The following is a 57,671-nucleotide window of genomic DNA, read 5'->3' as shown; positions in this document are numbered from 1 at the left end:
GGGCAGAATCTGCCAACTACCCGTTCTGTACGATAGATCCAAACGTTGGGATTGTAGATGTTCCTGATGAGCGTCTTCAGAAACTGACGGAGCTTGTGAACCCGAAGAAAACGGTTCCTACACATTTTGAGTTTACGGATATTGCAGGGATTGTGAAAGGTGCAAGCAAAGGGGAAGGTCTTGGAAACAAGTTCCTATCCCATATTCGTCAAGTGGATGCAATTTGCCACGTAGTGCGCTGTTTTGCTGACGACAATATTACACACGTAGCTGGTGGAGTCGATCCGATTGCAGATATCGAAACAATCAACCTGGAGCTTATTTTGGCTGATCTGGAGTCAGTGGATAAGCGTCTAGAGCGTGTCGGGAAGCTTGCAAAGCAAAAAGATAAAGAAGCGGTTTATGAGCATGAAGTGCTTGTAAAAGTGAAAGAAGCACTGGAGAATGAGCTTCCTGCACGTACTGTTGAAGTGACAGATGAGCAAGTGAAGTACCTGAAAGGCATGCATCTATTGACAAGCAAGCCTGTTCTTTATGTTGCGAATGTCGGGGAAGATGATATTGCCGACACCTCAGACAATGAATTTGTGAAACAGGTTCGTGAATTTGCGGAGAAAGACAACGCAGTAGTGATCACAGTCTGTGCAAAAATCGAGTCTGAAATCGTGGAGCTTGATGCAGACGAAAAAGCAATGTTCCTGGAAGAGCTGGGAATTCAAGAGTCCGGTTTGGATCAACTGATCCGTGCGGCTTACAACCTTCTTGGACTGGCTACCTACTTTACAGCTGGGGTTCAGGAAGTACGTGCCTGGACATTCCGTACTGGAATGAAAGCCCCTCAATGTGCGGGTGTCATCCATACAGACTTTGAACGCGGATTTATCCGTGCCGAAACGGTATCCTATGAAGACCTATTGGCAGCAGGTACGATGACTGCGGCGAAGGAAGCCGGGAAGGTACGCCTGGAAGGTAAAGAGTATCTCGTGAAAGATGGGGATGTCATTCATTTCCGTTTCAACGTCTAAGGAAAGTTTGCAAAAAGACATGCGTTCTGCTATAATCTAAATTTGTGAGTAATGATTATTTATAATTGATTGCTCCTTGCCCATCTAAGGGCCGTTTAGACCAAAAGGAGGTGACTGTGATGAACAAGTACGAAATCATGTATATCATCCGTCCAAACATTGAGGAAGACGCTAAAAAAGCGCTTGTAGAACGTTTCAATACGATCTTGACTGACAACGGTGCAGAACTTACTGAAGCAAAAGAGTGGGGCAAACGCCGTTTAGCTTACGAAATCAATGATTTCCGTGACGGTTACTATATGTTAGTAAACGTGGCTACTGAGCCAGCTGCAGTTCAAGAGTTTGATCGTCTAGCTAAAATCAGCGAAGATATCATCCGTCATATTGTTGTTAAAAAAGAAGTTAAATAATAGTTGTCCTCTTTATGGACGTCGTCTCAAGGAGGAGTGGTTCTGATGTTAAATCGCGTAGTATTGGTAGGTCGCTTAACGAAAGACCCTGAATTGCGCTATACCCCAAGTGGAGTGGCGGTTGCTACTTTTACTCTGGCAGTAAATCGTACGTTCCAGAATCAGCAGGGCGAACGCGAAGCTGATTTTATAAACTGTGTAGTTTGGAGAAAACAAGCGGAAAACGCGGCGAACTTCCTGAAAAAAGGAAGCTTGGCAGGTGTTGACGGCAGAATCCAGACGCGCAATTATGAAGGCCAAGATGGAAAACGTGTATACGTAACGGAAGTAGTGGCAGAAGGTGTTCAATTCTTGGAGCCTAAAGGATCTGGTGGTTCTGGCGGTTCTGGAGGATATAACAACAATCGTCCTAATCCAAATCAAGATCAAGGCTATGGTTCATCTCCGTTTGGGTACGATCAGAACCAACAACAACGTAGCAATAACAACAACCAAGGTTATACTCGTGTTGATGACGACCCATTCAAGAATGATGGTCAACCTATCGATATTTCTGACGACGATCTTCCGTTCTAATTCTAGAAGGAATCGTTTTGATAAAAAAATTCCGGCATAAAGCCAAAAATCCAAAAGCAAAGGAGTGAATAACATGGCAGGAGGACGCAGAGGTGGACGCAACAAACGTCGTAAGGTTTGTTTCTTCACAGCAAACGGTATCACTCATATCGATTACAAAGATATCGATGTACTGAAAAAGTTCGTTTCCGAGCGCGGTAAAATTTTACCACGTCGTGTAACTGGAACTAGTGCAAAATACCAACGTAAATTAACGATCGCGATCAAACGCGCTCGTCAAATGGCATTACTACCATACGTATCTGGTGAGTAATCACGCACATATACAATAAAAGAGGAAGGCAGTGAGAGAATATCTTGCTGCCTTCCTTTTTGCTAGTTTGGGTATGAATAAAAGTCCTTGAAATTGATTGTAATAGTATCTAAAGGATAAACTATACATAAGTTTAACTAAAGATTTTATGGAGGTTTGTAAGCTTTGAAAACCAAAAATATTACAGAGGGAGCCGTACTGCTCGGAATCTTTGTACTGCTCCTCCTGATGACATTATTCATACCTGGAATCGGAGTCATTACCCTGTTTGCACTGGTTGTCCCTTTTGTCATCTATACGGTCCGGAACGATTGGAAATCGGGAATATGGTTTGCGGTGCTTGCCAATATACTGAGCCTCCTGATGGGTTCTCCTGCGGCTCTGATTCTAAGCATTCCCATGAGCTCGGTCGGTGTGGTGATGGGCTATCTTTTCGCGAAAAATAGCAACCGCTATGCAAATTTAGGGGCGGCCACAGGGATGTACCTATTGAATTTAGTGCTTGGGTATGTGCTTGCCATTGTCCTATTTGAAATAAATATTGCCGAACTGATAGATGAAATGCTGAATGACTCTTTGAAAAATGCAGAAGCAATGGCGTCAGCACTCGGTCAGAATTCAGAGGAAACCATGGCGCTCATGCAGCAGATGATGGAACAATTCAACTACCTTTTGCCATCCGGTATGGTGACCTTCGCTTTTGTATTTGCCCTTATTTCACAATGGATTGCCGGGTTTGTCCTAAAGCGTCTGAAGGAATCGGTCCAGCCATTTCCTCCATTCCGAGATTTCATGCTACCAAAAAGCCTGCTGTGGTATTACTTGATTGTGATACTGCTTTCCCTGATGGAAATGGAGAAGGGCTCCACGCTTTTTCTGGCAACCATTAATTTATCTTATATCCTTATGCTGCTCATGACGGTGCAGGGAATGTCCTTTGTCTTTCACTTCTGCCATGAAAAAAGAATTGCTAAGGCTGTACCCATCATAATGCTAATTTTATCCTTTCTAATCCCTCCGTTGCTCTATATAATAAGAATGGTAGGCATCATAGATTTAGGGTTTGATTTACGAAAGCGAATAAAAAAGTAAGACTTTACTCAAAGACATAAATATAAATAATGTCTTTACTTTAAACACCCTGTTGATTTCCGTTCCAGGAGTTCGCTTTCCGCGGGCGGCCTCGGGAGCCTCCTCGGCGCTTTTGCGCCTGCGGGGTCTCCCTTGACACGCTGCTCCCGCAGGAGTCTCACACCATGCACTCCAATCAACAGGGGCGGCAGAATATCCATAACGTCCGCACTATATTTTTATTTTTCATGGGTATTTTTACATGAATCTCTGTTAAACGAAATTGTTGGTTTTTTAATGAATGCTAGCTGTTGATTGGAGCAATAGGCGAAGACTCCTGCGGGAGGCAGCGGTAGGCTTGAGACCCCACAGGGCAAAGCCCGAGGAGGCTCAAGCATCGCCCCGCGGAAAGCGCAGCCTAGTGCGGAAATCAACAGCGGTGTTTAACAGAATCATAAAATAAACAGTAAATTGTTAATTAGGAGCTGAAAAATAAATGCCTAATTATTTTGAAAAACTGAATTTCCGTTACCCCTTTTATACACTGCTGCTCATTTCCGTGATCCAGTTCGGGGTAATTATGTTTTTCCAATGGCAAATAGGGCTAGGTAGTTTTCTGCTCCTTGGTATCGTCATTTACTTCTATATGAAAGTAGAACAAACAGCCAAAAAGGAAATGGAAACTTACATCTCGACCTTATCCTACCGGTTAAAAAAGGTGGGCGAAGAGGCATTGATGGAAATGCCGATCGGGATTATGCTCTACAATGATGACTATCAGATCGAGTGGACCAATCCCTTTCTGGCCTCTTGTTTTCATGAGGAAACATTAGTCGGCAGATCGCTTTATGATGTGGGGGAGAATTTGATCCCTCTTTTGAAGCAGGACGTCGAGACCGAAGTGATCCCTCTTTATGATAGAAAATATAAAGTGGTAATCAAAAAGGCCGAGCGCCTGATTTACTTCTTTGATGTTACCGAACAGACACAAATTGAAAAGCAATATGAAGAAGAGCGCACAGTACTCGGTATTATCTTCCTTGATAATTATGATGAAGTGACCCAAGGCATGGACGATCAGACGAAGAGTGCCATCAACAGCCAGGTCACCTCCATCATCAATAAATGGGCCACCGAAAATGGCGTATTCCTCAAGAGAACATCGATGGAGCGCTTTATCGTAGTATTGAATGAACACATATTAGTACAACTCGAAAAGAACAAATTCACGATATTGGATGAAGTCCGGGAACAAACAGCTAAACAAAGCATGCCGTTAACGCTCAGTGTCGGAATCGGAACAGGTGTCCCTTCCCTTCCGGAGCTCGGCCATCTGGCACAATCGAGTCTCGACCTCGCGCTTGGCCGTGGCGGTGATCAGGTAGCCATCAAGCAGACAAATGGAAAAGTGCGTTTCTACGGCGGAAAAACCAATCCAATGGAAAAGCGTACAAGAGTAAGAGCCCGAGTTATTTCCCATGCCCTTAAAGAGCTGATACATGAAAGTGACAAGGTCATTATCATGGGTCATCGCTATCCGGATATGGATGCAATTGGGGCGGCTATCGGAATTGCCAAAGTGGCAGAGTTGAATCAAAAGGATTCATTCATCGTGTTAAATCAAAATGAGATTGATGCTGGCATCCAGCGTCTGCTTAGCGAATTGAAAAGTCATGACGAGCTATGGGAGAAAATTGTCTCACCTGAGGAAGCCTATGATATGGCAACCAATGATACCTTGCTTGTGGTCGTAGATACCCATAAACCGTCGCTTGTGATTGAGGAAAGACTTCTGAATAAGATCGAGGATGTCGTCGTCATCGACCACCACCGACGTGGGGAGGACTTTATCGAAGATCCGTTGCTCGTTTACATGGAGCCATATGCGTCCTCGACAGCAGAACTTGTAACGGAACTTTTACAATACCAGCCAAAACGCATCAAAATCACCATGCTTGAAGCGACTGCCCTACTTGCTGGTATAATAGTAGATACAAAAAGCTTCACAGTCCGTACTGGTTCACGCACATTTGATGCCGCTTCCTATCTGCGTTCCCAGGGTGCAGATACGATATTGGTGCAAAAGCTGCTGAAAGAGAATTTGGAACGCTTCGTTAAGCGTGCAAAGCTAATCGAAAGCGCCTATCTCTATCAAGACGGAATCGTCATTGCAAAAGGCAATCCGGAAGATTCCTTCGACCAGGTCATGATCGCGCAAGCGGCTGACACCTTGCTAGCAATGAGTGATATCAATACCTCATTTGTGATTGCCCATAGGACTGGCGATGTGGTGAGTATCAGCGCCCGTTCCCTTGGCGACATCAATGTGCAGGTCGTCATGGAGATGCTAGAAGGCGGTGGCCACTTGACGAACGCAGCGACGCAACTGACCATGACAATAGATGAAGCGGAAGAGAAATTGAAAGAGGCAATTCGCGAATACCTAGAAGGAGGTACCAAAGAATGAGAGTTATATTCTTGAAAGATGTAAAAGGAAAAGGGAAAAAAGGCGAAGTAAAAAATGTGGCAGATGGCTATGCCCATAATTTTCTACTAAAACAAGGGTTGGCGATGGAAGCATCACATGGTAACCTTAAATCATTAGAGGCACAAAAAAATAAAGAAGTAAAAGAAGCGGAGCAAGAGCTTGAGAATGCAAAAGAACTCAAGGGAACACTTGAAAAGCTGACTTTGGAGTTCCAAACGAAGGCTGGTGAGGGCGGACGCCTATTCGGTTCCATCACCACCAAGCAAATTTCCGAAGAACTGCAGAAAAAGCACAAAATCAAAATCGACAAACGCAAAATGGAGCTGAACGATGCGATTCGTACGTTAGGCTATACGAATGTACCGGTGAAGCTGCATTCCGATGTGACTGCAACGCTTAAAGTGCATGTAACGGAACAAAAATAATAGATTATAGATAAAGCCAATAAAACAGAAGATGCTCGGCAGCAGCCGAGTTTTCTTTATGCAACGGATTATATATAGACAAGCATCCATGCTTACGAGGGAGGAGGAACAAGGATGAGCGATCTTTTTGCTGACCGCATACCACCACAAAACATAGAAGCGGAACAGGCCGTCCTAGGTGCCATTTTCCTGGAACCATCGGCCCTTACCATGGCGGCAGAGCTGGTTTTACCAGATGATTTCTACCGGGCTGCCCACCAGAAAATATTCAATTGCATCCTGAATCTATCGGACCGTGGTGAACCGATAGATCTTGTAACAGTCACTGCGGAGCTTGCCAACCTGAAGCTGCTCGAAGAAGTAGGGGGAGTTTCCTACTTGAGTGACTTGGCAAACTCGGTTCCAACCGCTGCCAATATTGAGTACTATGCAAAAATTGTAGAGGAAAAGTCCATTCTGCGAAGACTGATTCGTACGGCTACAAGCATCGCACAGGAAGGCTACTCCAGAGAGGACGAAGTTGCAGGCCTGCTGAACGAAGCGGAAAAGCAGATACTTGAAGTATCCCAGCGTAAAAATTCCGGAGTTTTCCAGAACATAAAAGACGTACTTGTGAAAACCTATGATAATATCGAAACACTCCACAATCGCAAAGGGGAAATTACCGGTATTGAAACAGGCTTCACCGAGCTTGACCGTATGACAGCGGGTTTCCAGCGAAATGACCTGATCATTATCGCTGCACGTCCTTCTGTTGGTAAAACAGCATTCGCTCTGAACATCGCTCAGAATGTTGCTGTAAAAGCTCGAGAAAATGTGGCCATCTTCAGTCTGGAGATGGGTGCAGAGCAGCTTGTCATGAGGATGCTCTGTGCGGAGGGGAACATCAATGCACAGAACTTAAGGACAGGACAATTGACCGCTGAGGACTGGAGCAAGCTGACCATGGCGATGGGAAGCCTCTCGAATGCCGGAATCTACATTGATGATACACCAGGTATCCGAGTGAGCGAAATACGCTCCAAATGCCGCCGTCTGAAGCAAGAGAGCGGCCTTGGCATGATTCTGATCGATTACCTGCAATTGATCCAGGGAAGCGGTAGAAACGGCGGAGAGAACCGTCAGCAGGAAGTTTCCGAAATATCCCGTTCCTTAAAAGCATTAGCGAGGGAATTACAGGTTCCAGTAATCGCCCTGTCCCAGCTCTCCCGTGGTGTTGAGCAGCGTCAAGATAAGCGCCCGATGATGTCCGATATCCGTGAATCCGGGAGTATCGAGCAGGATGCCGACATCGTTGGTTTCCTATACCGTGACGATTACTATGACAAAGAGAGTGAAAACAAGAACATCATTGAGATCATTTTGGCCAAGCAACGTAACGGTCCGGTTGGAACAGTCTCGCTGGCGTTCGTAAAAGAATATAACAAATTCGTTAACCTGGAGCGCAGATTTGATGATGAATCTGTACCTTCAGGGGCATAATAAAAGGCATCTACACTGGTAGATGCCTTTTTTTATGAAAAACGGGCTGGAGTTGTCGATATATGGGAAATATCAAGATACATCAAAAATGTTATAGAACAATTAATATTGCAAAAAAACTGTAATATTTACGAACAAATAACATGGATATTTTAAAAATCGTTCGTGTTTTGGTTGACTTTCTCAAGTTCAGCTGATAAACTTACTTTGGTTGAAATAGTAAAAAAATAAAAGTCTACATATTTAGTGGAGGTGTACGAACTATGGCATCAGTAGTCGTAGTAGGAACACAATGGGGCGATGAAGGAAAAGGCAAAATCACGGATTTCCTTTCAGAAAACGCAGAAATGATCGCGCGTTACCAAGGTGGAAACAACGCAGGACATACAATTAAATTCAATGGTGAAACGTATAAATTACATCTAATCCCTTCTGGAATTTTCTATAGCGATAAGATTTGTGTTATCGGTAACGGGATGGTTGTCGATCCTAAAGCTTTAATCACAGAACTGAAATATCTTCATGATCGCGGAGTAAGCACAGATAACCTTCGCATCAGTAACCGTGCGCATGTCATCTTGCCTTATCATCTTAAACTGGATGAAGTGGAAGAAGAGCGCAAAGGTGCAAATAAAATCGGTACAACGAAAAAAGGTATCGGACCGGCATATATGGACAAGGCAGCACGAGTTGGAATCCGTATCGCAGATCTTCTTGACCGTGAGCTTTTCGAAGCAAAATTGGCACACAATCTTGCAGAGAAAAACCGTTTACTAGAAAAGATGTACGAAGCGGAAGGCTTTAAGCTTGAGGACATCCTGGACGAGTATTACGAATATGGCCAGCAATTCGCGAAATATGTAACAGATACTTCTGTTGTATTGAATGACGCATTAGACGATGGCCGCAGAGTGCTATTCGAAGGTGCACAAGGTGTGATGTTGGATATTGACCAAGGTACGTATCCTTTTGTTACATCCTCTAACCCTGTAGCTGGTGGAGTGACAATCGGTTCCGGTGTCGGCCCATCAAAAATCAATCACGTAGTAGGTGTAGCGAAAGCTTATACGACTCGTGTTGGTGATGGTCCTTTCCCGACAGAACTAGATAATGAAATTGGTCATCAAATCCGTGAGGTTGGAAGAGAGTATGGTACAACTACCGGAAGACCCCGTCGTGTCGGTTGGTTTGACAGCGTAGTGGTACGCCATGCTCGCCGTGTTAGTGGGCTGACAGATCTATCTCTTAACTCTATTGACGTATTAACAGGTATTGAGTCCTTGAAAATCTGTGTTGCATACAAGTACAAAGGCGAAGTGATGGAAGCTTTCCCTGCCAGCTTGAAAGTTCTTGCTGAATGTGAACCGGTATACGAAGAAATGCCAGGTTGGACAGAGGACATTACAGGCGTAAGAAGCCTTGATGAGCTTCCAGAAAATGCGCGTCACTACATCGAGCGTGTTTCCCAGCTTACAGGCATCCCTCTATCCATATTCTCTGTAGGACCAGATCGCTCTCAGACGAATGTTGTAAGAAGCGTGTACGCGAATAAATAATAAATATAAAATAGGGATGGTTGCTTTCTTAATAAGCAGCCATCTTTTATTATTGGTTCTATCAGAGAATAGTATTGGCTATATGACTATAGCTGTTGATTGGAGCAATAGGCGAAGACTCCTGCGGGAGACAGCGGTAGGCTGGAGACCCCACAGGCGAAGCCGAGGAGGCTCCAGCACCGCCCCGCGGAAAGCGCAGCCTAGTGCGGAAATCAACAGCGGAGTTGAGCAGGTACACTATGTTTAAATCTTTTTTTAAAAAAGACTATTGCTTAATGTAATGCTATTATGCTATTATTAAAAACGTCGTCAAAACAGTAGATTGTTAGACAACTCAAGTGCCATTAGCTCAGTCGGTAGAGCATCTGACTTTTAATCAGAGGGTCGAAGGTTCGAGTCCTTCATGGCACACCATTGCAAGGCCCATTGGTCAAGCGGTTAAGACACCGCCCTTTCACGGCGGTAACACGGGTTCGAATCCCGTATGGGTCACCATTTTATTTATAAGCTTCCAAGGTCCCGTGGTGTAGCGGTTAACATGCCTGCCTGTCACGCAGGAGATCGCCGGTTCGATCCCGGTCGGGACCGCCATTTTTATTTACATATCTAAATTAGGCTCGGTAGCTCAGTCGGTAGAGCAATGGACTGAAAATCCATGTGTCGGCGGTTCGATTCCGTCCCGAGCCATCCCAAAAAGCACGCCGCTTTTCACACTCGAAAAGCGGCGTGCTTTTTATATTCCACAAATCCTGCCAATAAACCCTTCATTTTACAAAACTACCAAAATATCCCCATCATTTATCAAAATTATGTAAGAAAAATTACCCATTCAGCTAACTATATAAGGAAAAACCACTAAAAATCGCCTAAATATGACAACAATAATACAATTATGTTACATCTTTTGTTCTACTATTCTATTCTTTTATAGTTATATGGTATGGTAAAGAAGTCGAAAAATTTGCGTGGGTATCGAAATACCTAGTAACCTTTCAACAAATAAACATGTTCTTTTTGTAGAGGAATGGAATCAGGGGGATTTAACCATGATCAGCCAAATAAAGTCTATATATAGTACATACACAAAAAAACTAAATATGAAACATAAAATACAAAACAATCGTTTTTCCGTGTTGACAAAGAAGGCATTGCTTACTACTGTTGCCGTAGGGACTTTATCAATTGGCGCTGTAGCTGCTCAAGCAAGTGAAAATTCCCTTTTAGGGACAATCTACCATGTCTATGTAAATGGAGAACGTGTTGGAGCAGTAGATGATAAAGGCCTGCTGGATAAAACAGTTGATGCAAAGATTCAAGAGATGCAGAAGGATTTCAAAGGTCTTGACCTTACTGTAGGAAACCAGCTTTCCGTTTTACCTGAAAAGGTATTCAGGCCTTCCACTCAGAACAAGGAAACTTTAGATAAAGTTACGGCTGAGTTGGAAGTACAGGCAAATGCCTCTGCCATAACTGTCGATGGAAAAGAAATCGTACTGCTTGGAAGCAAGGAAGATGCAGAAGCAGTAATCAAGCAACTGACTTTAGGTTTTGTCTCTGAGGAGAAATTGAAAGAGCTAGATCAAAGAAAGAAAGTCGATGTGGAGCTTCCTGCTATCAAAGTGGATGAGTCTCGTATATTAGACGTTCAAATGAAAGAAAAAGTTTCATTTTCCGAGAAAAATGTTAAACCTTCTGAAGTACTAACGGTTGAAGAAGCGGTCAACCTTCTGAAGAAGGGTGTCAAGGAAGAGGAAAAGTACGAAGTAGCGGAAGGAGATGTCCTAGGGGATATCGCTGAAAAGCACGACCTTACTTCCGAAGAGCTGTTGGCATTAAACCCTGACATCAAGGAAGACTCTTTACTGAAAATCGGATCCACATTAAATGTTACAGCGTTAAAGCCATTTGTACATGTGGTAGTAAAAGAGGAATCCTCCCGTAATGAAGAAATCCCTTACGAGCAAGAAGTAGTGGAAGATGCGGATCTTCCTAAAGGGGAAACCAAAGTTAAGCAGCAAGGTGTAAATGGAGAGAAAAACATTCAAACCATCATAACAAAAGAAAATGGTTTTGAAGTCAATAAAGAGATCACACATGAAGAAGTGCTGAAGGAACCGGTAAAGCATATTGTACTAAAAGGTACGAAGGTCATCCCTTCCCGCGGCAGTGGATCGCTTGCATGGCCGGCAGTAGGCGGTTATGTTTCAAGTAAAATGGGACATCGCTGGGGTAAAATGCACAAAGGTATTGATATCGCTCGTCCAAGCGACCGTACAATCAAAGCGGCTGATAATGGTGTTGTAGAGTCAGCTGGCTGGGATGGCGGTTATGGCAATAAGATCGTGATCAATCACCAAAATGGAATGAAGACTACGTACGCCCATTTGGCATCCATTGATGTATCAGTTGGACAAACAGTCGCTCGAGGAGCAAAAATCGGGGTAATGGGAACAACTGGTCAGTCTACTGGAATTCACCTGCACTTTGAAGTGTACCAAAACGGTCAACTAAAAGACCCAATGCAATATTTAAACTAAAATAATCTTTTAAACCTCTAGCAAACCACAAAAGCTAGAGGTTTTTCTTTCTTTTTGACTGTGTGTTTATGACTATTCTAATTATATTTGAATCTAGCTGTTGATTGGAGCAATAGACGAAGACTCCTGCGGGAGGAAGCGGTAGGCTGGAGACCCCGCAAGGCGAAGCCTGAGGAGGCTCCAGCATCGTCCCGCGGAAAGCGAAGTCTAGTGCGGAAATCAACAGCGGTGTTCAATGAGATTCCTGCTTTTCGGTTATTAGATGCTTTACCGAGCTTTACATGGTAAAGTATTTAGTATAATGCACGTTGAAAATTTAAATGATACTAGTAGATAGACGTGATAAGGAGCGAAAACGAGATGGAAAAGAAAATATTAGTTGTAGACGACGAGAAACCAATTGCAGATATATTGAAATTCAATCTTCAAAAAGAGGGTTATGATGTATATTGCGCCTATGATGGAGAAGAAGCAGTCAACAAAGTGGAAGAAGTTCGCCCCGATCTGATTCTATTAGATATCATGCTGCCTCAAAGAGATGGAATGGAAGTTTGCCGTGAAGTCAGGAAGAAATATGAAATGCCGATTATCATGCTGACTGCCAAGGATTCGGAAATAGATAAAGTGTTGGGCCTTGAATTGGGTGCCGATGATTATGTCACGAAGCCTTTCAGCACACGCGAATTAATCGCACGTGTAAAGGCTAATTTGCGTAGGCATCAACAGAAAGGCAATGAAGTGGATGAACCGACCGAGATCGCCATCGGCTCGCTTGTGATTCACCCAGACGCCTATATGGTGACAAAACGAGGCGATATGATTGAGCTGACGCATCGTGAGTTCGAATTGCTTCATTATCTGGCTAAGCATATAGGACAGGTCATGACCCGTGAGCATCTGCTACAAACGGTCTGGGGATATGACTATTATGGAGATGTCCGCACAGTGGACGTAACTGTGCGACGCCTCCGCGAAAAGATAGAGGACAATCCAAGCCATCCTACATGGATTGTAACTAGAAGAGGAGTTGGCTATTACCTGCGACAATCCGAGCAGGAATAATACTCATGAAAAAAGTTGGTTTCTTTCGTTCCATTCACTTAAAATTTGTGTTGATATATGTCCTGTTGATTCTGATTGCCATGCAGATTATCGGGGTATATTTTGTAAGCAAGCTTGAAAAGCAATTAATTAGTAATTTTTCAGACTCCCTAGACGAACGGATATCGTTATTGACCTACAGTATTGAGCAGGAAATCAAGAAGCAACGGGACGATACGACGTTAACCATTGAAGAGGATATCCGGAATGTTCTGCAGGATGTTACCATGGAGGACATTTTGGAAGTCCGGGTCATTAATAACAAAAGCAGGGTTTTGGGAACCTCTGATCCTTACAATCAAACTAGAATGGTAGGGAAAAGGACAACAGACCTGCTTATTAAACGTGCTCTTGCGGTGGGACAATATTCCGAGGATGATGCCATCGATCGTAATACAGGAGACCGTGTGCGAATTATTGCAGCTCCCATAAAAACGAACAGTCAGGAAATCATTGGCGCTATCTATATGAAGGCATCCATGGAAAATGTTTATGATCAAATGCGGCAGATTAATAGTATATTTACTGCTGGGACAACGCTTGCTCTGGCTGTAACGGCTGTATTGGGAGTGCTGTTAGCGCAGACCATTACGAGGCCGATGTCGGATATGAGAAAACAGGCGTTGGAGATGGCGAGAGGGAACTTTTCTCGAAAGGTAAATATATATGGAAACGATGAAATAGGGCAACTGGCGCTTTCATTTAATAACCTGACACGAAAACTCCAGGAAGCGCAGGCTACAACTGAGGGAGAAAGACGTAAGCTCAGTTCGGTCCTTTCCCATATGACAGATGGGGTTATTGCGACAGACCGGAAAGGCAGGGTTATCCTGATCAATGAGCCGGCACTCGGGATGTTGAACGTTTCACGTGAAACAGTCCTTCAAAAACCGATTGTGGAAGTCCTTGATATTGTAGAAACACATACCTTTGATAGTTTAGTATCAGAACAGGAAACGCTTATCCTGGACTTCAGTACAGATAAGAAACCTTTGATCCTTCGAGCCAGCAACTCCATCATTCAAAAGGAAACAGGGTTCATTAACGGTTTGATTACAGTTTTACATGATATTACAGAACAAGAGAAGATAGATCAAGAGAGACGGGAATTCGTTGCAAATGTATCCCATGAACTTCGAACACCTTTGACCACGATGCGCAGTTATTTGGAGGCGTTGGCGGAAGGTGCCTGGAAGGATGACGAGATTGCGCCGAAGTTTCTGGATGTGACACAGACGGAAACCGAGCGTATGATCCGCCTGGTAAATGACCTGCTTCAGCTCTCCAAAATGGATACCAGGGATTATCGTTTTAATAAAGTATCCGTCGATTTTGTGGAATTCTTCAATCGGATCATCGATCGTTTCGAGCTATCAAAATCCCAAGAGGTGACGTTTGTCCGTGACTTGCCTGCAGAAGCAGTGTGGGTGAGTCTGGATGAGGATAAAATCACCCAGGTATTGGACAATATCATCTCGAATGCCATGAAATACTCCCCCGAGGGTGGTATTATCACTTTTGCTGTCCATATAGAGGAAACAGCCAAACAGATCTTGGTAAGTATTAGCGATCAGGGTGTAGGTATACCTAAAGCTGATCTTTCCAAGGTATTTGATCGTTTTTATCGTGTGGATAAAGCACGCACACGTATGCTTGGGGGGACTGGCTTAGGGCTTGCCATTGCAAAAGAAATGATTAATGCACATAATGGGGACATTTGGGCGTCAAGTCAGGAAGGGAAGGGAACAAAGATTTTCTTTACACTTCCTATCACGCAAGAAGAACAAAAGGATGATTGGTCATGAAATACGAAAATCTGAAATCACTTATATTAACCATCCTTGTCTTGACTAGCTTGGTTCTTTCCTGGAACTTGTGGACTTTTCAGCCGTCATTGGATTATACGAGCAATGAAAAGCTGCTTCGAAATGTGGAAATCAGTAAAACGGAAGAACCCGAAAATATTATTCGCCCTTCCAAAATCCTTTATCACTTTGATGGGGTGCATTATGGAACGATCGAGAACCAGGAGATCAACCGTTTTGCTAAAGAAATGAAAAAGTGGAGTTTATTTGACATAGACCCCACTTCCACCTTAATGGACGAAGAGGAGTTCATTCCATTTATGCATGACAATGGGAAAATGGAAGTGATATTCCCTGATGAAATACCTTTGGAAACCTTAAGATTCCTTATTGGCTTTACTGACGAAGAAGTGCCGAATGGAACGGTGGACCGAATCTTGATAGACATTGATAATCAAGTGGAAAAAAGTGCACCGATCCTGCACCTGGTCAACTATGAAGATCGCAGAATGTATAAGGCCAAGGTGAACAATATCTCCCTTTCGACTCTTAAGGAGAAATTCTATACACCATCCGTCATATATAACGAGTATGTCAGTATTGCTGCTGAGGAGGACAGGTATATTTTCGTACCTAAGGGTCCAATAGAATTGCCCAGAATGAACTTTCTCACAGACTCGATTAATCCGGATGAGTTCAGGGATGCATTATTCAATGATCCAAGTGTCGTGACAAAGGATCAGATGAATGTAGGGGAAGTATATACGGACAGTGAAAGATTCATGAGCGTGGACCGTACTTATACGCAACTGCAATATGTCAATACGGTATTGCCTAGTGAAGCCAATTCCCCTGATTTTAATGTGATTGAACGCGGAATAGACTTTGTGAACGATCATAGCGGCTGGACGGATAGATTCCAATTCTCACGCTGGAATGTATCAGACGCAGATTATGAAAGGGTTGTTTTTCAATTACATGTTGGAAACTATCCTGTGATGAACCGTGATGGCCTAACGGAGATAAATCAGGTGTGGAGAAACAATGAAGTGTCAAGCTATTCCCGCCCTATCTATCAACTGGGGCCACCGATAAACGATCCTCAGATTACTATTCTTCCACCTGCAGAACAAGTGGCACGGGAGTTGAATGGCCTGAAGAATTTGGATATGTCAACGGTCCAGGATATCAGGGTCGGCTATGAACTAAAACGGGAAATGGATTATCAAGGGGTATTCATATTGGAACCTGTTTGGATGTACCTTGATAACAACAGCTGGTCAAAGGTCATTTTCACGGAAAAAGATGAACTGGGAGGGGGAATGTAAGATGGATTGGCGGAAAACAAAGACCATCTTCATTATTACATTTCTCATTCTGAATATCTTTTTAGCTTCGCAAATATTTGAAAAGAGAGATGAAAATCAGTGGTCTATCATTACAGAGGCTACGATTGAAGAGCAATTCGAAGCGGATGAAATTACCTATGAGACTCTTCCAAAGGAACCCATAACCGAAAGCTATATCAGTGGAAAGAGCTATAAATTTTCTGTTGAGGACAAGGAAGCATTGGAGAAAAAAGGTCAAACTGTCGAGATAGTTAACGAAACAGTTCTTGTAGGTGCTTTCAATGAACCTATACCTGCTCCCGAAACCGATCTGGAAACCAGGCTTCCTCAGCTTCTGAAAGATCAGTTGTTATTCAACGAAAAATATGATTATAAGACCTATCGTAAAGGGGAAAAAGAGCTTATCTTCTTTCAATCCTTCAAAAAAGGACTGATCTATAGCAACAATGAGAGCGGCATGCTTAGTTTATATCTGGATGATGAAAACAATATCGTCTCCTACAAACAGACCCTGATTTCCGATTTGGAAGAGATGGATGAAGCACAGGAGCTAATAACGGCCTTCAATGCACTGGAAAACCTGTATAATATGAATGAACTGAAGCCTGGAAGCCATGTTACGGATGTAAAGCTTGGCTATTATACGTTAGTACAGATTACCTCATCCCATGTACTGACACCTACTTGGCATATAGTCGTCAATGGGGAACAGGATTTCTTCGTCAATGCATTGGAAGGTCAGATCATCCGAAAAGAAAATAGAACATTGGAGTGAAGTGACATGAGCCTGCATTTTAGCGTGCTTGCCAGTGGTAGCACTGGAAATGCAATTTATGTCGCAACAGAGGAGCATTCTTTATTAATTGATGCTGGTTTGAGCGGCAAAAAGATGCAAGAGCTATTTACCAAAATAGATAAAAAAATCGAGGACCTCTCAGGCATCCTGGTTACACATGAACATAGCGACCACATTAAGGGGATTGGGGTGCTTGCGAGAAAGTACAAGCTCCCTATCTATGCGAATGAAAAGACTTGGAAAGCGATGGATGGTCTGGTCGGCGCCATTCCGACCGATTTGAAATTCAATTTTGAGACGGAGCGGGTCAAAACCTTTGGTGATTTGGATGTAGAGTCATTCGGTGTTTCCCACGATGCTGCGGAGCCGATGTTCTACGCTTTTCATCAGGGAGACAAAAAGGTGGTCGTCATTACCGATACAGGCTATGTGAGCGACCGGATGAAAGGGATCATCTCGAACGCAAACGCGTATGTTTTTGAAAGCAATCACGATGTACAGATGCTGCAGATGGGGCATTACCCTTGGAGCATCAAACGCCGTATCCTCAGTGATGTCGGGCATGTATCCAACGAGGATGCAGCGCTTGCCATGGCAGATGTGATGGGCGATCAAACTAAGCGTATTTATTTGGCGCATTTAAGTCAAGATAATAACATGAAAGATCTAGCCAGAATGTCTGTAGAGCAAACACTTGCGACACGGGGTATCATCACCGGTGAGCAAGTCGAGCTATATGATACAGATCCAAAATCTCCAACTGCGCTTGCTTTCGTGTGAAATCTTAGGCTTTTAGCGCCTTTCTTTTTGTCTTTTCCGAAATGAAAATGCAAAGGAACAGCTCCAGGCTTAAGGCTTTCACACGAAAAGTTGCCGTTTGGAGAGATGCATTTTCCAGGAAGGAAGGATATGAAGTGGGATACTACGACCAGCATGAGCATTCAAGAAAGAAAAAAACAGGGAGAGGATACTTGATACCGGGCCTAATTGGGCTATTACTCGGTGCATTCCTTTTCATGGTTGCCATTCCGTCATTATCAAAAAATGCAACACCAGAATTGAGTGAGCCAAGAAATGAGGGAGAAGTAGGCCGATTACCAGAACCAGGAGAGGCGGGGTCCGCTGAAATACGGAATGTTTCCGTCAATGTCGAATCCGCGGTTACACAAGCGGTGGATGCAGTAGCTGAAGCGGTAGTTGGTGTCATTAATCTGCAGCAGTCCTCATTCTGGGAAAATGACGAGGTCGAATCGGACCAAGAAGGGGAAGCGGGTACTGGGTCTGGTGTCATTTATAAAAAGGAAAATGGCAAAGCCTATGTTGTCACAAATTTTCATGTCATTGAAGGAGCAGGAGAAGTCGAATTGAGCCTGATTGATGGAACGAGGGTACCGGCAGAAGTGCTTGGAGAGGATCCATGGATGGATTTGGCTGTACTTGAAATGAAGGATGAATTGGTGACTAAGGTCGCTGATTTCGGAAACTCTGATAGTGTGCGTACAGGCGAGCCTGTCATTGCAATCGGGAATCCACTCGGACTTCAATTCTCCGGTTCTGTGACACAAGGAATCATTTCCGGCACGGACAGAAGTATTCCGGTGGACATTAACCGCGATGGCACATTCGACTGGCATGCGGATGTTATGCAGACTGATGCCGCCATTAATCCTGGTAACAGTGGAGGGGCATTGATCAATATCCAAGGCAAGCTTATTGGTATCAATTCCATGAAAATCGCCCAGCAGGAGGTAGAGGGTATCGGACTGGCTATCCCAATCAACTCGGTGATTCCAGTCATCAATGATCTGGAGCAGTATGGAGAGGTAAGAAGGCCATACTTTGGGGTCAGCATCGGTTCCTTATCGGATGTATCCAGCTACCATTGGCAGGAAACATTAAAGCTTCCGGAAGAGGTAAAAGCAGGCGTCTACGTTACGGGGGTTTCCCCTGGTTCACCAGCAGCGGAAGCAGGACTCCAGGAATATGACGTAATCGTCGAACTTGATGGCGAGCCTGTAAGAGACGTCATAGAGCTTCGGAAACACTTGTATAACGAAAAAGAAATCGGAGACACCATGGAAGTGACATTCTACAGAGGCAAGGATATAAAGAACGTTTCTGTGGAGCTATCTGAAGAATCATCATAAAAAAAGGGGGGAGATTTCCCCCTTTTTCTGTGCTTTCATTTATAAACATGTGGATAAGTGGTATCCTTGTAAGGAAAACAAGGTGGAGAAAGGATTGGACACAATGAAATGCTGTTTGGATCATATCGAGCTGGCAATGGAAATGTACATAGATGAACACGAAGAAGCACCAATATTGGAGATGGTGCCAGAAGAGGAAAAGTTATCAACAACCTGTGAATTCTGCTCAGAACATGCAGTATATATGGTGGGGAACTAATATTCGCATACTAAATGTGGATAGAAATTGTTGATATGTGGATAACTTCTGTGGATAAACTGTTTGCAAGGCGGGGATGACTGTGAATATCTCAATAATCACAATAGGAAAGCTAAAAGAAAAATATTTAAAGCAGGGAATTGAGGAGTACCTGAAGCGACTCGGTGCATATGCGAAGGTGGAGGTAGTGGAACTGCCCGATGAAAAAGCGCCTGAGCAACTAAGCGATGCGGAAATGATCCAGGTCAAGCGGAAAGAAGGAGAACGGATCCTTGCGAAGATATCGGATGATACCCATGTCATCGCCCTCGCTATCGAAGGAAAGCAGCGTTCTTCAGAACAGCTCGCCAGTGAAATCGATAAGCTCGCTACCTATGGGAAGAGTAAGATAGCTTTTGTTATTGGCGGCTCACTCGGTCTGAGCGATGAAGTGATGAAGAGGGCGAACGATACGCTGTCGTTTTCCAAGATGACTTTTCCTCATCAGCTTATGAGGTTGATACTGCTTGAGCAGGTGTATCGGGCTTTTCGGATTAATCGGGGTGAACCGTACCACAAATAGAGGCAAAAAAAGTTGTAAATAAGGTGGTATTTTGTTGTCGAAAGCGGGTATTGGTTGTGAAAATTCATCTTCTTTATCCGTTTCTCGGTACAACATGTGGATGAGTGTAAAGGTCTTAGAGACATTAATCTCTGTAAAATTAAAATTTAATTGAATCTTATCAACAGTACGTGAGCGGTTCTCCAGTTGTTTAATTGAGATATTTCCAATTAATAATTGAAGTAACTGCTTTTTATGTTGCCTTGAAGATTTATTATATTGTTCAACAAATTTTTTCAATAGAATTCGAACCGGCTCAGGTTGAATACTCTTTGTTTCAAATGACTCTAATTGTCTCAATATCTCTCTTCTCTCATGTTCGAATAGAGTCTTATCTTTGTCAATTTGTTGCAAACGTTCTTGTAAAATTGCAATAGGGAACAGATTTTGTTCAAATGCTTCCAGATACTTTTTCTGTATATGATATAAATCAACCTGTTTATTTTCCACATTTTTTAATTTCTCTTTTAACTGAAATTGATTTTCTTGTGATTGTTGATTTAATGATTGAATCACAGAATTGAAATAATCCTTCTTTTGAAGAAAGTCTTCAATCCTATTCAAAACTTGACTTTCTGCGTCATATGATCTGATTCCATTAGATTTACAAGCAGTAGCCCCTTTATTATGGAAATTAGAACAGACATAGTAACGATGTTTTATTTTTGAACCGTCTTTTCGTGTATAAGTAGTAATTGAAGGTACCATTCCTTGACCGCAATCAGGACAACGTAAAAGTGAACTTAATAGAAAAGGTTCATTTGATTGACGCTGTTTAAAAGATTTGGACTTTCTCCTAGCCTGTACCAAATTCCAAAGGTCATCAGATATAATTAATTCATGTTTTCCATCCACAAGTAGAGGATTAGGATTCTTTCCTTTTCGTCGTTTAGTATCCCAATTTTCCACCTTTAGCCAACTTATCTTTCCATTATAGATTGGGTTATCTAATATTTGAGCAATTCCATTAATAGAAAATAAGCGATTTCTTTTTGTTCGATAACCAGACTTATTTAGTAAATTTGCAATTGCCTTTAAACCTTTTCCAAATAAGTATTGATCGTAAATAAGTCGTACTACCTTCGCTTCTTCCTCATTGATAATAAGTTCTTTTTTTATAGAATCATAACCAAATACTATACCGCCATTCCAAGAGCCCTCTAAAGCACGTTGTTTCATTCCAAGTTTTACGTTTTCAGCAAGAGTATTTCGTTCCATTTCTGCTATACTAGCCATCAACTGCACGACGAGTCGACCAATTGGGGTGCTGGTATCAAAATTCTCGGAGTAAGAAATGAATTTAATATCATTTGCTTCAAATTTGTTTAGCAATACCATTGTGTCTAATAAGTTACGGGAAAGTCGAGATATTTTCCAAACTATTACAGCTTGGAATTCATGTTTTTCAATGTCACTTATAAGGCGTTGCATAGCAGGCCGTCCTTCAATATTCTTACCACTAATTCCTTCATCTACATACTCTTTTGAGACTCCCCAATGATAGAGTTTGGCATAGTCACGTAAAGTTTGTAATTGAGCGGGTATACTATACCCTTCATTTGATTGTTCTTCTGTACTAACTCGACAATATATTGCTATATTTTTAATTTCTACCAAATAATCAACTCCTTTTTAAATTATTCTAAAAGCCCAACACCAAAAAGGAAAGGAGAACCTCCTTTCCTTTTATGCAGACTGACTCAATTGAGGAATGTGTTTTAATTCAAATTTGAATTTAATCTCTTTAATGGTTCTTTCTTTCGTTGAATTTCCTTGATTCATGTAGATACTATCAATAAAGGAGTGAAGAACCTTCTTCTTATCTTCATTGGACATAACTTCAAAGAAAACGTCTAATTTTTCGATAGCAACTGAAATGGTTTCACTTAAATTGTTTTTTTGTCGTTGTTCTATTTGTTTTTCTAGCGTACAAAGAAATTGAGCAAGTTCGCATTCCTCCCTTTGAATATCCTTAATTTGTTGTCTAAAAGTTGGTTCGTCAAGAACATCATCACTTCTCCATGATATAACATCGTTTTTCTTCTTTGATAAACGGTGAAGCTCCTTTTTCATTTCCTTGATTTTGTCTTCAATGGGTTCTACTTCACTGGATATGGTGGATAGAGTAGAGTTTATAATGGGGATTGTGAGGTCTAATGATTTTATTGTTTGGACAAAGCAGTTGAATACAAATTGTTCTGCGTATTCCTTATTGATGAGATTGGATGAACAGGCAAATTTACCACTATTTTTGTTTCTACTGCATTGATAGTATTTGTACTTTTTGCTACTGTTTCCTTGAACCATTGGAGAGTTACATTCAGGACACTTTATTAAACCAGACAAAGAATAAGTCCCAGGATGAAGTTTTTCTGGAAGATAACTTTTAATTTGAAGTATTTTCTGAGTTTGTTTCCAAAGAGTGTCATCAATGATTCTGGTATGTTTTCCTTTTGTAAAGCTGCCTTTCCATTTAACATCTCCAATATAAATTCTGTTGTTCAAAATAGTTTTTACTGATGTGATAGACCAATGTTTCTCATTTTTTGTTTTTATACCTTGTTCGTTGAGATTTGATGCAATTTTTCGGTATCCCCATTGGTCAATGGCATATTTTTCAAAGATGTATCTTACTACTTTGGCTTCATTAGGGTCCAATTTGAGCTCTTTATTTTCAGTATAGTAGCCATAAACCTTCCCCCCATTGAAATTCCCTAGTTCTGCATTTTTCTCCATTCCTGTGGAAGTACGAAACCTTATCATATCTCGCTCAAGCTCTGCGACTAATGACATAACTTGATAGAGTAGTTTTGCATTGGTGTCTCGGGTATCAATATTGTCTGCGATACAGATTAAGTGTTTGTTTGCACCAGTAAGTCGTTTGTAGATATACAAAGCATCTAGGTTATCTCTGGAAATACGATCAGACTTGAGTACCACAACATAATCAATATCTTCATCTTTGTCGAAGGCATGTTGATACATATGCTTAAATTGCTTTCTATCCTTAATATTTTCTGCAGAGAAAGCTCCTTCATCATAAATGTGAACGAGAGTAAGTTGATTGTTTTTACAGTATTTCTCTATTTCCTCCTTTTGCTTTTCAATGGATGTGTTATCTAATTGTTTATCTGTGCTTACACGTACGTATCCTATAGCTCTCGGCATAAAATCTCCTCCTAATCGGCAATAATTGATTTTTTAATTTCAGATTCATATTTAAGGAACATTTCTGACATAAGGTTAATGAATGATTTTGCCTTTACTTTATCAAGTTCCTCTTCCGTCAACAATTGTTCTTCAAATTCTTCATTGTAATCAAAAGATGGGGTTTTCTTCATAGTAGATGTTTCCTTTCATGGTGAGGTGTTCTTTCGAGGATGTTCTGAGGGATAGGGAATGAGTAATACCCTGTGTATATAACTTTACAAGACTGTCAAATCAATGTCTAAAAAATTAGGTTCTACCAATATGGAACTTAATTCCTATTTTGGTAGAACATTTTATACTGTTAATCATTGAATAATTTCTTTCTTTCTTGTATAGCATTCAAGGTCGATTGCCTATTAGGCGATTGAAAAATACATTAAATATGGGTAGTTTGGGAAAAAGAATAATCCCTAAATGCAGGAAAAAGAGATGGATTCAAAGGAAATAGTCGCTTTTTAGCTGAAATAGGAGATTCAACTATTTCCCGAAACCGATATTGAAGGAGGAAACGAAAGTGATACACACTGCACGTTTTTACATGGATTTAACACCAGATGAAGCATATTTAATGGAAAGAAATTTAGGAACCACGTTGGATCATCTGCAATCAAAGGTAGACAAGAAGTTTAATGGAATTACAGCATGGGTTGTAAAACAGTATGGAGTAAGACTATTCATTGTAATAGACTTCATCAAATTATTGGATAAGACCCTTATTCGAGAGAGTGATTATACTCAAGTTGAAATTCAGATTGAGGAGTTGATTCAGTGTCTTTTTCGGGATAAATTATTTTTTCAAAGGCTAAATCTCACGAGAATTGATTTTAGGCTAGATGTTAAGTTGCAAGATGAGGAAAGAAAATTGCTTTTCTTCCTTTATAGAAAGACTACTTCAAAATATCGACATCAGCAAAAATATGATCAATACAAAACAACTGTATATTTTAATTCTAAGAGTGTTCAATGCTGTTGTTATGACAAGGAGGAAGAAGCTAAAGCAAAAAGAGGTTTCATTGAGAGCCACGAAGCTGGTGTTTTTCGATTAGAAGTGCGTTTAATGAACCAGCACTTAAAATATAAGAAATATCGCATAGGTAAGGAAAAATGTCTAAAGGAGTATTTTCAAGACAATCTGTTTAAGCAGTACATGACAGAATACTTTGAAGCAATCCTTTATAAAGGAGGCTATTACAAAATCACAAAAGCAAAGACTATTATCAATGGTAGTTGCTTAAAACCAGCTGAAAAAGAGAAGTTGATACAATTTTTGTCTTATGTATCAACTTATGGTATAGACTCTGCAAAGAAGAAATTCACAAAATACTACTTTCAGAAGTTTTGCAAACAATTGGAAACCCTCCAAATCAATCCTGTTTTGATCCCCAAAAACAAAAAAGAATTTCCTTCATTTATGAAAAATCCTCTCTCATATTTACACGAATGATTCAAATGGTAAGACAGCATACGACAAAAACCTTCATTTTGCTGTTATAAAAGAATGCCTAGTTTAATAGCATACAAGGTCAAATTGAGAAGGACAACCTCCAATTTGGCAAAATAACAGCTTAACGAGGTGATTCAATATGAAACAACGTAAACAAAGTAAAGCAGTTTCACTAGAATTCGGAAATCTTATCAAACATCGACGAGAAGAGCTAGGATACACAATCAAACAAGTTGCCTCTGAAATTCATTCAAGCGAAAGCTATATTTCCAGAATTGAGGGTCATAAAAGGAATAATCCTAGTATCTGCATCGTTCATGGTATTGCAGAAGTATTAGAAATAGATCTGAGATACCTATTGGAAGTTGCATTTTCAAAAGAATAAGTTGATAGAAAGTTCAATGAGTCGAATCAAAAAAGCAAGGGGGAGCTAGACTCCCCCTATAGGAGGAATGTTAGATGAGTAAAAATGGAAGTAAAAAGGAATATATCTTTAACCTTATCCTGCAAAGAAACCCACAGTTATTGAGTCCCATTGTTGGAGAGATTGAATTAATTGAGTTAGAATACGATCCTAATAAAAGGATTGATATTTTTGGTAGAGATTTAAACCATAATTCTCCAATTTACGTTGAAAGTCAATTAGGATGTTCAGATGAAGTTCATTTTGAGAAGATAAGGAAACTAATAGAAACCAATCAGAATGAGAGAGGAATTTTTATCTGGATTGCTTCTCGGTTTAAAGATGAGCATTTAGGTGAGATTAGGAACCTATTTGAATCACATTCGATAGAGAAGTCTATTACAATTCTAGCCTTCTCAATACAAAAAGGTTACTTGGAAATGCTGGATAACCTAAATCAACTAAGAGATTTAGACATCTGGAAGCAAATTAATCAAAAGGATTTTGTCCTTCCCGAATTGAGTTTAGAACAACAATGTGGTGAGTTATCACACGAATTTAAAAATTCTACAGAAACAGTTTTAAATTGCCCAGTAGAGTCTCCTTCAACAATAGAAATTAACTCCTACCTTCTATCTACATTAAGAAAAGAAGTTCCGTACTTACTTAATGTGCATCGCTCAAAGAAATTAACGGTAAATCCTATCGTTTTTGGTTTAGGGGTTTCAGATCTTAGCATTGTTATCAATCTAGCTGCAAGTGAAACTACTATTAGATTAGAAAATGATTGGCAATCTCCTTTGTTTCAAAAGATAGTGTGGCAATTTAAGTGCAACGAGGGGAATTTTGAAACAATCGTTTTCGAAGACAAGAGGATAGTTTTCCCAATACCGGAGTTAGAGGATTTTAAGGAAAAAGTTGATATGACGACTAAAATGTTTAAGAAGTTAGTTGATGTTGTTATCCCAACTATATACAGCCTATAAGAAGGGGTTCCCCACATTTTAGAGGGGAGCTCTTTCTTTTATAATTTATTTCACGATTTCTGGTGTTGTATTTCTGTACATAAAGGAATAGAACAAGGTGTTCAAATAAAAAACAGGGGGAAATCAAATGTATTTGTTTCCAAACAAATAAAAACCATTAAATAGTTAATGAAAAAGATGGAACAGAACATGATGATGTTGAAAGAAAAGTATATTAATAAATACATTGAAGTAAATGTGGAGGTTTGCAAATGAGCAAAAAGGTAGAAGTGTTAAAAAAGGAACATAAGGACATTTGGCAATGGGCTGGAACAAGGAAGTCGGCTCTTAATTGCAGCGAAAATCTTATAGAGGAAATGATTAATGTGAGTAAGGAACAATTTGAGGAAATGGGAGAAGAGTTATTAGATGTCCATGTCTTTAGGTATGAACCAAGAGTTTTCCCATTTGTTACAATCGAATTTCTTTTACGTAAAAAAAAAGAGTAATCATGATTTGAAACTATTAAAAGGTGCATAATAATGGCTACCCTACAAGATTGGATTGTGGGGTTATTTTATTATTTTTTTGTTCATTCTAAGTACACTCTGTTAAAACAAACTGAAATGTAGTAAAATAAGTATATAGAAGTGTTCAAACAGACTTGTTCAATGAGGGTGCGATTTAAAAATGATATTTGGGTACGCAAGGATAAGTTCGAAAAGTCAGAATTTATCACGCCAGATTAAAGAGTTAGAGGAATATGGTTGTGATCGTATTTTTCATGAAAAACAATCTGGAAAAGATTTTGACAGACCAATATACCAAGAGATGCGTTCTAAAATGCGTTTTGGTGATGTTTTGGTTGTACATGATTTAAGCCGTTTTGGACGAAATAAAAAGCAAATACTTGAAGAATGGAAGAATTTAGCCGAAGAAGAAATAGACATAGTTGTTTTAAACATGCCCATTTTAGATACACGTAAATATAAAGAACTTGAAGGTGTGGGACAATTAGTTTCAGATATTGTCCTCACGTTATTATCATGGATGGTTGATGAAGAAAGAGAACGTATCAGAACCGCTCAAAGAGAGGGTATCGAAATTGCCAAGAAATTAGGGAAATTTAAAGGTGGTAAAAAGAGGTATTATAAGGACGCTAAAGGTAAGAATAGGGTTATTTATGATGAAGTGGTTAGATGTTTAAAAGAAAATGTAAGTGTGATGGACATTCATCGTAAAACGGGTTTATCAAGAAATACTATTTACTCTATCAAACGTGAAAACGAAATTACTGAAACTACCTAAACAAAACATAAAGCGGAGGAATAATAATGATTAAAGAGACGCTTGATAATAATGAACAAGGAAAACTAAATGACAAGAAAATAGCGATTTTAAAACAGAACTTTCCCAATTGTTTCAAAGGAGATATTTTTGATATTGAGAGGTTTAAAAAGGAGATTAACCAAGATATTGACTTTTCTTCTGAAGGATATGAGATGAACTTTCTAGGGAAGAATTATGCTAAATACATTGCTGATTCTATTGATACAGAAACAGTTTTAGTACCAAATATAGAGCATAATTCTCAGCCTGAAAATAACAAATCGGAAAACATCTATATTACGGGTGATAACCTAGAGGTGTTAAAGCATTTAAGAAAGTCTTATACAAATCAAGTGGCATGTTGTTACATAGATCCTCCCTATAATACGGGTGGTGGTGATTTTTCCTATAATGATAATTTCAAGTTTACAAAGAAAGAACTTCAAGACGTTTTAGGGATTGAAGAACAAGAAGCTGAGCGTATTTTAAATATGACTTCTACAAATTCATCATCTCATAGTGCATGGCTTACTTTTATGTATCCACGCCTATATTTAGCAAGGGATTTGCTAAGAGAAAATGGTGTAATCTTCATTTCAATTGATGAAAACGAACATTCCCAATTAAAATTACTATGTGATGATATATTTGGAGAAGAGAATTTTGCAGGTGAAATAATTTGGAAGAACAGTAGCAAAAATGATCAAGACTATATTTCAATGCAACACGAATATATCTTATTCTACGTAAAGGATAAGAAAAAGAACTTAGGTAATTGGAAGGAAGAAAAAGAGGGCATAGAGGAGATAAACAAGGCATTTGAGAAGTTTAGAGAAAAACATGGTGATAATTGGGAAGCAATTCATCAAGAGGCTTTAGAATGGTATAAGCAATTCTCAGAATCTAACCCTATTTATTCAAGTAAACATTATTCTTGGATGGACCAAAGAGGGGTTTACTTTCCGGATAATATCTCAGGTCCAAACTATGGACAGTATAGATACGATGTAATTCACCCTGTAACAGGTAAAGTTTGTAAAGAACCATCTAGCGGTTGGCGTTATCCAGAATCTACTATGAAACAAAGGATAAAGGATGGTCTTGTTCACTTTGGAAAGGATGAAACAACTGTCCCGAACAATAAAACATATCTAAACAATACTACTCTCCAAAGTCTTTCAAGTGTTAAATATAAAGATGGGAGAGTTGCATCTAAACAGTTAACATCATTGTTAGGGGGGAAGGATATTTTTACTAACCCTAAGGATGCTGATTTAACAGCGTTGTTAATAAAAGCTGCAACACAGATTAATGAGGAAAATATTGTCTTGGATTTCTTCTCTGGATCTGGAACAACAGCCCATTCAGTGATGCAATTAAATGCTAAGAATGAAGGTAACTTCAAATATATTTTGGTGCAAATTGATGAACCTGTAAAAAATGGTTCCGAAGCTGAAAAACATGGTTTTAAAACAATAGATGAGATAGGAAGAGACAGGATAACTCGTGCTGCAAAAGTGATAAAAGAAAGCACAAATGCGGATATTGATTATGGCTTCAAACACTACTCTGCAAAAGCGTTGAAAGAAAGTATTATTGATCAAATTAAGGAATTCAATCCTAACCTATTAGCATCTGAATTAGAAGTTGAATTCGATAAAGAAACTATCCTGACGACCTGGATGAATCAAGATGGTCATGGTCTAACCCCTTCAGTAGTAGAAGTTGATCTAAGAGGATATATTGGTTATTGTGTGGATGCTTATCTCTATTTATTGGACAAAGGATTGTCACAACATCATATTGATACCCTTTTATCCAAGATCGTCGAAGATAAAAATTTTAATCCCACAAGTATTGTCATTTATGGTTATAACTTTACAGGCTTTAACATATTGACACAACTTGAAACGAATCTAAAACAGTTAAGAAATGAAGATAAGAGTATCGAAGTATCATTAATTAAGCGATTTTGAGGTGAACAAAGTTGGATTTAATCTTAAAAAGAAATTTAGCACATCAAACGATTCCGATTGAGAAACTTTGTTCAATTTTCTCAAATGTCGGTATACAAAAACCAATGAAGAGTATTGAAAATCCTATTATTGATGTAAAAAATCCTTATTTATATCAAAATATAAAGCGAATGCAGGAAGATCTTCCTTCTAATATGCAAGGAGTAAGTCAAAATGAAACGGATTACTTGAGTATTGATATAAAAATGGAAACAGGTACAGGTAAAACATATGTCTATACAAAGGCTATTTACGAACTAAATAAATTGTATGGTTTCAAGAAGTTTATTGTTGCTGTTCCTTCACTGGCTATCAAGGCTGGAACTGCAAACTTTATGAAAATCCAAAGTAATATCAATCACTTTAAAAATTTGTGTGATTACAAGACAGAAATAAAGTTAAGAACAGTAGAGAGTATAAAAACAAAAAAAGGTTCAAAGAAATATATGCCAAGCAGCATTAGAGACTTTGTAACATCATCAAATCTCCAAAGGAATACGATAGAGGTGTTGTTAGTTAATATGCAGCATTTGAAAGAAAGTAAAAATGGAGTTTTGGTACGTGATGATTACGATTCCAATATAGAAGGATACTATAGACCGATTGATGCAATTTCTGCCACTAGACCTATTATGATTATTGATGAACCACACCGTTTTAGTCGTGAGAATGCCACATTCAAATTTATTGAGGAACAAGTAAAACCACAACTGATTATACGTTTTGGTGCTACTTTCCCTAGTAAATTCATTGGTAGAGGTAGAAATAAAGTTGAAGTTAAGGATTACCACAACTTAATTTACGACTTAAATATTCATAAGGCATTTGAGCAAAACCTTATTAAAGGTGTGGCGAAAGAGCATGTAGAGAGCCCCTATAATGAAGAAGAGGTATTTAAAATCTTAGCAATGAAAAAGGGCGAGTTTGTTCGTTTCCAAAAAACAACTTTAAATGAGCAAAATCAAACGGTTAAAACAACAAAAGAGTTGAAGACACATGATTCGTTGAGTTTACTCTCCCCAAAACTTTCAGGTATTACGATTGATGGTATTTTGGCTACTAAGGTTAATTTGAGTAATGGCGAAGAAAAATTCACAGGAGATGTATTTTTTGCGGATGTGTTTGCAACTTCTTATGTCAGGGAGTCCATACGTTTAGCTTTGAAGAGACATTTTGAAACAGAGCGGGACAATTTCAAACGGAAGTTCAAAATTAAGACTTTAGCTCTATTCTTTATTGATGATATTTATTCATATCGAGAAAATGACCTGAAAGAGCCTTATTTAAAGAATATCTTTGAAGAAGAATTAAGAAAAAAACTAGGGGAAGAAATTGATAAATGTAATATCTTTGAGCTTGAATATCGAAAGTATCTTGAAGATTCCCTTGCGAATATTAAAGAAACACATGCGGGATATTTCTCACAAGACAACGTATCGACTGAAGAAGAAATCGAAAAAGAAGTGAATACAATTCTCTTCGATAAGGAAAGGCTTCTTAGCTTAGTGGATAAGAACGGTGAAGCAAATACAACCCGTTTTATCTTCTCGAAATGGACTTTAAAAGAAGGGTGGGACAACCCGAATATCTTTACGATTGCAAAGTTACGTTCTAGCGGAAGTGATAACAGTAAATTACAAGAAATAGGACGTGGGTTACGTTTGCCAGTAGATGAAACTGGTAATAGAATCGAAAATGAATCCTTTACGCTTAATTATATCGTAGACTTCACTGAAAAGGATTTTGTGAAAAAGCTAGAAGAAGAAATTTATGGTGAAACATCCTTTGAGCAAAAGGCACTTACATCTGAGCAAATTGAAAAAATTGCAACAAATAAAGGAATAAGTAAAGAAGAAGTTCTAATAGACCTTATGGGTAAAGGTTTTATCTCATATGATAGAGAGATAAAAGCGGACAAGCTACAAGAATTTATCAATGAATACCCTGAAATTTTTAATAAACTTGATAAAAATAGAGTCAGAGATAGAAATGTTGATAAACATAAAAAGGTTGCCATTCGTAAGGAAAACTACTGTAAATTAAAGGATCTGTGGGAACAGTTAAATGAAAAATACTATTTACATTTTGACACAATTGATGATGATGTACTCGTTGGTATTGTCTCCGATGTAATCACGGAGGACTTGATAAACAAAACGGTTAGAAGAACCAGAAGAGAAGCATCAGAAATGGTGCAAGGTGAGCTGATTTTTAATGTAATCCTAGATTCAATTGATAGTTCAAATGATGATAATTTAGATTATGGACCATTTTTAAAATTTGTTGCTGAGAAAACAAATATTTCTATTCCTTTAATACATGCAGGGATTGTAAGAGCATCTAAATTTAAAAAGCTAGAAAAGGCATTCTTTACAAAGGATACAGTAAGAAGTTTCACCATTTACTTTAAACAACGAATTTATGATGAGTTGATAAAGATTTATTCATATAAGAAATTACCAAATACAACAGTCCATCCTACGGAATTAACTGAGGAAAATGGTAGTCCAAGGGATTTTGTAAAAACCTCCGCTTATTTAGGTGTGAATGAAAGAAAAGGAACACCATTGGAAAATTACTTGTATGACACGATTTTATTTGATTCTGAGATTGAAGAAAATAACATGATTGAGAACATCAGTAGTGTTGAGGTATATGGAAAAATACCAAACCGCACTATGCAAATTCCTTTCATTGATGGAAGCACGTATAGCCCGGATTTCATGTATGTAGTAAAGGATAAAGAAGGAAAACCTACAATAAACTTAGTTGTTGAGAGTAAAGGGGTAAAGAAAAAGCAAGAACTAAGAGGTATAGAGGAGCATAAAATAGAAGCGGCTAATAAACTCTTTGACATGGTGAAAGAAGTAGGAATCAAGAATGGATATGAAAGACAAACAGATTTGGATGAAATAAGCGATAAGTTGAGAAGAAAAGGAATAAGCGTTACCTATACTAGGCAAACAAACAATGAAAAGATACTTGATATTGTAAGGGAACTAATTGATGGGAACTGATTGTCTTACAAATAATTAATATAATGATACCTTTTTGAGAAATAGAAGATAATTGGGCAGAAAAGCAGCAGTAATTAAGACAAGAGAATTCAATCTCTTGTCTTGATTTTTACCTTTTTGTTTTCGTAAAGTAGTAAGAGTGTTATGGATTGGAGCGGTTTTTATGAAAAAAATAGAGGATATTAGAAGTAAAATTAGAATTGCTAATAACTCAGATAAAAGCATAGCTATGGAATGTTACACAGAAGCAATAAAGAAATATGAAGCACTGAGTTACAAAGAAAAAGGCCATTTATTTAATGATCTTTATTTGCCGTATAGAAACATGGCTAGATATTTTTTTGAATCACATGATTATATGTTAACCATTGAATATCTTGAAAAAGCTATGAAACTTCCTAGATTTCAAAATGAGTTACTAGATAACGTTGTTAATATAAACAATTTCCTATACAGAAGCTATTTAATTTTAGGTTTAGAGGATTCTAATGAGGAATATTTGCAAACAGGAAGGACTTACTTAGACCAAAACAGAGAAAAAATTAAAATTGTTTCGAACACTTCATTGCAAAATGACTTTTATGTTAGTAATGAAATTGATAAAGGTATAGGTATAGGTGAGATTTGGACAAATATAGTTTTTGATTTGCCTTTTCCTATAATATTGGACGAAAGTTCGATTCAATTTGAATATAATGACATCAAAGTTATACTCAAAGTAGATTTAATACATAACTCGCAATTGGTAAAAACAGACGGTTTTGTACAAGTCTTAGAGGACAAATATGGGAGAGCTAATAAATGTAAAGTTTATTTGTCAGTTAATGAATATATTTCTCCGGATAAGCCTCAAAAGGTACATTCCATAACTGATAATGAAAGTTTTTCATACATTATCTATCGAACTACAGAGATAATGAACTTTTTTATTGAACGGTACAGAGTTACAACAGATGAATATTGGATTGAAACAATACCATATAAAATAATAGCTGATTATAGCTGTAAAATTACTGCAGGAACTCAAACAATAAGGGATATTATTCATGCTGATTCAAGTTCAATTTATCAAATTCATGGTTCAATACCATGGTTAAATCAAGAGAAACTAGATTTATTGACAACTAACCTTAAAAATCCAGTGTTAAATTTATGGGAAAGTCTTTACTTAGATTCAAAGAATTATTTTCTGATAGGAAAATATAGAGAAGCAATTGTTTCCATTAATGGTGCATTAGAGAATTTTATTGCATGTGAAGTAAGAAACTATCTTCTGAAATATAGGAATTCTGATGAAATAGACAGTTTTTTTGAAGGAAAACCAAATTATGAGCAGTTTTTTTTAAGAGAGTATCTCAGTGAAGAGGATTTTGAAAGGGCAGTCAAGAGCGGGGTTGTAAAGAGTATGCCCCCAACAACATTTGCTATAATCAAAAAATGCTACGAGATAGCACCATTAGGAATAGGAAGGAATAAAGTAAATTCAATTATTTCTAAAATAAGGAACAAACGTAATGATATTGTTCATGGGCAAGAGGAAGTATTTATTAATAGTAAAGAAGTTAAAGAGGCAATTAATAGTTTTGAGGGATTTGTAGAGATCTTTAAAGTTGAAATTGCGTAAGTTAATTAAGAGAATAATGAATAGCATTTTGCAACACTCTCTACGCTATGCCATTCATTATTCTTTTTTGCCTCTTAAATCACTACGGTGAACCGTACCATAAATAGCACACAGTAGTTTAATGGAGTTTATTTATGTTTTATACTTTGTGATTTATGTGGGATAACAAATAAACCATCATCTTCTAGGCATTCAGCAAAAAGTACATCATCAATTTTATTTATGCTGTGGGTTAATAACTGGTTCTTTAACCATTGGTGGTCTTTGTTTATTTCTTTTAAATGCTCCTTAATTAAGACCCCATCTCTAATTAGTGCTATGGAAAGATTAACAGGCTGGGGTGGCATATCAAAATCTTGTAAGGTTGTTTTTTGATATTGTGCTTTTTTCAATACACTGATTGAGCCATTCGATTCAATCAGTGCAAATGCTACCTCACGGATAGAAAAAGTTTCACTTTGTCGAAGTAAACTTTGTAATGATTATTATAATTTTTAGCCACTTTAGCAGGTGCGTTTAACAGTATCTCAAAACGCTAAGCCCTTTACATCCCCACTAAAAAGATAGAAATAGAAGCAATAATTGCGAGGAGAACAGGACTTCTCTTTTTTCTCAGCGGATTATAGTTTATAATAGTCAGATAATAGTAGATATTTCTAATCTATAAATAAATGTAATAGATACGATATAATAGTATTTGGATGGAATAGTTTTGTTTCTAGATGGCGCCTTGCTTTTTGTGAAATAATGGCGGGCGTGCATGCTCTTTTTATAAATATAGGGGATGTGGATGTAATAATGAGCAACGTACAGAATAAAACAGACGTTATCTTGATCGGCGCCGGAGTGATGAGCGCAACTTTGGGTGCACTACTTAAAGAACTGGCACCTGATTGGAAAATAAAAGTGTTCGAGAAGCTTGCGAGTGCAGGGGAAGAAAGCTCAAACGAATGGAATAATGCGGGCACGGGACATGCTGCATTGTGTGAGCTTAACTATACTTCAGTAAAAGCGGATGGCTCTATTGATATCAGTAAAGCTGTCAAGGTGAATGAACAGTTTCAGCTTTCCAGGCAGTACTGGTCCTATCTTGTGAAAAATAAAGTGATTCGTGATCCTAAGGACTTCATCATGCCGATTCCTCATATCAGTTTTGTAGAAGGGGGAGAAAATGTAACGTTTTTGAAAAAACGCATGCAAGCGCTATCAAATAATCCTCTGTTTCACGGGATGGAATTTTCCGATGATCTGAAGAAACTGAGGGAATGGATGCCGCTTATGATGGAAGGTCGTACAGAGGGTGAACCGATAGCCGCAACCAAAATCGACTCTGGAACGGATGTCAACTTCGGTGCATTGACACGCATGCTGTTTGATTACTTAAAAGGCAAAGATGTCGAGATGAACTACGAGCACAGTGTAAAGGACATTAAGCGGACCGCAGACGGCTCGTGGGAAGTGAAAGTGCATGATATCAAGAGTGGAAAAACCCAATCTCATGCAGCAAAATTTGTATTTATCGGTGGTGGAGGCGGAAGTCTGCATTTGCTGCAAAAAACCGGTATCCCAGAGTCCAGGCATATTGGGGGATTCCCGGTAAGCGGCCTGTTTTTGGTCTGCAACAACCCGGAAGTTGTGGAGAAGCATCATGCAAAGGTATACGGGAAGGCTAAGGTTGGAGCTCCTCCAATGTCTGTGCCGCATCTTGATACCAGGTATATCGACAACAAAAAAACATTGCTGTTCGGACCGTTTGCAGGCTTTTCACCTAAGTTCCTGAAAACAGGCTCCAACTTGGATTTGATCGGATCCGTAAAACCGAATAATGTCATGACCATGCTGGCTGCAGGCTTTAAAGAGATGGCATTGACAAAATACCTGATCCAGCAAGTGCTGCTATCGAATGAAAAGCGCATGGAAGAGTTGCGCGAATTTATTCCAAACGCAAAGAGTGAGGATTGGAGTATCGTGGTAGCGGGTCAGCGTGTCCAAGTTATCAAAGACACGGAGGCAGGAAAAGGAACACTGCAATTTGGTACGGAAGTAGTCAGTGCTGCGGATGGCTCGGTCGCTGCATTGCTCGGAGCCTCACCAGGTGCTTCCACTGCTGTTCACGTCATGCTAGAGGTATTAGAAAGATGCTTCCCGCAGCATATGTTCGAGTGGGAAGCGAAAATAAAAGAAATGATCCCTTCTTTTGGTGTGTCACTAGTGGAAAACCCAGAGCTTTTCCATGAACTCCACCGTTCAACCGCTGAGACGCTTGGTCTTGGACTTGATTTAGGGAAGAAAGAAGTAGTCCGTAGTTAATTTAATTAGTAAAACAATAAAAAGAACCTTTGATCTCTAAGTAGATTAGAGGTTCTTTTATGTTGAATAGGAATGGGGATTAGTTTACATAACAACAGGGGTCTGACCCCCTAGTTTAATATGTTCGATTAGGTTAAGATTGCAGCAGTACAGTTATTTGGAGGAAATGAATGATTAAAATTATGGCGGATTCAACTTGTGATTTATCAGACGAAGTGCTTGAGATGCACGATATTAGCCTGGCTTCATTGACTATTGATATTGAGGGGGAAATATATAGGGATAGAGTGGACATAGAGCCTGATGAATATTACGGGATGTTGGAAGCGCTATCGGAGCATCCGACAACGGGGATGCCAAGTCCAACGGAGTACTTGAGCATAATTAAATAAAACAAACTGGATATATTGAATGTAGGGGAGAAATGGTACAGAAAGCACCCGAAGGAGTATCAAAAATTAAAAGACAGCCGCAACTTTTATCTAAATGAAGAATCTCTCACAGAGGTGAAAGTCAAAGCGCAAATATTGCATTTCAACAGCTATAAATTCAATCGGAGTATAGATGGGGAATTATAAGGGACACAGGGACAGGTGCAATGTTAAAAAAGGGCCTGACCCTCAACGCTTTAAAGCGCTGAGGGTCAGGCCCCTATATTAATTAAGCTTCTGCTTTTCTTCCAAGGTTTCCTTTATCTCTTTTCCAGAATATCTGCAGTGCCAGCATGATGGCGAAAGCAGTGAAGCCGATGATGTCGGTGTTGGATTCCGGATAGATAAGGAGTAGTCCTGTAAGGACAGTGATAATTCGTTCGATCCAGTGCAGCTTGCGGTACCAGAAGCCGATGAGGCCGGCACCGATGGAGATCATTCCGACAATGGAGGTGACAAGTATCCAGGATACCTCCAGAATGGTCGTGTCGATCATCAACAGCTGAGGCTGGAAGACGAACATATATGGAATGATAAATGCCGCAATGGCAAGTTTTGATGCATTTACCCCGGTTTTGATCGGATCCCCTTTTGAAATCCCTGTCGCAGCGAACGCGGCCAAGGCTACAGGTGGCGTGATATCCGCAACTATCCCAAAGTAAAATACAAACATATGTGCAGCAAGGATTGGAATTGCTACCTCAAGCTGGTCGTTCAATGCAATGATTGCAGGCAATGCAATTGTTGACGTGATGATATAATTGGCTGTTGTCGGTGATCCCATTCCAAGAATGATGGAAGCGATCATAGTGAAGAACAGCGTCAGCAAGAGCTGGATGTTTGGAGTAGATGATAATGTCCCAGCCAAATCCACAAGCGTGTTCCCCATCTTTAATCCAAGCCCTGTTTTTGTTACAACCCCAACGATTATACCCGCACAGGCAGTCGCTGCTGCAACGCCCAATGCTGTCCGAGCTCCAGTCGTAAGTGCGAGAAGAAACTTATCAAAGGTAATACGAGTATCTTTCCGGAACATACTTACAATAATGGCACTCAAGATACCCAATAGTGCGGTTCTTTCAATACTGAATCCTTGGAAAAGCAATAAAACGATAACGAGAATCGGTATTAACAAATGGATTTTCTTTAATACAACACTCTTTTTCGGAATTTCTTCTTTCGGCAAACCAAGCAAGCCATTCTTTTTGGCTTCAAAGTGGGTCATTATCCAGATCCCTGAGAAATAAAGAATAGCTGGGATTGTCGCTGCCTTTGCTATATCCCAGTAGGCTACACCAGCAAATTCAATCATCAGGAAAGCCGCTGCACCCATGATCGGAGGCATGATCTGGCCACCGGTAGAGGCGGCTGCTTCTACTGCACCTGCAAAGTTGCGGTGATAGCCGAGTCTTTTCATTAACGGGATGGTATACGATCCCGTTGTAACTGTATTGGCAACAGAGCTACCGGAAATGGTACCCTGCAAGGCGCTGGAGAAGATGGCAACCTTTGCAGGCCCGCCTACCCGTCTCCCTGCAATCGAGATTGCCAAATCATTGAAATAATTCCCGACCCCAGTCTGTACAAGAAATGCACCGAATAATAGGAACAGAAAGATATAGGTGGAGGATACCTGTAATGGTGTCCCTAGAATACCCTCTGTTGTAAAGAACATAGATTGGATCAATTGCTCCATACTAAGCCCTCTATGTATCAGTATGCCTGGCATATATGGCCCGAACAATGCGTATACCATGAAAACCCCTGCGATGATGGTGATCGGAAGGCCGACTGCTCTTCGCGTTGCTTCCAATACGAGCAGAATGGCAAGTGCGCCAATGATGGTCTGCTGGGTATTGATACCGCCGATCTGTTGAACCAATGTGTCATAAAATACCGGCCAGTAACCACATACGACAATGGCCAATCCTATCAGAATATAATCATACCAGTCGACCTTCGTTTTCTTTATTCCTTTTCGAGCGGGGAACAAAAGGAAAATGAGAGTCAGCGCAAAGCCCAGATGGACGGTACGTTGAATATAGGCCGTGAACTGACCGAAGATACCCGTATAAAGCTGAAAAAGAGAGAAAGCAAGCAGCATGATAAAGAGAACCTTTGCCGTGTAGCCTGTAAGACTACGTGTATTGGCCTCTGCATCGTACTTTTTCAGCAGCTTTTCCTGCTCTTCCGCCGTTAGATGTGTTTTTTCCTTAGTATCACTCATGAATTTTCATTCCTTTCAAATACTGCCAAAGGGTCAGTTTTTCTACTTTTACTTTATACCAGTCCCCAGGGGTGAAGAACTCATTGAACCAGATCATCTTCTCGTCATCTTTACCCCATACGAGCCGGTTTTCGGAAACGGTTTTTCCATTCCTGATATTCAGGGAAGGGAATACATTATTCATATTCTTGATATGGTATTTTCCATCTTCATACACAAATTTCTCACCTTCCCCTGCATTGGAAGGCATCCCTATCCCAAATTCCTCATACACGATTTCTGTCTGGACAATCTGCAGATCGTCCATCACCCGGTATTTTTCCACGACATCTGTCAAATGGATGGAGTGGGTGAAGATGAGATGGAAGGTTTCCTGTTCCTCAATGGGAAGGAATGCATGAATTTCCTCTGTGCTTTCAACGTGAAATACCAGCGCTGTTTGGAGAGGGAATAAAAAAAGAAACAATAAGAGAACTGCTGTAAACGAGGAAATAATAAGTCCTATTGATTTTTTTGAGAGAAGTTTCATGGTAAAAACCACCTAAGGTTTGTTAACAAAAAAGAAGGACCGACAGCAAAGTGAAATTGACAGTCGGCCGTTCCTTCATTCGTTTGTAGATTAATCTAGTAATCCTTTTTCCTTGAAGTACTTTTCAGCACCAGGGTGGAAGTCGATTCCGATTCCGTCTGTTGCTGTCTCAAGTGTGATGAGTTTCCCTTTCGCGTGTGCAAGGCTTCCTGATTTTTCATAGATCGCCTTTGTAATGTCATACACAAGGTCCTCTGAAAGACTGTCAGTAACAGCTAGCATCGCAAGTACCGCAACTGTTGTTACATCACTTTCCAGACCATAAGTGCCTGCAGGGATTGTATCTGCTGCATAGTAAGGGTATTTTTCAATCAATGCATCGATTTTGTCCTGTGCAACTGGCACTATTACGACATCAGCAGAAGCTGATAATCCTTCAACCGCTCCGGTTGGTGTACCGGAAGTGATGAAAGCCGCGTCGATGTTGCCATCCTGGATTCCTCCAGTGGATTCACCGAAATCAAGGTTTTGAGCATCAATGTCATCCATTGTCATACCGTGGATTTCAAGGATCTGTTCTGCATTCATGTAAGTACCGGAACCAGGAGCACCTACAGAAACTTTCTTACCTTTAAGATCTTCCACACTTTTAATGCCGGATTTTGGAGTTGTAACGATCTGTACTGTTTCCGGATATAAAGAACCGATAGCCATGACGTTATCAATCGCTTTACCTTCAAAAGCACCTTTACCTTCAATGGCATTCGCAATTACATCCGTTTGTACAAAAGCAAGATCTGCTTCTCCCTTTGCCAGTGCAGCTGCGTTATCAGCAGATGCATTGGAAGAAAGTGCGTCAGTTTGAATTCCTGTCTCATCTGTAATGATTTTAGCCATTTCGCCGCCAAGTGGATAATATGTACCAGATGTTCCACCAGTCAGCATGCTCATTAGTTTTGGATCACTTTTCTCGCCAGTGGACTCCCCGTCGTTTCCGTTTCCACAAGCCGCCAAAAATAACGATAATACTAGAAACATAGCCATTACTAATAAACTACTTTTCTTCTTCATCGAACTCCCCCTAATTTAAAGTTACACTATTATTTTACAGTTATTACAGCCTGTTTTCAAATGATTTGTCATATAACAGAGATGTTTCTGTAAAATTACTGATAATTCTGCACAGAAATAGAATTGAAAAGTTTCACGTGAAACAATGAAGAAGGGGCCTGACCCTCAACGCTTTAAAGCGTTGAGGGTCAGGCCCCGTTATGGTCAACTTCTATGATACCAGCGATAAAATTCGCTGGTTTCTTCTTTGGATAGGCCGTAAAGTTCGCTGGTGTGCATCGGTTTGGCCCTGTTGATGAAGGAGAGGGAGGCGACGCCGAATATCCGCTGGATCCAGGAGTGCTGGACAGTGATTTGTTGAATCTGGGAGCGTTTGGTTACGAACGTTTCGTTGGTGAAGCCTCCTCGACGGACTTGGATCGTGTTCCCATGACGGATAAAACTTGTAAAATAGTAATCCAGCACTCTGGAAATTACCGATAGGAAGAAGATGATTGCAGCAATCCAGAGCCACTCTCTTTTAAAGAAGAACAGGCCCACTGCCGCCATAATCGTCAAATAGTAGGGCAGCACTAGCTTCAGCCAGAGAACCTTGAGAGGGAATCGCCTCATATTCTCCTCAATGGGATAGTCGGGTAGAAGGGTATGCAGGAGCTCGTAGGCTTCATGCTTCGGCATAAAAGGATAGAGGGAGCTTGTATCCTTTTCCTCTCCATCGGAAGAGCCGACAGTGATCAATTTGATTGAAGCAAGTCCAAGCAGCCTTTTCAAGATGGACTGTTCCACTACGATTGCCTGCACCTTATGCTTTTGGATGGAAAAGCTTGAGGAGCTGCCTACACCTTTTTCGATATAGATCCGTTCCTCGTCATCACTAATTTCATAGTTTCCATATTTGATGACCGTTTTGATGTAGCCGATGACTACAGAAAGTGCCATGGCGATGACGAATAGAATGATGAGCATCCACCAGTGCCCCATCAAGTACTCCGCTGCATTCCCGGCAGAATCCTCGATGTCAAAGAAATCTGCAAGATTGAAATAGATTGCCGAGAGCAATGGGAAGATGGCCAAAAAGCTCAGCGAAGTAAAAGATGCCTTAAAGAGATCTTTTCTTGTGGATCGGAAATGTACGGTCCGACCCTTCTGCTCAAGATTCTCCCCGCTATCTGCCACCTGATGAGCTTCCTTCTCTTCCAGCAGGGACAAGATTCGATCCTTCTCCAAATTCGTGATGACAGGGAACGTAATGGCTGCATCATCCCCGCTTGTTCCCGTCTCCAGGGTGAGGGACGTAAGGTTAAACCAGCGATGCACAAAAGTGGTATTGGAATGGTGATTTTGAATGCGCTCAAGTGCAACAGTACGTTGTTTTTTAACAAAGATTCCTTCCTTAACCACAATGGAGGATGTTTGCAGTACATAGCGGTGCATGAGCCATTTTAGAAGAACTGAAAAGATTGTAAGAATAGCCGCCGCAATGAAAAGATAGCGGCCCCAGACAATCCAGCTAGAGGTCGAATTCGCCTTAAGGACAAAGAGAAAGATAATGGCGAAGACGGAATTTTTCAGGGCTGTAATCAGTTCCACTGCAATCCAGGCAGGATGATATCGTTTGACATCTTGTACGGCGTTCATTCTTTTACGCCTCCATCCACATCTGCCGTATCCTTGATTTTTGCATAGGTAGCAATCTGGGATTTTAGCTCCAGGGCCACTGCGTCTGGAATCGCAGGAAGGGTGTGGTTGGAAGTGGTGGTGCCAATGACGATATCGTATAATCCGAATTTCCTTAGGATGGGCCCTTGCTCGGTTCGGACGTATTCCACTTTCTCCATCGGGATCAGCGTATGATTTTCATTCCATTTCCCATTTTTGAGTTGCACAAACTCCTCATCAATTTTATAGCGCCAATAGCGCTGCGTAAGGGTTGGTTCAAAGAGGATGGAATAGATGGCAGAGAAGCTCAAAAATCCACCAATAAAATAGAGTGTAATCTCCACCCAGCGGTACCAGTCGAATTGATCAGCACAATAAATAAGAATCGCTGTAATCAGCAAAGCAACGGCATGTCCGATTGTATTGCTTATTCGCCATACCGTGATGGCGTTCGTCGAAATTTTTTCTGTTGGTTCATCAATTTGTATGTACATGTATTTTCCACCTTTCCATACTACATTACGTATATCGGCAGAAATTGGTTTCAATTAAAAAGAAAAGCTCCAGATTGACCTGGAGCTTTAAGCCTTATCACAAGGCATCTTTTATTATCTTTTTATAATACAACACTGACAATAGTCCGAAAATGGAATAGAGTCCTGTGTAGATGACCATGACGATGATCATCGGTGTCCAGACCTCTTCCCCAAAAAGGAACCAGCCAGATTGGACCGCAAAGTAGCTATGAAGCAAGCCGATAAGAAGCGGGATTCCGAAATTGAATAGCTGTTTGGCCTTTATCCCACGAAGCAGATCACCTTGTGTGAAACCGAGCTTGCGAAGAATGGTGTAGTTCGGTTTTTCCTCTTCGCTTTCATCCATCTGTTTGAAATAGAGGATACAGCCTGAAGTAATAAGGAAGGTCAGCCCAAGGAATCCAACAATGAACATGGCAAGGCCCATCGACTTCTTGGTGTCGTTACTCATATCCAGGCGGGAGTCGTGCTCGAATCTCCCAGCCAATCCGGCTTCTGCAAACAGTGCGTTCGCCTTTTCAAGTTTGTCTTTGTCCTTGATATCAATCCCGATATAGAAGGAGGAAGCAGGCTGAATTTCAGTATTTTTATCTTCTTTCAACTGTTCAAATACCGTCTCATCCACAATCGCTACAGGAAGTCCTCCGTCTGTGAAGTACCAGGAGATGGGGTATTCCCGTTCAAGCCCTACATATTTTTGTGGGATGGTCTTTGTTTTTCCCTTTAATTCAATGTTTCCGGAATCCTTTAATGTCATGAATTTCTGCATCAGATCATTATAACCGGTAAAGAGTGTTTCATTTGGCTTCAAGTCCCTTATTCCAACGGAAGTATCACTGACGGTAGGAAGACTGAAGGCCATCAAATCAATATTAAGTTCCTCCAAATTGGTTTCCATGATGCTTTCAACGTCTATCAGAACCTGTACAACTTCAATTACTTCCTCCTGATAGGCTATGTCATTCTCATCCAATAGAGATTTATACGTATCTGCAAGCTCCGCATCTGTTAAAGAAAAATCGGCCGGCACACGGTTTGCCGCAGTCTTTTCAGCCGAATAATACGAGATATAGCTCAGGGACAAGAGTCCGATGGCTAGGGCAGATACGGTTGTGATGATGGTAAGCAAAAAGGAATTCGACTTCATCCTGAACATGATGGAGGAGAGGGAAAGAACCTCGTTTATATTCAGGTAGCCGTTCTTTTGCTTACGGATCAAGTGAAAGATGAATCGGACAGAGCCTTTGTAGAAGAGGTAGGTACCTACAATGACCGATCCCAGGATATAGATCATGGCAAAGAATAGTGCATTCGTTGTGACAAAATCACCATCAAAAAGTTTGGTGCTGATAAAATAGCCCGAAGAAATCAAACCGATTCCTATCAATCCAATGATCACTTCGAAAAGTGAAATCTTCTTGATCTGTTCTTCTGTTGAAGATAGAACGCGAAATAAGGAAAGGATAGTCTGCTTTTTAATAAAAAGAAAATTCATCAGCATCAGGCACACATACAAAATACTGAAGACAATTACGGTCTGTAGAAGGGCCTGGGTCGAGAATCGGAGGGTAGCGATGGCATCCACCCCGGTAGACTTGAACAGAATCATGATTATCAATTTGGAAAATGAAAAGCCGACCAGAATTCCGATCACCATGCTTCCAAAATACAAAATGAAATTCTCAGCGCTTAAAATCCGGAAGATCCGGCCTTTCGTCATGCCGATCAATTGAAGGAGTCCGATTTCCTTGCTGCGACGCTTAATGAATATATTGTTTGCGTATAAAAGAAAGACAGAAACGATGACCACAAGTAGGATGGAAGCAGTTTTGATACCAGCTGCGCCTTTGATGGTTCCTTCCGCTGGGTCCATCGATGGATCGTACTGCAGGGTAACAAAGGCAAAATACAATCCCACACTGAAAATCAAAGCAAAAACATACAAATAATAGTTCCGGAGGTTTTTCTTCAGGTTCCGGAAGATCAGCTGATTAACGCTCATACTGCACCCCGCTCAAGACTCCCTGCGTTTTCAGGATATCCTGGAAGAAGTTCTGTCTTGTTTCATCACCTTTGTTCAATTGTGTGTAGATGGCACCGTCTTTAATGAAGATGACACGGCTGCAGTAGCTTGCCGCTACCGGATCGTGTGTCACCATGACGATGGTCGCTTTTCTTTTCTGGTTCAGGTCACTCAATTTATTCAGGAGATCGGAGGCGGATTTGGAGTCAAGCGCCCCGGTAGGTTCATCGGCGAAGATGATGCTCGGCTCATGGATGAATGCCCGTGCCGCAGAGGTGCGCTGCTTTTGCCCTCCAGATATTTGATTGGGATATTTGTCCTTGATGTCATAGATCCCCAGCTCATTCGCCACTTTTTTAAAGGTCTCATCCGCTGCTCTCCTGGATATTTTCGAGATGGATAATGGCAGGAGGATATTCTCTTTCACTGTTAAGGTATCAAGAAGGTTATACTCCTGAAAAATGAACCCGAGATGATATTTGCGGAATTCGGCAAGTTGTTTTTCTTTCATGGAGGTGATCTCTTTACCGTCAATCTCAATGGTCCCCTGGCTCACTTTATCGATGGAAGAAAGCACGTTAAGAAGGGTGGTTTTCCCTGAACCGGACGCTCCCATGATACTGACAAATTCCCCTTTTTCTATATTCAGCTCGATCCCTCTCAACACTTCCTGCTTGTTGAATTTATTGCCATAGCTTTTACGGATATTTTCAGCTTTTAAAATGGTCATATCTGACACGCTCCTTTTCTATTTTCATTATAAAAAAGGAGCGCCACTCCCATCGTTTGATTCGGCTTACAAAATGAAAGAAGCAAGTGACAATTTTGTCACTTGCTCATCACACGGACAAATTCATTCTTCTTCGGAAAGGTAAGGGTAAAGGTCGTACCCAAACCATGGGTGGATGCGACATCGATATGGATATGTAACGTGTCTGCCGCTTTCCTCGCCAGATACAATCCCATACCGGTTGATGCATGGTCCTGATGGTCGGTGGTGGACGTGAAGCCTTTATCGAAAATCCGGGGCAGATCCCGGCGTGCAATCCCGCGTCCATCATCTTTTACCTGCAGAACAGTCTGGCCCTCCGATAGAAAGCTGCTGATTTCAATCTCCGAATCCCTGCTGTATTTCACACTGTTGGTCAACAGCTGTCTTAAGATAAAAGAAAGCCATTTTGCATCGGTGAGCACTTCCCTGACAGCAAGCTGCAGGTCGAATCCGATTCCTTTTTGGATACACCATGATTGGAGGGTTTTTATCTCGGTAAAGATAAGCTCCTCCAGGTCTATCTCTTCCATATAAAGATCTTTTTCAATAAAAGGAATGCGTTTCTGGTGGAGCTGCTGATCAAGGAGGAGGTGGATGCGAAGCCACTCGTAGGTGAGGGAAGCACGCTTTTTTTCATCCTCCATCCGGTCTATCATCAGCTTCATGGCGGTCAGCGGTGTCTTTACCTCATGGATCCATGCCAAAAGGTCATCCTTTTCCTTATCCAGCAATTGCATATGTAGCTGTGAATCCTGTTTCAGATGTTCCGATTGACTTCTAAGACTCTCTGCAACCAGTTCTTCAAAAGGACTATCAGGCTTCGGAAGGGTAGAGAGGTCGAGATCATCTTCACGTTCCTTCAGTTGTCTATAGAATTCGGTTTCTTTTTTATATCGAAAGAATAAAAACACAAGGAAAAAACAGAATGACAAAAATAGAATATAAAGAACGGACACCAAAGGGATGGATGCGTCAATAAAGGCGACAAAGCTGATGAATAGATGAAGAAAGGCAACAAGCATGATCCAGCTTAGACGCTCTCGGAGGAAGGAGGCGATCATGGAGTATTGCCTTCCAAAGCCATATATCCCTGTCCAACCTTTGTTTCAATGCATCGGCCCAACCCCAGCTCATCCAGCCGTTTTCGCAGGCGGTTGACATTGACGGTCAAGGTGTTGTCACTGACAAAACGCTTGTCATCCCATAGCTTGTTCATCAGTTCATCCCGGCTGACAATTTTATTTTTCTGCTCGATCAGCAGCTTCAATATGAATATTTCGTTTTTTGTCAGTTCAATGGACCCCGTCTCATTAGTGACGGTATTTTTTTCATAGTCGACAGCGGCACCGCACCAGGTCTTCAGAATTGTCTGTTCGGTGCTGTAGTTATAGACTCTGCGCAGAATCGCCTGTATCTTGGCAATCAGCACATCAAAATGGAAGGGCTTCTGGATATAGTCATCAGCCCCGAACTGCATCGACATCACGACATCGGTCGGATGGTCACGGGAAGACAGAAAGATGATCGGAACATTGGAATGGCTCCGGATCATCCGGCACCAATGGAACCCATCGTATTTAGGCAGTTGGATATCGATGATGACTAGATCCGGCTTTATCTCGGCAAACTCATGAAATACGCTACTGAAATCCGTTACCCCGTGTACCTCATAGGACCATTGAGAGAGGCGCTCTTTGATTTCCCCGAAAAGGCTTGTATCGTCCTCAATTAAAAATAGCTTAAACACTTTTTGCACCACACTTTTTCAATATGCTTTCCTTCATTGTAGCCGAAGATGCAGCGAAATTTCTATTTATTGGATTCTTTTATTAACTCTGCATAGAACTTGATGGTATTCAAATAATTATCGATGCTCACATGTTCATTGGTTCCATGCATCCGGTTCAGATCCTCCGCCGTAATCTGTACAGGTAAGAAACGGTAGGTGTTGTTTGACACCAAGTCGTAATGCTTGGCATCAGATCCCGCAACCATCAGATAAGGGGCGATGACGGCATTTTCATAGACATTTCTTGCTGCCTGCTGAATGGTGGAGAATTCCCAACCGTCCACAGAGGAAACTTTAGTCGCCTCGCTGCCGCTGATAGAGACTTTAATCTGCTTATCATCAATTGTTTTCTCAATAAAGCTTTTTACCTCATCTAGCGAGTCGCCGGGCATCAGACGGAGATTGATAATGGCAGACGCTTTTTCCGGCAGGACATTGGACTGCTCGCCTGCCTGGAAAATCGTCGGGGCGATGGTGGTGCGGATCAAGGCGGCGGAAGCGGGTTCCTGCAGAAGAATATGTTCAATGACCGGCTTGAAAATCGCCTTGTTGGCAAACACATATTTCATTCCAGGAGACATGGACGGTGCCACAAACTCAAAAAGGTCTTCCCCGGGTCCTCTGAGCTCTGCGTGGAATTGGGTATCCTCTAGTTTCGCAATCGCCTTGGCAATCCTTCCGATATTTGTTTGGTTCTTTGGCTGGGAAGAGTGGCCGCCGCTTCCTTCAATGGTCAGTTCCACTGTGGCAGAGCCCTTTTCCGAAACGCCTACCACCCCGACAGGCTGAGAAACCCCAGGGACCATGTTTTCGACAATTGCACCGCCTTCATCCATGACAAAATCGAATCGGATTCCACGCTCTTTTAACGTTTCTGCAATCACTTTCGCACCTTCCTCGCCGCCGATTTCTTCATCAAAGCCGAACATGAAGTACATATCGCGCTTTGGCTGGTAACCCTCTTTAATGAGATGCTCAACTGCCTCCATGATTCCGATGACGCCAATTTTATCATCCAGTGTTCCACGGCCCCAGATGGCATCCTCTGTTACAGTGCCGCTGAATGGATTCTGCTCCCAATTTGCTGCTGTCCCTTCGAGAACCGGAACGACATCGTAGTGGCTCGTCATGCCAATCGGATTCAAGGAGGAGTCGGACCCTTCCCATTTATAGAGAAGTGCATAATTATTAATCCGCTCTAATGCCAGCTCATTGTGGCTTGAAGGGTAGCTGGCTTGCAAAAATTCAATGAACTGTTCAAATTCGCTAAAATCAAATTTTGTACGGTCTTCATAGGAAATAGTTTGATAGGTGATCGCTTCAGATAAATGCTGCAGGGCCCTTTCTTTGTCTATTCTTACATCTGTCGGTTTGGCAGTCGGCTGTTTTGACTCCAGTGTCAGCGCCTGGAAGCCTGTTACGACTCCAAACAACAAAAGTAGCCCACCGACCGTTCCCATTACTAGTTTTCGCTTTTTCATGTTCCATGCCCCCTTTTCTACTATTTATAGTTCCATACTGAGGGGGAGATTACCTTTCTAAGCGAGTGGCATTAACTGAATTGCATAAATAACCAGAAAAATGTAAAAAATAATTGAAGCCTAACTATTATTCTGCTAAACTAATTTAGAACTATTTTATCTGGCAAAGGGGAGGAATTGGATGAAAATCAAAAAAGTTGGTTCTGTAATTGTAAGCGTTTTATTGACAAGCTCCATGCTGGTAGCCTGTGGGGGGAATGAAAGCTCAGGCAATAAAGAAGATGGCTTGAAGACAAACATTGTCACCATTGCAACAGGTGGTTCATCAGGTCCTTATAATATTATTGGGACAGCCCTGGCAAATGAATATTCCGATGAATTTGGCATCAACTCGAAATCACAGGCAACTGGTGCTTCCGTGGAAAACATCAACTTGATCAAAGAAGGAAAAATCGAAATGGCATTTGTCATGAGTGATGTACTGACAGAAGCGGTGAATGGCACAGGAAACTTCTCTGAAAAGGTGGAGAATGTGCAGCAGGTAGCCACTTTGTATCCTAACTTTGTACAGATCGTCACAACGGAGGATTCCGGAATCGAAACAATCGAAGACCTTGTTGGAAAACGTGTAGCTGTAGGCGACCAGAACTCGGGAGTGGAAGTGAACGCACGTAATCTTCTCGCAGGTCATGGTATTACATACGATGATATCCAAGTGGATTACCTCGGCTATGCAGAAGCGGCGGACGGATTGAAGTCTGGTGCAATTGATGCGGCATTTTTAACGAGCGGACTTCCGAATGCGTCCGTTCTGGAGCTTTCCAAAACGCTTGATATCAAAATGGTGTCAGTAGATCCAGCCAATATCGAAAAAATCGCAAAAGATCAGCCATACTTCGTTGCGATGGACATTCCTGCAGACACTTATGGAAATGCAGAAGCTGTTCCGACTGCTGCCATCATGAACGCCCTTGTTGTAAGCAGCGAGTTGAGTGAGGATGATGTGTACAAGCTGACGAAGTCATTCTTTGATAACCTGGAGACACTTGGCAATGCTCATCAGGCAGCTACTGAAGTATCTTTAGAGAAGGCACAGGAAGGCATGGTGGCGCCTGTCCACCCAGGAGCAAAGAAATATTACGATGAACCGTAAACGTTTCATGATGGGGAGCACTGTATTACTTATAGTGCTCCTTGTTCTCCTTTTGGTAAAGATACCTGTTTTGCAGGTTTCCTTTAAGGAGGATAGTTTTTTCCTGAAGGAGGAAACATTTGAGCTTGGCTGGATCCATTCCGTCGAAAAAGAGCCGTGGTTTGAAACCTATGAGAGAAAAGATGACGGGCTTTTACTTGTCTGGACACGCTTTAAAACCTTCGGTGCAGGGACACCCTCGACTGGAGAAACCATTCCTTCCAAAGATGGCTTTGTCCATATGAAAATCAATCAGAAAATGGAAAGCCTTCAATTGAGTGTATCCGAGAATGTGCAAACGACGCTCTATCTCGAAGGTCGGACCATCCCCTTGTATACATTCGCAGAAGACTATGAAACTGTAGAAATTAAAGCTATAAAACTACCATTATGGCAGTATCTAAGAGGTGAAAAGAAGTGACAGATTCAAAAAAACTGCACGACAGCATAGAAAAGGATGAAATTTCAGAAGACAAAAAAGCGGAGATACTGGAAAAGTATGATGCCGAGTCAAAGGTGCGCCATTTTGCCAGTAAAAAAACCGTCCTTGTTGTTTCTGCCATTGCCATTCTCTATTCTCTTTTCCATTTATACGTTACCTTCAATCCAATACCTGCCCTTCAGCAGCGGGCGATTCACGTTGCGGTTGGAATGGCGTTGATTTTCCTGCTCTATCCTACAACCAAAAATCAGGACCGCAGCAAAATAGCCTGGTATGACTGGATCTTATTTGTTCTTGCACTAGGTTCTGCTGGATATCTCATCGTGGAGTACCAAGCGATTGTTACCTCCCGTGGTGGTATTCCAAATACAATGGATATTGCGCTTGCCATCTTGACAGTTCTCCTTGTACTCGAAGGGGCACGCCGCGTAACCGGTATTATTCTACCGATATTGGCACTGGTATTCCTTGCATATCCATTCTTCAGCCATATGAGCTGGATGCCGATCAAGATGATGACACGCCATTATGACTTGGGTGATATTTTTGGACAGCTATACTTGAAGACCGAAGGATTATACTCCACCGCCATCGGTGCTTCCGTCAACTTCATCTTTCTTTTCATTTTATTTGGAGCATTTCTGGCGCGTTCAGGGATGGGGCAATTCTTCAACGACCTTGCCTTGGCGCTTGCAGGGCATAAACAGGGAGGTCCGGCAAAAGTGGCCGTCATCTCCAGTGGCTTCATGGGAAGCATCAACGGAGCGGCAGTTGCGAACGTAGTTGGGACAGGGGCCTTTACCATTCCGTTGATGAAAAGAATCGGCTATTCCAAGAACTTCGCTGGAGCAGTCGAAGCGAGTGCCTCGGTCGGTGGTCAGATCCTCCCGCCAATCATGGGGGCCAGCGCCTTCATCATGGCCGAAACCACCGGTGTGGCATACGGAACGATCGCCCTGGCCGCATTGATTCCGGCTGTGCTCTACTTTTTGGCTGTAATCATGCAGGTGCATTTCAGGGCTGGCCGGGAAAACCTGAAGGGCATTCCGAAGGCGGACCTGCCACGGGTAGGGGAGATCATGAAGGAACGCGGACATCTGCTGCTTCCGATCGTGTTCCTTATCGTGCTTCTTTATCAAGGGGTCCCAATTGGGCATGCAGCATTTTATACTATCGTTTCCACGGTAGTGGTGGCTGCTTTCAGAAAAACAACGCGCATGTCCTTCATGGATATTCTGCAGGCATTAAATGATGGGGCGAGACAATCTCTATCCGTAATGGTAGCATGTGCGGTAGTCGGCATCATCATTGGGGTAGTCAGCTTGACAAGCTTTGGGAATGTCATGACATCCTCCATCGCAAGCCTGGGAGCCGGATCCTTGTTCCTGACGCTGTTCTTTACGATGATTGCATCGATGATCCTCGGAATGGGACTGCCTTCCATCCCTGCCTATATCATCACGGCAACGATGGCAGCACCTGCCCTAGCAGAATTCGGGATTCCGATTCTGATTGCCCATATGTTCGTGTTCTATTTCGGGATTTTTGCCAATATCACCCCGCCAGTAGCCCTGGCAGCCTTTGCTGGAGCGGGTATATCAGGTGGAGATCCGATGCGCACCGGGTTCACAGCATTGAAATTATCGGCTGCCGGATTCCTGATACCTTATCTGTTCGTCTATAATCCAGCGATGCTGATGATTGATGCAACGGATGCGGCGGTCAATGCCAAGGAATTCCCGATGGCATCCGTTCTAGATATCACGATGATCACCATTACAGCAGTAGTGGGAATCATTGCATTGAGCGCCTCCATTGAAGGATATTTCCGAACCAGCCTGAACGCACTTTTACGAATAGTGCTAGGAGCCGGTGCACTGATGATGATCATTCCCGAAACCTTTACAGATATTGCCGGAGTCATCATCGTCACATCAATTTTCATCCTTAATTTTATTCAGGAAAAGAAAGAACGACCGAACAATATCAATATAGGTGTATAAGCAATAGCTCAGAAAGGCATGCCGGGAGAGAGTGGCATGCCTTTCTGATTAGAAGAGGAGAGTAGTATGCTATGAATATTCCGGAATGGTTTCAAAAGAAGATGGCGGATGTTTTCGGGGAAGCGGGAAAGGCTTGGCTGACAAATGTGGAGTCTACAATGCAGTTCTGTGAAAAAGAATGGAAGCTGCAGATAGATGCTCCGGTATCCAACCTATCTTACAACTATGTTTTACATGCCAAGGATGGGGAGGGTACACCTGTTATGCTGAAGGTTGGTGTTCCTTCTTTTGATTTTACAAATGAGATCCGCACGCTTAAGGTGTATGGAGGCAAGGGCTGTGCCAGGCTGTTGAAGGCAGATGAGGAGCGTGGTGCCATGTTGCTTGAGAAGCTTGTGCCAGGTACGATGCTGTCTGAGGAAAAGGACGAAAAGGCTGCCGTTCACACTTTTTTGAGGGTGTGGAAGGCGATTCGCACACCAGTTCCTGCTGAGTGCAAAAGTCCGACCATCCTTGACTGGGCATCAGGACTTGTTCGCTATCACACCATGCATCCTAATGGGGATGGCCCCATTGAAGCACGTTACATAGAGATGGCTCAAGCGTATTTTGCAGAATTGACGGAAACCACAGAACGGATGGAACTGCTGCATGGCGACCTCCACCATGAAAACATCTTATATGATGATAAAAAAGGCTGGCTTGCCATCGACCCGAAAGGAGTGGTAGGGGATCCGTATTTTGACCTTATCTCCTTCATGACCAATCATCTGTTAAAAAAGGAAAATCCCAAACAACTGCTATTACAACGGGTGGAGTGGATTACAGAAGGATTATCGCTTGATCGGGAGCGTCTCCTGAAGGCTGGCGTAGCCATGGGTATTCTCTCCACCTGCTGGGGCTTAGAAGACCATGATCCGGAGTGGGAGCAGGCGTATACTTGTGCAAAGTGGTTTATGGAACTCTTGTCAAAATAGCAATTTTAGTAATAGGTGGGGGGTGCATGTTATAAATGTTACCCGCCACTTATTTTTTGTTTACAAAATAATTAAATTTATATTGACTTGAGAATGATATTCATTACAATAGTAAATGAGACTGATTATCAATATTAATTTACATAAGGGGTGTCTTTGGTGAGAAAACTTAATATCATCATGAGCTTGATGCTGGCTTTAGTGTTAGCGTTAACAGGTTGCGTAAGTAGCACAAATAATAATGGTAATACTTCTACTGATAACAATAACGGTTCGGGTGAAGAAGCGAACAAGGAAAAAGATTCCGGGGAAGTTAATGTATATACAAGCCGCCACTATGAAGCGGATCAAGAATTGTACAAGATGTTTGAAGAAGAAACGGGCATTAAGGTGAACGTGGTAGAAGGTAAAGGCGAAGAATTGATGGAGCGTCTTAGCATCGAAGGCGAAGCGACAGAAGCGGATGTCTACATCACAGCGGATGCAGGTAATCTGTATCAAGCCAAAGACCGTGAATTATTGCAATCCGTGGAAAGTGACGTTCTGGAAAAGAACATCCCTGAAAAGTTGCGTGACGCTGACAACCAGTGGTTTGGTCTGACAAAACGCGCACGTGTCATCGTATATGCGAAGGATCGTGTGAAGCCTGAAGAGCTTTCCACCTATGAAGCTTTAACAGAGCCTGAGTGGCAGGACCGTCTAGTTGTACGAGGATCTGACAACATGTACAACATTTCTTTGGTTGCATCATTCATCGATGTAATGGGTGAGGATAAAGCGAAGGAATGGGCACAAGGTATCGTGAACAACATGGCACGTGACCCACAAGGCGGAGACCGCGACCAAGCTAAAGCAGTGGTTGCAGGTGAAGCGGATGTAGCGATCATGAACACATACTATCTTGGTGTAATGATGAACTCCGAAGATCCTGAAGAAGTGAAGGTTGCAGAGAACGTAGGTGTGTTCTTCCCGAACCAGGATACGACCGGTACACATGTTAACATCAGTGGAGCTGCTGTAACGAAGCATTCGAAAAATAAGGATAACGCAGTTAAATTCATCGAGTTCCTTTCTGAAAAAGAAGCGCAAGGTAAATTTGCGGAAGCAAACTATGAATACCCTGCTAATCCGGATGTAGAGCCTGCAGAGCTTCTTAAATCATGGGGCGAATTCAAGGAGCAGGATGTTAATCTGACTGTTTATGGTGAAAACCAGCAGGCTGCCATCAAGATCTTTAACGAGGTAGGCTGGAAATAATACAATGATGTGAAGAACCGATTCATTTTTGGGTGAAACGGTTCTTTTATTTAGTTTGAACGTTCCTTTTGAGAATGATTTTCGTTATAATTTATAGTGGACTAATAAAGAGTTACAAAAGTGTTGTCGTCTAAAGGATGTGTCATAGTGAGTAGGTTCCATTGGTCAAGGGTGAAACATAAAGGGTGGGCCCTTGCTAGCTTGATTTTTGTTACGATTATTCTCATTCCGAATATATTGATTGCCGTCGAGTTTTTTACAGAGCCTAACGAAAACTGGCTACATATAAAAGAATATTTATTAAAGGATTATCTTGAAAATTCAGTTCTGATTATTCTGTTTACTGCATTGGCTACCATGCTGATCGGAACAAGCCTGGCGTGGCTGATAACGATCTATCAGTTTCCCCTGCGGAACTTCCTGAAGTGGAGCCTGATTTTGCCGCTCGCGATTCCGCCATATATCGCGGCCTACACCTATCATGGCATCATCAATTACACGGGAATCATCCAGGCCACTTTGCGGAATCATTTTGATATACAGGTGAACCAGGCTTATTTTAATATCATGAGCATTCCCGGTGCCATCTTTGTTTTTACCGTTACGCTTTTCCCGTATGTGTATTCGATAACAAGAAGCTATTTTCAGAGTCTATCCGCATCTGTCATTGAAAACGCTAAGCTTCTGGGAAGTAACAGCTTCCAGACCTTTTATCGGGTGGCGCTGCCGATCTCTCGCGGTGCGATTGTCGGAAGTGTCACACTTGTTATTCTTGAAGTACTGAATGATTACGGTGTGACAAGCTATTTCGGCATACAGACCGTCAGTACAGCGATTTTCCGTACCTGGTATGGCATGATGGATTTGGATTCCGCCCTGAAGCTTGCAGGGACACTGATGATCATGGTGATGGTGATTCTTTCCATGGAGCGCCTGTTACGGGGGCGAAAGAAATTCTTTGATCCTTCCTCGAAGGTGCGGCCGATTGAGCCTAAGCGCCTGACTGGAGTGAAGGGCTGGCTTGTTTTTTCCTATTGCTTCGGCATTTTTGCGATTGCCTTCATCATTCCATTGTTTCAGCTTTTAGCGTGGGCGACCATGACATTTGAAACAGTATTCAAGCCTGAATTCCTGGAGCTTGCGAAAAACTCCATTTTTGTTGCAGGTATTGCAGCGACGATCATCATTGTTATTGCACTCATCATTTCCAATTATACGAGGCTGCAGCAAGGGGTTGTCCCGAAGATCTTCTCAAGGGTCACGACCCTCGGATACTCGATTCCCGGAGCGGCCATTGCCATTGCGGTTATCACCATCTTTATCATGCTGGACCAGCAGATTGTCTCATTTTTGGCCATGTTCCAGCTGAAGCCTGAATTTGTGCTTCGGACCACACTTTCAATGCTTGTCTTCGCCTATGTGATTCGCTTTTTGGCAATCGGCTTCAATGCGATTGAGTCTGGCTTTGAAAAAACAGGGAACCGTTTTACAGAAGCATCCCGGACCTTGGGGGCGTCGACGCTCAGAACCTTTTTTACCGTAGATCTGCCTCTATTGAAGGGTGCGATTGTCAGCGGGTTCATTCTCGTTTTCATCGATATCATGAAAGAACTGCCGCTTACTTTGTTCCTGCAGCCGTTCAACTTTTCGACATTGGCAACACAGGCATTCAAATATGCAAATGATGAGAGGGTACAGGAAGCGTCCATCGCATCGCTGCTTATCATCTTTATCAGTGCTTTAAGCATCTTTGTCTTTTATCGAGTATTAGATAAGGAGGGGAAATAATGTTTGTTCAGATCCAAGATTTAAAGTTCCGATATAAAAATGCACAGAATCATACATTACGAGACATTCAGGTGGATATTGAAAAAGGGGAAATCATTTCGATATTAGGGAGAAGCGGCAGCGGAAAAAGTACGCTGCTGCGCCTGATTGCAGGTCTTGAAACTCCCCAGGATGGGATTATGAGAATCAACGGGGAATGCATGTTTGATGAAAAAACCCACCGTTCGCCTGAGAAGCGGGGAATAGGTGTCGTGTTCCAGGACTATGCCCTTTTTCCACATATGACGGTTGCGCAGAACATCAAGTTCGGTTTGCGTAAAATGAACCGAAAGCAAAAGCAGGAACGTCTCGAGGAAATGCTTGCCCTGATCAACCTATCCGATTATGGCCATCGCTATCCTTATGAGCTAAGTGGAGGGCAGCAGCAACGTGTTGCATTGGCGCGTGCCCTCGCACCCTCACCATCCTTGCTGCTGCTCGATGAACCCTTCAGCAACCTGGACGTACACTTGCAGGAGAAAATCCGTGAAGAACTGAAAGACATCCTCAAGAAAACTGGCATCACCTCCATCCTGGTCACACATGACTTTGAAGATGCCAAGGCTATTGCCGATAGAGTACTCTTTATAGAAGAAGGCCAACTTGTGAAAAAGCCATGTGAATTGGTGATGAGTTGACATAATAAGGGGTGCCTGACCCTCAGCGCTTTAAAGCGCTGAGGGTCAGGCACCTTTTTTTAAGGATTAATTGCCTATACTGGTGCGAATGGTCAGGATTGAGATTGCCAAAAATAAAAAAAGAGAGAATGGCGGTCTCAAAGAGGAGGATTGAGAACGCGATAAAGAGAAAAAGAGGAAATGGCGGTCTCAAAGAGGTGGATTGAGACCGCGATAAAGAGAAAAAGAGGAAATGGCGGTCTCAAAGAGGTGGATTGAGACCGCGATAAAGAGAAAAAGAGGAAATGGCGGTCTCGAAGTGGTGGATTGAGACCGCGATAAAGAGAAAAAGAGGAAATGGCGGTCTCAAAGAGGCAGATTGATACCGCGATAAAGAGAAAAAGAGAGAATGGTGTTCTCAAAGAGGCAGATTGATACCGCGATAAAGAGAAAAAGAGGAAATGGCGGTATCAAAGAGGCAGATTTGGTCTTCTGTCAAGAAAGTGGACAACACTTTAGAGAGAATTTTTTCATAATCTTCAATAATGGTGAGCTTTTCTTTACATTTTAAAGAAGCTAT

General features: G+C 41.3%; 47 protein-coding genes, 4 tRNA genes and 2 pseudogenes (1 of these 53 running past the window's edge). 39 read left to right on the top strand and 14 right to left on the bottom strand.

Annotation, left to right across the window (positions count from 1 at the left end):
- The 22 genes from ychF to rlmH all read left to right on the top strand — a co-directional run.
- Positions 1-1,025, top strand: partial view of a redox-regulated ATPase YchF gene (gene ychF / locus ACFVAD_RS20975; protein ID WP_386644779.1) — the 3' portion only. 76 nt of this gene lie to the left of the window's left edge; only the last 1,025 of its 1,101 coding nucleotides appear in the window; its start codon lies beyond the left edge, outside the window; the stop codon is at positions 1,023-1,025.
- 119 nt (positions 1,026-1,144) lie between these two features.
- Positions 1,145-1,435 carry a 30S ribosomal protein S6 gene (gene rpsF / locus ACFVAD_RS20970; protein ID WP_386644776.1) on the top strand — a complete coding sequence of 97 codons (291 nt, stop codon included), beginning with the start codon at positions 1,145-1,147 and terminating at the stop codon, positions 1,433-1,435.
- 45 nt (positions 1,436-1,480) lie between these two features.
- On the top strand, positions 1,481-2,011 hold the full coding sequence (gene ssb / locus ACFVAD_RS20965; RefSeq protein ID WP_386644773.1) for a single-stranded DNA-binding protein: 531 nt from the start codon (positions 1,481-1,483) through the stop codon (positions 2,009-2,011).
- A 73-nt stretch (positions 2,012-2,084) separates the two neighbouring features.
- Positions 2,085-2,324: a 30S ribosomal protein S18 gene (gene rpsR, locus ACFVAD_RS20960; protein ID WP_204413332.1), complete on the top strand. Its 240-nt coding sequence runs from the start codon at positions 2,085-2,087 to the stop codon at positions 2,322-2,324.
- A 165-nt stretch (positions 2,325-2,489) separates the two neighbouring features.
- Positions 2,490-3,416 (top strand): YybS family protein, encoded by a 927-nt coding sequence (locus tag ACFVAD_RS20955; protein ID WP_386644770.1) that lies wholly within the window; start codon positions 2,490-2,492, stop codon positions 3,414-3,416.
- A 475-nt stretch (positions 3,417-3,891) separates the two neighbouring features.
- Positions 3,892-5,862 (top strand): DHH family phosphoesterase, encoded by a 1,971-nt coding sequence (locus ACFVAD_RS20950; RefSeq protein ID WP_386644767.1) that lies wholly within the window; start codon positions 3,892-3,894, stop codon positions 5,860-5,862.
- Positions 5,859-6,308 carry a 50S ribosomal protein L9 gene (rplI, locus tag ACFVAD_RS20945; protein ID WP_386644764.1) on the top strand — a complete coding sequence of 150 codons (450 nt, stop codon included), beginning with the start codon at positions 5,859-5,861 and terminating at the stop codon, positions 6,306-6,308. The genes ACFVAD_RS20950 and rplI overlap by 4 nt, the downstream gene beginning before the upstream one ends.
- A gap of 114 nt (positions 6,309-6,422) precedes the next feature.
- Positions 6,423-7,790 (top strand): replicative DNA helicase, encoded by a 1,368-nt coding sequence (dnaB, locus tag ACFVAD_RS20940; protein WP_386644761.1) that lies wholly within the window; start codon positions 6,423-6,425, stop codon positions 7,788-7,790.
- A 263-nt stretch (positions 7,791-8,053) separates the two neighbouring features.
- A complete protein-coding gene (locus ACFVAD_RS20935) occupies positions 8,054-9,346 on the top strand; it encodes an adenylosuccinate synthase (RefSeq protein ID WP_204413327.1) in 1,293 nt (430 codons plus the stop codon).
- 338 nt (positions 9,347-9,684) lie between these two features.
- A tRNA-Lys gene (locus tag ACFVAD_RS20930) sits at positions 9,685-9,760 on the top strand.
- A gap of 6 nt (positions 9,761-9,766) precedes the next feature.
- Positions 9,767-9,841, top strand: a tRNA-Glu gene (locus ACFVAD_RS20925).
- A 20-nt stretch (positions 9,842-9,861) separates the two neighbouring features.
- Positions 9,862-9,937: transfer RNA gene (locus ACFVAD_RS20920), tRNA-Asp, on the top strand.
- Between the two features lie 23 nt (positions 9,938-9,960).
- A tRNA-Phe gene (locus tag ACFVAD_RS20915) sits at positions 9,961-10,033 on the top strand.
- 359 nt (positions 10,034-10,392) lie between these two features.
- Positions 10,393-11,883, top strand: coding sequence for a peptidoglycan DD-metalloendopeptidase family protein (locus tag ACFVAD_RS20910; protein WP_386644758.1), 1,491 nt, complete (start codon positions 10,393-10,395; stop codon positions 11,881-11,883).
- A 360-nt stretch (positions 11,884-12,243) separates the two neighbouring features.
- Positions 12,244-12,945 carry a response regulator YycF gene (yycF, locus tag ACFVAD_RS20905; protein WP_386644752.1) on the top strand — a complete coding sequence of 234 codons (702 nt, stop codon included), beginning with the start codon at positions 12,244-12,246 and terminating at the stop codon, positions 12,943-12,945.
- Positions 12,946-12,950: 5 nt separating this feature from the next.
- On the top strand, positions 12,951-14,789 hold the full coding sequence (gene walK / locus ACFVAD_RS20900; RefSeq protein ID WP_386644749.1) for a cell wall metabolism sensor histidine kinase WalK: 1,839 nt from the start codon (positions 12,951-12,953) through the stop codon (positions 14,787-14,789).
- On the top strand, positions 14,786-16,117 hold the full coding sequence (locus ACFVAD_RS20895) for a YycH family regulatory protein (protein ID WP_386644746.1): 1,332 nt from the start codon (positions 14,786-14,788) through the stop codon (positions 16,115-16,117). Before walK ends, ACFVAD_RS20895 begins: the two co-directional genes overlap by 4 nt.
- A 1-nt stretch (position 16,118) precedes the next feature.
- The gene (locus tag ACFVAD_RS20890; protein ID WP_386644743.1) at positions 16,119-16,913 is read left to right on the top strand and encodes a two-component system regulatory protein YycI; all 795 of its coding nucleotides are present in this window, start codon (positions 16,119-16,121) and stop codon (positions 16,911-16,913) included.
- Positions 16,914-16,919: 6 nt separating this feature from the next.
- Positions 16,920-17,714: an MBL fold metallo-hydrolase gene (locus ACFVAD_RS20885; RefSeq protein ID WP_386644740.1), complete on the top strand. Its 795-nt coding sequence runs from the start codon at positions 16,920-16,922 to the stop codon at positions 17,712-17,714.
- Between the two features lie 134 nt (positions 17,715-17,848).
- A complete protein-coding gene (locus tag ACFVAD_RS20880; RefSeq protein WP_386644737.1) occupies positions 17,849-19,081 on the top strand; it encodes a S1C family serine protease in 1,233 nt (410 codons plus the stop codon).
- 103 nt (positions 19,082-19,184) lie between these two features.
- Positions 19,185-19,340: a CxxH/CxxC protein gene (locus tag ACFVAD_RS20875; RefSeq protein WP_386644847.1), complete on the top strand. Its 156-nt coding sequence runs from the start codon at positions 19,185-19,187 to the stop codon at positions 19,338-19,340.
- Positions 19,341-19,422: 82 nt separating this feature from the next.
- Positions 19,423-19,902, top strand: a complete 480-nt coding sequence (gene rlmH, locus ACFVAD_RS20870) for a 23S rRNA (pseudouridine(1915)-N(3))-methyltransferase RlmH (protein WP_386644734.1) — start codon at positions 19,423-19,425, stop codon at positions 19,900-19,902.
- A 651-nt stretch (positions 19,903-20,553) separates the two neighbouring features.
- Here rlmH and ACFVAD_RS20865 read toward each other — a convergent pair.
- The 3 genes and pseudogenes from ACFVAD_RS20865 to ACFVAD_RS20855 form a co-directional block, all read right to left on the bottom strand.
- Positions 20,554-21,558 (bottom strand): annotated as a pseudogene (locus ACFVAD_RS20865) (recombinase family protein); the annotation flags it as partial.
- A 69-nt stretch (positions 21,559-21,627) separates the two neighbouring features.
- Positions 21,628-23,109 carry a recombinase family protein gene (locus ACFVAD_RS20860; protein ID WP_386644731.1) on the bottom strand — a complete coding sequence of 494 codons (1,482 nt, stop codon included), beginning with the start codon at positions 23,107-23,109 and terminating at the stop codon, positions 21,628-21,630.
- An 11-nt stretch (positions 23,110-23,120) separates the two neighbouring features.
- Complete coding sequence (locus ACFVAD_RS20855) at positions 23,121-23,282, bottom strand: hypothetical protein (RefSeq protein ID WP_386644728.1); 162 nt, start codon at positions 23,280-23,282, stop codon at positions 23,121-23,123.
- Between the two features lie 383 nt (positions 23,283-23,665).
- On the opposite strand from ACFVAD_RS20855, the gene ACFVAD_RS20850 reads away from it, so the two are divergent.
- From ACFVAD_RS20850 to ACFVAD_RS20815, 8 genes are all read left to right on the top strand, one after another.
- A complete protein-coding gene (locus tag ACFVAD_RS20850; protein WP_386644725.1) occupies positions 23,666-24,595 on the top strand; it encodes a phage/plasmid replication domain-containing protein in 930 nt (309 codons plus the stop codon).
- Between the two features lie 139 nt (positions 24,596-24,734).
- A complete protein-coding gene (locus ACFVAD_RS20845; RefSeq protein WP_386644722.1) occupies positions 24,735-24,980 on the top strand; it encodes a helix-turn-helix domain-containing protein in 246 nt (81 codons plus the stop codon).
- Positions 24,981-25,054: 74 nt separating this feature from the next.
- Positions 25,055-25,984: a hypothetical protein gene (locus ACFVAD_RS20840; protein WP_386644719.1), complete on the top strand. Its 930-nt coding sequence runs from the start codon at positions 25,055-25,057 to the stop codon at positions 25,982-25,984.
- A 251-nt stretch (positions 25,985-26,235) separates the two neighbouring features.
- Positions 26,236-26,472 (top strand): hypothetical protein, encoded by a 237-nt coding sequence (locus ACFVAD_RS20835; RefSeq protein ID WP_386644716.1) that lies wholly within the window; start codon positions 26,236-26,238, stop codon positions 26,470-26,472.
- A gap of 181 nt (positions 26,473-26,653) precedes the next feature.
- The gene (locus tag ACFVAD_RS20830) at positions 26,654-27,271 is read left to right on the top strand and encodes a recombinase family protein (protein WP_386644713.1); all 618 of its coding nucleotides are present in this window, start codon (positions 26,654-26,656) and stop codon (positions 27,269-27,271) included.
- Between the two features lie 26 nt (positions 27,272-27,297).
- Complete coding sequence (locus ACFVAD_RS20825) at positions 27,298-29,268, top strand: site-specific DNA-methyltransferase (protein ID WP_386644711.1); 1,971 nt, start codon at positions 27,298-27,300, stop codon at positions 29,266-29,268.
- Positions 29,269-29,279: 11 nt separating this feature from the next.
- Positions 29,280-32,324, top strand: coding sequence for a type III restriction-modification system endonuclease (locus ACFVAD_RS20820; protein ID WP_386644708.1), 3,045 nt, complete (start codon positions 29,280-29,282; stop codon positions 32,322-32,324).
- A 163-nt stretch (positions 32,325-32,487) separates the two neighbouring features.
- Entirely contained in the window at positions 32,488-33,948 is a 1,461-nt protein-coding gene (locus ACFVAD_RS20815) for a hypothetical protein (RefSeq protein ID WP_386644705.1), read from the top strand.
- Between the two features lie 128 nt (positions 33,949-34,076).
- On the opposite strand, the pseudogene ACFVAD_RS20810 reads toward ACFVAD_RS20815, so the two are convergent.
- Positions 34,077-34,415, bottom strand: a pseudogene (locus tag ACFVAD_RS20810) (DUF421 domain-containing protein); the annotation flags it as partial.
- Positions 34,416-34,695: 280 nt separating this feature from the next.
- Here ACFVAD_RS20810 and ACFVAD_RS20805 point away from each other — a divergent pair.
- The gene (locus ACFVAD_RS20805; protein ID WP_386644702.1) at positions 34,696-36,258 is read left to right on the top strand and encodes a malate:quinone oxidoreductase; all 1,563 of its coding nucleotides are present in this window, start codon (positions 34,696-34,698) and stop codon (positions 36,256-36,258) included.
- A 170-nt stretch (positions 36,259-36,428) separates the two neighbouring features.
- Positions 36,429-36,650 carry a DegV family protein gene (locus tag ACFVAD_RS20800; RefSeq protein WP_386644699.1) on the top strand — a complete coding sequence of 74 codons (222 nt, stop codon included), beginning with the start codon at positions 36,429-36,431 and terminating at the stop codon, positions 36,648-36,650.
- 268 nt (positions 36,651-36,918) lie between these two features.
- Here ACFVAD_RS20800 and ACFVAD_RS20790 read toward each other — a convergent pair whose 3' ends face one another.
- From ACFVAD_RS20790 to ACFVAD_RS20745, 10 genes are all read right to left on the bottom strand, one after another.
- Positions 36,919-38,916, bottom strand: a complete 1,998-nt coding sequence (locus ACFVAD_RS20790) for a TRAP transporter permease (RefSeq protein ID WP_386644693.1) — start codon at positions 38,914-38,916, stop codon at positions 36,919-36,921.
- A complete protein-coding gene (locus tag ACFVAD_RS20785) occupies positions 38,909-39,445 on the bottom strand; it encodes a DUF1850 domain-containing protein (RefSeq protein WP_386644690.1) in 537 nt (178 codons plus the stop codon). The genes ACFVAD_RS20790 and ACFVAD_RS20785 overlap by 8 nt, the downstream gene beginning before the upstream one ends.
- Positions 39,446-39,535: 90 nt before the next feature.
- Positions 39,536-40,516, bottom strand: a complete 981-nt coding sequence (locus ACFVAD_RS20780; RefSeq protein WP_386644687.1) for a TAXI family TRAP transporter solute-binding subunit — start codon at positions 40,514-40,516, stop codon at positions 39,536-39,538.
- Between the two features lie 204 nt (positions 40,517-40,720).
- Positions 40,721-42,154 carry a PH domain-containing protein gene (locus ACFVAD_RS20775; RefSeq protein WP_386644684.1) on the bottom strand — a complete coding sequence of 478 codons (1,434 nt, stop codon included), beginning with the start codon at positions 42,152-42,154 and terminating at the stop codon, positions 40,721-40,723.
- Positions 42,151-42,669: a PH domain-containing protein gene (locus tag ACFVAD_RS20770; RefSeq protein ID WP_386644681.1), complete on the bottom strand. Its 519-nt coding sequence runs from the start codon at positions 42,667-42,669 to the stop codon at positions 42,151-42,153. The genes ACFVAD_RS20775 and ACFVAD_RS20770 overlap by 4 nt, the downstream gene beginning before the upstream one ends.
- Before the next feature lie 97 nt (positions 42,670-42,766).
- Entirely contained in the window at positions 42,767-44,713 is a 1,947-nt protein-coding gene (locus tag ACFVAD_RS20765; protein ID WP_386644678.1) for an FtsX-like permease family protein, read from the bottom strand.
- Positions 44,703-45,464: an ABC transporter ATP-binding protein gene (locus ACFVAD_RS20760; protein WP_386644675.1), complete on the bottom strand. Its 762-nt coding sequence runs from the start codon at positions 45,462-45,464 to the stop codon at positions 44,703-44,705. The genes ACFVAD_RS20765 and ACFVAD_RS20760 overlap by 11 nt, the downstream gene beginning before the upstream one ends.
- 98 nt (positions 45,465-45,562) lie before the next feature.
- On the bottom strand, positions 45,563-46,567 hold the full coding sequence (locus ACFVAD_RS20755; protein ID WP_386644672.1) for a sensor histidine kinase: 1,005 nt from the start codon (positions 46,565-46,567) through the stop codon (positions 45,563-45,565).
- Entirely contained in the window at positions 46,564-47,253 is a 690-nt protein-coding gene (locus tag ACFVAD_RS20750) for a response regulator transcription factor (RefSeq protein WP_386644669.1), read from the bottom strand. The genes ACFVAD_RS20755 and ACFVAD_RS20750 overlap by 4 nt, the downstream gene beginning before the upstream one ends.
- 62 nt (positions 47,254-47,315) lie before the next feature.
- Positions 47,316-48,776 carry a M20 family peptidase gene (locus tag ACFVAD_RS20745; protein ID WP_386644666.1) on the bottom strand — a complete coding sequence of 487 codons (1,461 nt, stop codon included), beginning with the start codon at positions 48,774-48,776 and terminating at the stop codon, positions 47,316-47,318.
- A 181-nt stretch (positions 48,777-48,957) separates the two neighbouring features.
- On the opposite strand from ACFVAD_RS20745, the gene ACFVAD_RS20740 reads away from it, so the two are divergent.
- The 7 genes from ACFVAD_RS20740 (at position 48,958) to ACFVAD_RS20710 (ending at position 57,112) form a co-directional block, all read left to right on the top strand.
- Positions 48,958-49,929: a TAXI family TRAP transporter solute-binding subunit gene (locus ACFVAD_RS20740; RefSeq protein WP_386644663.1), complete on the top strand. Its 972-nt coding sequence runs from the start codon at positions 48,958-48,960 to the stop codon at positions 49,927-49,929.
- The gene (locus tag ACFVAD_RS20735; protein WP_386644660.1) at positions 49,919-50,389 is read left to right on the top strand and encodes a DUF1850 domain-containing protein; all 471 of its coding nucleotides are present in this window, start codon (positions 49,919-49,921) and stop codon (positions 50,387-50,389) included. Before ACFVAD_RS20740 ends, ACFVAD_RS20735 begins: the two co-directional genes overlap by 11 nt.
- Positions 50,390-50,403: 14 nt before the next feature.
- The gene (locus ACFVAD_RS20730) at positions 50,404-52,413 is read left to right on the top strand and encodes a TRAP transporter permease (protein ID WP_386644844.1); all 2,010 of its coding nucleotides are present in this window, start codon (positions 50,404-50,406) and stop codon (positions 52,411-52,413) included.
- A 71-nt stretch (positions 52,414-52,484) separates the two neighbouring features.
- Positions 52,485-53,390 (top strand): aminoglycoside phosphotransferase family protein, encoded by a 906-nt coding sequence (locus tag ACFVAD_RS20725; RefSeq protein ID WP_386644657.1) that lies wholly within the window; start codon positions 52,485-52,487, stop codon positions 53,388-53,390.
- A gap of 156 nt (positions 53,391-53,546) precedes the next feature.
- Positions 53,547-54,647 carry a Fe(3+) ABC transporter substrate-binding protein gene (locus tag ACFVAD_RS20720; protein WP_386644654.1) on the top strand — a complete coding sequence of 367 codons (1,101 nt, stop codon included), beginning with the start codon at positions 53,547-53,549 and terminating at the stop codon, positions 54,645-54,647.
- Between the two features lie 147 nt (positions 54,648-54,794).
- Positions 54,795-56,435, top strand: a complete 1,641-nt coding sequence (locus tag ACFVAD_RS20715) for an ABC transporter permease (RefSeq protein WP_386644651.1) — start codon at positions 54,795-54,797, stop codon at positions 56,433-56,435.
- A complete protein-coding gene (locus ACFVAD_RS20710) occupies positions 56,435-57,112 on the top strand; it encodes an ABC transporter ATP-binding protein (protein ID WP_386644648.1) in 678 nt (225 codons plus the stop codon). Before ACFVAD_RS20715 ends, ACFVAD_RS20710 begins: the two co-directional genes overlap by 1 nt.
- Positions 57,113-57,671 lie beyond the last annotated feature (559 nt).

The sequence above is a fragment of the Sutcliffiella sp. NPDC057660 genome (genome assembly GCF_042800035.1).
Taxonomy (GTDB): domain Bacteria; phylum Bacillota; class Bacilli; order Bacillales; family Bacillaceae_I; genus Sutcliffiella_A.
This window is presented reverse-complemented; position numbering and strand designations above follow the sequence as displayed.

Excerpts from the sequence above, each read along its gene's own strand:
- rpsF (WP_386644776.1), top strand. The coding sequence starts at position 1,145 with ATGAACAAGTACGAAATCATGTATATCATCCGTCCAAACATTGAGGAA.
- ssb (WP_386644773.1), top strand. The coding sequence starts at position 1,481 with ATGTTAAATCGCGTAGTATTGGTAGGTCGCTTAACGAAAGACCCTGAA.
- rpsR (WP_204413332.1), top strand. The coding sequence starts at position 2,085 with ATGGCAGGAGGACGCAGAGGTGGACGCAACAAACGTCGTAAGGTTTGT.
- ACFVAD_RS20950 (WP_386644767.1), top strand. The coding sequence starts at position 3,892 with ATGCCTAATTATTTTGAAAAACTGAATTTCCGTTACCCCTTTTATACA.
- rplI (WP_386644764.1), top strand. The coding sequence starts at position 5,859 with ATGAGAGTTATATTCTTGAAAGATGTAAAAGGAAAAGGGAAAAAAGGC.
- dnaB (WP_386644761.1), top strand. The coding sequence starts at position 6,423 with ATGAGCGATCTTTTTGCTGACCGCATACCACCACAAAACATAGAAGCG.
- ACFVAD_RS20935 (WP_204413327.1), top strand. The coding sequence starts at position 8,054 with ATGGCATCAGTAGTCGTAGTAGGAACACAATGGGGCGATGAAGGAAAA.
- ACFVAD_RS20910 (WP_386644758.1), top strand. The coding sequence starts at position 10,393 with ATGATCAGCCAAATAAAGTCTATATATAGTACATACACAAAAAAACTA.
- yycF (WP_386644752.1), top strand. The coding sequence starts at position 12,244 with ATGGAAAAGAAAATATTAGTTGTAGACGACGAGAAACCAATTGCAGAT.
- walK (WP_386644749.1), top strand. The coding sequence starts at position 12,951 with ATGAAAAAAGTTGGTTTCTTTCGTTCCATTCACTTAAAATTTGTGTTG.
- ACFVAD_RS20895 (WP_386644746.1), top strand. The coding sequence starts at position 14,786 with ATGAAATACGAAAATCTGAAATCACTTATATTAACCATCCTTGTCTTG.
- ACFVAD_RS20890 (WP_386644743.1), top strand. The coding sequence starts at position 16,119 with ATGGATTGGCGGAAAACAAAGACCATCTTCATTATTACATTTCTCATT.
- ACFVAD_RS20885 (WP_386644740.1), top strand. The coding sequence starts at position 16,920 with ATGAGCCTGCATTTTAGCGTGCTTGCCAGTGGTAGCACTGGAAATGCA.
- ACFVAD_RS20875 (WP_386644847.1), top strand. The coding sequence starts at position 19,185 with ATGAAATGCTGTTTGGATCATATCGAGCTGGCAATGGAAATGTACATA.
- ACFVAD_RS20860 (WP_386644731.1), bottom strand. The coding sequence starts at position 23,109 with ATGCCGAGAGCTATAGGATACGTACGTGTAAGCACAGATAAACAATTA.
- ACFVAD_RS20855 (WP_386644728.1), bottom strand. The coding sequence starts at position 23,282 with ATGAAGAAAACCCCATCTTTTGATTACAATGAAGAATTTGAAGAACAA.
- ACFVAD_RS20845 (WP_386644722.1), top strand. The coding sequence starts at position 24,735 with ATGAAACAACGTAAACAAAGTAAAGCAGTTTCACTAGAATTCGGAAAT.
- ACFVAD_RS20840 (WP_386644719.1), top strand. The coding sequence starts at position 25,055 with ATGAGTAAAAATGGAAGTAAAAAGGAATATATCTTTAACCTTATCCTG.
- ACFVAD_RS20835 (WP_386644716.1), top strand. The coding sequence starts at position 26,236 with ATGAGCAAAAAGGTAGAAGTGTTAAAAAAGGAACATAAGGACATTTGG.
- ACFVAD_RS20830 (WP_386644713.1), top strand. The coding sequence starts at position 26,654 with ATGATATTTGGGTACGCAAGGATAAGTTCGAAAAGTCAGAATTTATCA.
- ACFVAD_RS20825 (WP_386644711.1), top strand. The coding sequence starts at position 27,298 with ATGATTAAAGAGACGCTTGATAATAATGAACAAGGAAAACTAAATGAC.
- ACFVAD_RS20815 (WP_386644705.1), top strand. The coding sequence starts at position 32,488 with ATGAAAAAAATAGAGGATATTAGAAGTAAAATTAGAATTGCTAATAAC.
- ACFVAD_RS20805 (WP_386644702.1), top strand. The coding sequence starts at position 34,696 with ATGGCGGGCGTGCATGCTCTTTTTATAAATATAGGGGATGTGGATGTA.
- ACFVAD_RS20800 (WP_386644699.1), top strand. The coding sequence starts at position 36,429 with ATGATTAAAATTATGGCGGATTCAACTTGTGATTTATCAGACGAAGTG.
- ACFVAD_RS20790 (WP_386644693.1), bottom strand. The coding sequence starts at position 38,916 with ATGAGTGATACTAAGGAAAAAACACATCTAACGGCGGAAGAGCAGGAA.
- ACFVAD_RS20785 (WP_386644690.1), bottom strand. The coding sequence starts at position 39,445 with ATGAAACTTCTCTCAAAAAAATCAATAGGACTTATTATTTCCTCGTTT.
- ACFVAD_RS20780 (WP_386644687.1), bottom strand. The coding sequence starts at position 40,516 with ATGAAGAAGAAAAGTAGTTTATTAGTAATGGCTATGTTTCTAGTATTA.
- ACFVAD_RS20775 (WP_386644684.1), bottom strand. The coding sequence starts at position 42,154 with ATGAACGCCGTACAAGATGTCAAACGATATCATCCTGCCTGGATTGCA.
- ACFVAD_RS20770 (WP_386644681.1), bottom strand. The coding sequence starts at position 42,669 with ATGTACATACAAATTGATGAACCAACAGAAAAAATTTCGACGAACGCC.
- ACFVAD_RS20765 (WP_386644678.1), bottom strand. The coding sequence starts at position 44,713 with ATGAGCGTTAATCAGCTGATCTTCCGGAACCTGAAGAAAAACCTCCGG.
- ACFVAD_RS20760 (WP_386644675.1), bottom strand. The coding sequence starts at position 45,464 with ATGACCATTTTAAAAGCTGAAAATATCCGTAAAAGCTATGGCAATAAA.
- ACFVAD_RS20755 (WP_386644672.1), bottom strand. The coding sequence starts at position 46,567 with ATGATCGCCTCCTTCCTCCGAGAGCGTCTAAGCTGGATCATGCTTGTT.
- ACFVAD_RS20745 (WP_386644666.1), bottom strand. The coding sequence starts at position 48,776 with ATGAAAAAGCGAAAACTAGTAATGGGAACGGTCGGTGGGCTACTTTTG.
- ACFVAD_RS20740 (WP_386644663.1), top strand. The coding sequence starts at position 48,958 with ATGAAAATCAAAAAAGTTGGTTCTGTAATTGTAAGCGTTTTATTGACA.
- ACFVAD_RS20735 (WP_386644660.1), top strand. The coding sequence starts at position 49,919 with ATGAACCGTAAACGTTTCATGATGGGGAGCACTGTATTACTTATAGTG.
- ACFVAD_RS20725 (WP_386644657.1), top strand. The coding sequence starts at position 52,485 with ATGAATATTCCGGAATGGTTTCAAAAGAAGATGGCGGATGTTTTCGGG.
- ACFVAD_RS20710 (WP_386644648.1), top strand. The coding sequence starts at position 56,435 with ATGTTTGTTCAGATCCAAGATTTAAAGTTCCGATATAAAAATGCACAG.